The sequence below is a fragment of the Chlorogloeopsis fritschii PCC 6912 genome (genome assembly GCF_000317285.1).
In the GTDB taxonomy this organism is placed as follows: domain Bacteria; phylum Cyanobacteriota; class Cyanobacteriia; order Cyanobacteriales; family Nostocaceae; genus Chlorogloeopsis; species Chlorogloeopsis fritschii.
In genome coordinates, this window is record NZ_AJLN01000100.1 from 1 (window position 1) to 57,671 (window position 57,671).

At 40.0% G+C, this 57,671-nt stretch carries 49 protein-coding genes and 6 pseudogenes (1 of these 55 running past the window's edge); 36 read left to right on the forward strand and 19 right to left on the reverse strand.

The window, feature by feature from the left end; genetic code table 11:
* Positions 1–300: 300 nt before the first annotated feature.
* Positions 301–924 (forward strand): annotated as a pseudogene (locus tag UYC_RS35635) (DUF2887 domain-containing protein); the annotation flags it as partial.
* 48 nt (positions 925–972) lie between these two features.
* Here UYC_RS35635 and UYC_RS0119330 read toward each other — a convergent pair.
* Positions 973–1,524: an ABC transporter substrate-binding protein gene (locus tag UYC_RS0119330; protein WP_321164269.1), complete on the reverse strand. Its 552-nt coding sequence runs from the start codon at positions 1,522–1,524 to the stop codon at positions 973–975.
* Positions 1,525–1,683: 159 nt separating this feature from the next.
* Between UYC_RS0119330 and UYC_RS0119340 the strand changes: the two genes are divergently transcribed.
* The 5 genes from UYC_RS0119340 (at position 1,684) to UYC_RS0119360 (ending at position 7,934) form a co-directional block, all read left to right on the forward strand.
* Positions 1,684–2,703 carry a helix-turn-helix transcriptional regulator gene (locus UYC_RS0119340; protein ID WP_016875667.1) on the forward strand — a complete coding sequence of 340 codons (1,020 nt, stop codon included), beginning with the start codon at positions 1,684–1,686 and terminating at the stop codon, positions 2,701–2,703.
* Positions 2,704–2,923: 220 nt separating this feature from the next.
* Complete coding sequence (locus tag UYC_RS0119345; RefSeq protein WP_016875666.1) at positions 2,924–5,482, forward strand: TonB-dependent receptor; 2,559 nt, start codon at positions 2,924–2,926, stop codon at positions 5,480–5,482.
* Positions 5,483–5,707: 225 nt separating this feature from the next.
* Positions 5,708–6,685 (forward strand): iron-siderophore ABC transporter substrate-binding protein, encoded by a 978-nt coding sequence (locus tag UYC_RS0119350; protein WP_016875665.1) that lies wholly within the window; start codon positions 5,708–5,710, stop codon positions 6,683–6,685.
* Positions 6,663–6,902: a hypothetical protein gene (locus UYC_RS0119355; RefSeq protein WP_016875664.1), complete on the forward strand. Its 240-nt coding sequence runs from the start codon at positions 6,663–6,665 to the stop codon at positions 6,900–6,902. The genes UYC_RS0119350 and UYC_RS0119355 overlap by 23 nt, the downstream gene beginning before the upstream one ends.
* Positions 6,903–6,959: 57 nt before the next feature.
* Entirely contained in the window at positions 6,960–7,934 is a 975-nt protein-coding gene (locus UYC_RS0119360) for an iron-siderophore ABC transporter substrate-binding protein (protein ID WP_016875663.1), read from the forward strand.
* Between the two features lie 15 nt (positions 7,935–7,949).
* Here the strand turns inward: UYC_RS0119360 and UYC_RS0119365 are convergent, their stop codons facing one another.
* Positions 7,950–9,779, reverse strand: coding sequence for an ABC transporter ATP-binding protein (locus UYC_RS0119365; RefSeq protein WP_016875662.1), 1,830 nt, complete (start codon positions 9,777–9,779; stop codon positions 7,950–7,952).
* Between the two features lie 28 nt (positions 9,780–9,807).
* A complete protein-coding gene (locus UYC_RS0119370) occupies positions 9,808–11,568 on the reverse strand; it encodes an ABC transporter ATP-binding protein (RefSeq protein WP_016875661.1) in 1,761 nt (586 codons plus the stop codon).
* A gap of 266 nt (positions 11,569–11,834) precedes the next feature.
* On the opposite strand from UYC_RS0119370, the gene UYC_RS0119375 reads away from it, so the two are divergent.
* The 5 genes from UYC_RS0119375 to UYC_RS0119395 all read left to right on the forward strand — a co-directional run bounded on the left by UYC_RS0119375 (position 11,835) and on the right by UYC_RS0119395 (position 18,490).
* Positions 11,835–12,878 (forward strand): helix-turn-helix transcriptional regulator, encoded by a 1,044-nt coding sequence (locus tag UYC_RS0119375; protein ID WP_016875660.1) that lies wholly within the window; start codon positions 11,835–11,837, stop codon positions 12,876–12,878.
* A 360-nt stretch (positions 12,879–13,238) separates the two neighbouring features.
* Positions 13,239–15,803, forward strand: coding sequence for a TonB-dependent siderophore receptor (locus tag UYC_RS0119380; protein WP_016875659.1), 2,565 nt, complete (start codon positions 13,239–13,241; stop codon positions 15,801–15,803).
* 32 nt (positions 15,804–15,835) lie between these two features.
* A complete protein-coding gene (locus tag UYC_RS0119385) occupies positions 15,836–16,822 on the forward strand; it encodes an ABC transporter substrate-binding protein (RefSeq protein ID WP_016875658.1) in 987 nt (328 codons plus the stop codon).
* A 187-nt stretch (positions 16,823–17,009) separates the two neighbouring features.
* On the forward strand, positions 17,010–18,017 hold the full coding sequence (locus UYC_RS0119390; protein ID WP_016875657.1) for an iron-siderophore ABC transporter substrate-binding protein: 1,008 nt from the start codon (positions 17,010–17,012) through the stop codon (positions 18,015–18,017).
* Between the two features lie 77 nt (positions 18,018–18,094).
* Complete coding sequence (locus UYC_RS0119395; protein WP_016875656.1) at positions 18,095–18,490, forward strand: DUF1636 domain-containing protein; 396 nt, start codon at positions 18,095–18,097, stop codon at positions 18,488–18,490.
* Positions 18,491–18,690: 200 nt separating this feature from the next.
* Here UYC_RS0119395 and UYC_RS39960 read toward each other — a convergent pair whose 3' ends face one another.
* From UYC_RS39960 to UYC_RS36680, 4 genes and pseudogenes are all read right to left on the reverse strand, one after another.
* Entirely contained in the window at positions 18,691–18,816 is a 126-nt protein-coding gene (locus tag UYC_RS39960) for a hypothetical protein (RefSeq protein ID WP_268744001.1), read from the reverse strand.
* A gap of 246 nt (positions 18,817–19,062) precedes the next feature.
* Complete coding sequence (locus UYC_RS0119400) at positions 19,063–20,073, reverse strand: endonuclease/exonuclease/phosphatase family protein (RefSeq protein WP_235082975.1); 1,011 nt, start codon at positions 20,071–20,073, stop codon at positions 19,063–19,065.
* A gap of 225 nt (positions 20,074–20,298) precedes the next feature.
* Positions 20,299–20,424: a hypothetical protein gene (locus tag UYC_RS39965; RefSeq protein ID WP_268744000.1), complete on the reverse strand. Its 126-nt coding sequence runs from the start codon at positions 20,422–20,424 to the stop codon at positions 20,299–20,301.
* A gap of 76 nt (positions 20,425–20,500) precedes the next feature.
* A pseudogene (locus tag UYC_RS36680) lies at positions 20,501–21,637 on the reverse strand (RNA-guided endonuclease InsQ/TnpB family protein).
* Between the two features lie 213 nt (positions 21,638–21,850).
* Here UYC_RS36680 and psb34 point away from each other — a divergent pair.
* Complete coding sequence (psb34, locus tag UYC_RS0119420; protein WP_016875653.1) at positions 21,851–22,030, forward strand: photosystem II assembly protein Psb34; 180 nt, start codon at positions 21,851–21,853, stop codon at positions 22,028–22,030.
* Between the two features lie 150 nt (positions 22,031–22,180).
* On the opposite strand, the gene UYC_RS0119425 is transcribed toward psb34, so the two are convergent.
* Entirely contained in the window at positions 22,181–25,186 is a 3,006-nt protein-coding gene (locus UYC_RS0119425; RefSeq protein WP_016875652.1) for a zinc-dependent metalloprotease, read from the reverse strand.
* Between the two features lie 519 nt (positions 25,187–25,705).
* On the opposite strand from UYC_RS0119425, the pseudogene UYC_RS0119435 reads away from it, so the two are divergent.
* A pseudogene (locus UYC_RS0119435) lies at positions 25,706–27,346 on the forward strand (pentapeptide repeat-containing protein).
* 21 nt (positions 27,347–27,367) lie between these two features.
* On the opposite strand, the gene UYC_RS0119440 reads toward UYC_RS0119435, so the two are convergent.
* From UYC_RS0119440 to UYC_RS0119460, 4 genes are all read right to left on the reverse strand, one after another.
* Positions 27,368–28,036, reverse strand: coding sequence for a Uma2 family endonuclease (locus UYC_RS0119440; RefSeq protein WP_016875649.1), 669 nt, complete (start codon positions 28,034–28,036; stop codon positions 27,368–27,370).
* Between the two features lie 701 nt (positions 28,037–28,737).
* Positions 28,738–29,151: an HNH endonuclease gene (locus tag UYC_RS0119450; protein ID WP_016875647.1), complete on the reverse strand. Its 414-nt coding sequence runs from the start codon at positions 29,149–29,151 to the stop codon at positions 28,738–28,740.
* Entirely contained in the window at positions 29,152–29,361 is a 210-nt protein-coding gene (locus tag UYC_RS0119455) for a hypothetical protein (protein WP_016875646.1), read from the reverse strand.
* Between the two features lie 146 nt (positions 29,362–29,507).
* Positions 29,508–30,182, reverse strand: coding sequence for a hypothetical protein (locus UYC_RS0119460; RefSeq protein WP_016875645.1), 675 nt, complete (start codon positions 30,180–30,182; stop codon positions 29,508–29,510).
* A 226-nt stretch (positions 30,183–30,408) separates the two neighbouring features.
* On the opposite strand from UYC_RS0119460, the gene UYC_RS0119470 reads away from it, so the two are divergent.
* A complete protein-coding gene (locus UYC_RS0119470) occupies positions 30,409–31,239 on the forward strand; it encodes a CARDB domain-containing protein (protein ID WP_016875643.1) in 831 nt (276 codons plus the stop codon).
* A gap of 58 nt (positions 31,240–31,297) precedes the next feature.
* On the opposite strand, the gene UYC_RS0119475 is transcribed toward UYC_RS0119470, so the two are convergent.
* Positions 31,298–31,738, reverse strand: a complete 441-nt coding sequence (locus tag UYC_RS0119475) for a hypothetical protein (protein WP_016875642.1) — start codon at positions 31,736–31,738, stop codon at positions 31,298–31,300.
* Positions 31,739–31,783: 45 nt separating this feature from the next.
* On the opposite strand from UYC_RS0119475, the gene UYC_RS0119480 reads away from it, so the two are divergent.
* A complete protein-coding gene (locus UYC_RS0119480) occupies positions 31,784–32,524 on the forward strand; it encodes a DUF4336 domain-containing protein (RefSeq protein ID WP_016875641.1) in 741 nt (246 codons plus the stop codon).
* Positions 32,525–32,527: 3 nt separating this feature from the next.
* Here the strand turns inward: UYC_RS0119480 and UYC_RS0119485 are convergent, their stop codons facing one another.
* Positions 32,528–34,123 (reverse strand): nickel-dependent hydrogenase large subunit, encoded by a 1,596-nt coding sequence (locus tag UYC_RS0119485; protein WP_016875640.1) that lies wholly within the window; start codon positions 34,121–34,123, stop codon positions 32,528–32,530.
* Positions 34,124–34,179: 56 nt separating this feature from the next.
* Positions 34,180–35,142, reverse strand: a complete 963-nt coding sequence (locus UYC_RS0119490; RefSeq protein WP_016875639.1) for a hydrogenase small subunit — start codon at positions 35,140–35,142, stop codon at positions 34,180–34,182.
* Between the two features lie 784 nt (positions 35,143–35,926).
* Between UYC_RS0119490 and UYC_RS0119495 the strand changes: the two genes are divergently transcribed.
* From UYC_RS0119495 to hypB, 12 genes and pseudogenes are all read left to right on the forward strand, one after another.
* A complete protein-coding gene (locus UYC_RS0119495; RefSeq protein WP_016875638.1) occupies positions 35,927–36,889 on the forward strand; it encodes a hypothetical protein in 963 nt (320 codons plus the stop codon).
* A gap of 44 nt (positions 36,890–36,933) precedes the next feature.
* Entirely contained in the window at positions 36,934–37,173 is a 240-nt protein-coding gene (locus UYC_RS0119500) for an asr0689 family protein (RefSeq protein WP_016875637.1), read from the forward strand.
* 8 nt (positions 37,174–37,181) lie between these two features.
* Positions 37,182–37,406 (forward strand): hypothetical protein, encoded by a 225-nt coding sequence (locus UYC_RS39535; RefSeq protein WP_016875636.1) that lies wholly within the window; start codon positions 37,182–37,184, stop codon positions 37,404–37,406.
* A gap of 172 nt (positions 37,407–37,578) precedes the next feature.
* A complete protein-coding gene (locus UYC_RS0119510) occupies positions 37,579–38,055 on the forward strand; it encodes a NifU family protein (protein WP_016875635.1) in 477 nt (158 codons plus the stop codon).
* Positions 38,056–38,083: 28 nt separating this feature from the next.
* On the forward strand, positions 38,084–39,292 hold the full coding sequence (locus UYC_RS0119515; RefSeq protein WP_016875634.1) for an NHL repeat-containing protein: 1,209 nt from the start codon (positions 38,084–38,086) through the stop codon (positions 39,290–39,292).
* Between the two features lie 138 nt (positions 39,293–39,430).
* The gene (gene hypF / locus UYC_RS0119520) at positions 39,431–41,782 is read left to right on the forward strand and encodes a carbamoyltransferase HypF (protein WP_016875633.1); all 2,352 of its coding nucleotides are present in this window, start codon (positions 39,431–39,433) and stop codon (positions 41,780–41,782) included.
* Positions 41,783–41,941: 159 nt separating this feature from the next.
* The gene (locus UYC_RS0119525; protein WP_016875632.1) at positions 41,942–42,196 is read left to right on the forward strand and encodes a HypC/HybG/HupF family hydrogenase formation chaperone; all 255 of its coding nucleotides are present in this window, start codon (positions 41,942–41,944) and stop codon (positions 42,194–42,196) included.
* Between the two features lie 124 nt (positions 42,197–42,320).
* On the forward strand, positions 42,321–43,466 hold the full coding sequence (hypD, locus tag UYC_RS0119530) for a hydrogenase formation protein HypD (protein WP_016875631.1): 1,146 nt from the start codon (positions 42,321–42,323) through the stop codon (positions 43,464–43,466).
* 210 nt (positions 43,467–43,676) lie between these two features.
* A pseudogene (locus UYC_RS40200) lies at positions 43,677–43,892 on the forward strand (tautomerase family protein).
* A 22-nt stretch (positions 43,893–43,914) separates the two neighbouring features.
* Complete coding sequence (hypE, locus tag UYC_RS0119540) at positions 43,915–45,018, forward strand: hydrogenase expression/formation protein HypE (RefSeq protein ID WP_016875629.1); 1,104 nt, start codon at positions 43,915–43,917, stop codon at positions 45,016–45,018.
* Positions 45,019–45,122: 104 nt separating this feature from the next.
* Entirely contained in the window at positions 45,123–45,464 is a 342-nt protein-coding gene (gene hypA / locus UYC_RS0119545) for a hydrogenase maturation nickel metallochaperone HypA (RefSeq protein WP_016875628.1), read from the forward strand.
* Positions 45,455–46,330: a hydrogenase nickel incorporation protein HypB gene (gene hypB / locus UYC_RS0119550; RefSeq protein WP_016875627.1), complete on the forward strand. Its 876-nt coding sequence runs from the start codon at positions 45,455–45,457 to the stop codon at positions 46,328–46,330. Before hypA ends, hypB begins: the two co-directional genes overlap by 10 nt.
* 70 nt (positions 46,331–46,400) lie before the next feature.
* Here the strand turns inward: hypB and UYC_RS40520 are convergent.
* A pseudogene (locus UYC_RS40520) lies at positions 46,401–46,508 on the reverse strand (DUF3368 domain-containing protein); the annotation flags it as partial.
* A gap of 201 nt (positions 46,509–46,709) precedes the next feature.
* Here UYC_RS40520 and UYC_RS39545 point away from each other — a divergent pair.
* The 5 genes and pseudogenes from UYC_RS39545 (at position 46,710) to UYC_RS39000 (ending at position 49,086) form a co-directional block, all read left to right on the forward strand.
* A pseudogene (locus UYC_RS39545) lies at positions 46,710–46,988 on the forward strand (BrnT family toxin).
* Positions 46,969–47,211, forward strand: coding sequence for a hypothetical protein (locus tag UYC_RS0119560; RefSeq protein ID WP_016875625.1), 243 nt, complete (start codon positions 46,969–46,971; stop codon positions 47,209–47,211). Before UYC_RS39545 ends, UYC_RS0119560 begins: the two are co-directional and overlap by 20 nt.
* 164 nt (positions 47,212–47,375) lie before the next feature.
* On the forward strand, positions 47,376–48,134 hold the full coding sequence (locus UYC_RS0119565) for an SDR family oxidoreductase (RefSeq protein WP_016875624.1): 759 nt from the start codon (positions 47,376–47,378) through the stop codon (positions 48,132–48,134).
* Positions 48,135–48,275: 141 nt separating this feature from the next.
* Positions 48,276–48,890 (forward strand): class I SAM-dependent methyltransferase, encoded by a 615-nt coding sequence (locus tag UYC_RS0119570; RefSeq protein ID WP_016875623.1) that lies wholly within the window; start codon positions 48,276–48,278, stop codon positions 48,888–48,890.
* Between the two features lie 31 nt (positions 48,891–48,921).
* Positions 48,922–49,086 (forward strand): hypothetical protein, encoded by a 165-nt coding sequence (locus UYC_RS39000; RefSeq protein ID WP_016875622.1) that lies wholly within the window; start codon positions 48,922–48,924, stop codon positions 49,084–49,086.
* 133 nt (positions 49,087–49,219) lie between these two features.
* Here UYC_RS39000 and UYC_RS0119580 read toward each other — a convergent pair whose 3' ends face one another.
* Positions 49,220–50,011: an ABC transporter ATP-binding protein gene (locus UYC_RS0119580; RefSeq protein WP_016875621.1), complete on the reverse strand. Its 792-nt coding sequence runs from the start codon at positions 50,009–50,011 to the stop codon at positions 49,220–49,222.
* Between the two features lie 225 nt (positions 50,012–50,236).
* Positions 50,237–51,184: a branched-chain amino acid ABC transporter permease gene (locus UYC_RS0119585; protein WP_016875620.1), complete on the reverse strand. Its 948-nt coding sequence runs from the start codon at positions 51,182–51,184 to the stop codon at positions 50,237–50,239.
* A 634-nt stretch (positions 51,185–51,818) separates the two neighbouring features.
* Here UYC_RS0119585 and UYC_RS0119590 point away from each other — a divergent pair.
* The 4 genes from UYC_RS0119590 to UYC_RS0119605 all read left to right on the forward strand — a co-directional run bounded on the left by UYC_RS0119590 (position 51,819) and on the right by UYC_RS0119605 (position 57,125).
* Positions 51,819–52,367 (forward strand): pentapeptide repeat-containing protein, encoded by a 549-nt coding sequence (locus UYC_RS0119590; protein WP_016875619.1) that lies wholly within the window; start codon positions 51,819–51,821, stop codon positions 52,365–52,367.
* A gap of 269 nt (positions 52,368–52,636) precedes the next feature.
* Positions 52,637–53,773 carry a D-alanine--D-alanine ligase family protein gene (locus UYC_RS0119595; protein WP_016875618.1) on the forward strand — a complete coding sequence of 379 codons (1,137 nt, stop codon included), beginning with the start codon at positions 52,637–52,639 and terminating at the stop codon, positions 53,771–53,773.
* A 179-nt stretch (positions 53,774–53,952) separates the two neighbouring features.
* Positions 53,953–54,594, forward strand: coding sequence for a hypothetical protein (locus UYC_RS0119600; protein WP_016875617.1), 642 nt, complete (start codon positions 53,953–53,955; stop codon positions 54,592–54,594).
* A gap of 1,208 nt (positions 54,595–55,802) precedes the next feature.
* Positions 55,803–57,125, forward strand: a complete 1,323-nt coding sequence (locus tag UYC_RS0119605; RefSeq protein WP_016875616.1) for a PAS domain-containing sensor histidine kinase — start codon at positions 55,803–55,805, stop codon at positions 57,123–57,125.
* Between the two features lie 11 nt (positions 57,126–57,136).
* Here UYC_RS0119605 and UYC_RS0119610 read toward each other — a convergent pair whose 3' ends face one another.
* Positions 57,137–57,671, reverse strand: the 3' portion of a protein-coding gene (locus UYC_RS0119610) for a CheR family methyltransferase (protein WP_016875615.1). It continues 1,331 nt past the right edge of the window; 535 of the gene's 1,866 nt are visible here — the last part of the coding sequence; the start codon falls outside the window, past its right edge; the stop codon is at positions 57,137–57,139.

The window sequence follows — 57,671 nt, forward strand, 5'->3', positions numbered from 1 at the left end:
TGGTATAACCTCAAGATTATTAAACAAGCAAAACCATACGTGTGGATACTGCGGTCACAAATTGACCTCAGAAGAAAAAGTGCATCTACATCATTTTGACAGCAATCATTTTAACTGGAAGGACTCGAACCTAACAGTGGTACACGAAAGTTGTCATGATTACATCCACATGAAGCAAAAGGGGAAGGGACTACGTTAGAACTTTAACCCTAAGAATATCGGAAGCTGGATGCTCGGAAACGGGCACGTCCAGATTTAAAAGAGAGGGGCGAGAGGTAATACTCTCCCTCGACTCTACCTGAACAGCTTTATGAAAGGGTATTTGCTGAATCTCTACTCTACTTTTATCGTAATCGTTCTAGATATAGCGATTGGCAAGCAGTAATAATTTACCCTTCACGCAGTATAGAACAAAGGGATATTAATCCCCATCGCTCATTACTGAACGGCGGACAAGTACATCGAGTATTCTTGGATGAATTAGGGAATATTCGCTCCTTACCTTTATGGGTAGCACTAATGGTGCTAACGACGGTGGCAGAAGAACAAGCACCAGCAGAAGCTAGGTATTTATTAACCAGAACTCACCAAGAAGTCTCATCAGAGGCGAGTCACGCCATAATAGAGATGATTACGACAATTATGGTATACAAGTTTGAACAATTGAGCAGAAAGGAGGTTGAGTCAATGCTAGGAATCACGCTCAAGGAAACGAGAGTTTACCGAGAAATCAAGGAAGAAGGACGTGAAGAAGCAACTGTTAATCTTGTGATTCGACAGTTAACTAAGCGATTCGGAGAACTTTCTGAGGAAATGCGCTCCTCAATTTCTAGTTTACCTTTGCCTGTGCTAGAAGATTTGAGTGAAGCACTGTTAGATTTTACCAGTTTGGCTGATTTGCAGGCTTGGATGGCAGCAAGATAAATGAAATTAGGGCGAGTCGCAAGCGCAAGCCTGGAAAAAGGCGTGACTTTAAGGTGCATTAACTAAGTACTTAAACAAATCATCAATAATTGCATTGATTGCCAAGATATCCATACTATACCAGTGTCCGGCATCTACAAAATAGACCTGATTTTGTTGAACTGCCTTAAGCTGTCGCCATAAAGGCCTTTGCTGTAGTTCTTCTAAAATTTCACGATCGCGTCTATTTCCATGAACTAAAAAGAAGAGAACATTACCATCAATATTAGCTAATCGTTCTTCAGAAATATTGTTTATATAATAAAAGTTTCCCCTTTGTGCTAATGGGCGTTGAAATCCAATATCGTTTAAAACCATGCCAACAGGATGTTTTTCTCCATAGGCCCAAATTCCATATGCTGAAGATATAGTAGCAACTGACACTAAAAGTTGATGGCGGCGATCGCCTAAAGCTTGTTTGAGATTTTCAATGCGTAGTTCATATTCGTCCATAAAGCGATCAGCTTCTTTTGTTTTGTCAAGTGCGATCGCTTGCTCATTTCCACATTCCCCGTATACGCCTGGCTTATAGAAAATATTCTCAATCAGGCTGGATAACAGAGTCTATGGAACTAAGATTCTTCCGTAATTTGCAAGCACAGCCACTAATGAAATAAATTCTTTATTGCAAATATTCCCGTGATTGCTGTAAATTAGACTATAGCGGTTTTCATAGTTAATAATAACTTGCAATTTGCTGTCTAAAATTGCTGTCAAAATATGACAAACATCCTCACAGAAGAACAAATCGATGAAATTGAACAGGAAACCTTAGAAAATTTAGAGGTCTCATATCATACTAAAGGCTTTGACAAGATTGAAAAATTACGTAATAGCTTACATGACACTTATTATCAAGTAGTTGAGCTTCGTCCAGGATTAAGTCTAGAAATTATCGATGATAATTATTACAAACAAGTAAGTTATACAGTAGACCACTATAATTTTTATGCACTAACAGCCAAATTTTATCTAGCAGGTAATCATAGAGTAATTTGTCCTGGTCTTAAAAGAGACAAAGAAAATTACCGAGAAACAGTAGGGAATAACTACTTATTTTATTTACCAGATATTGAAGAGATTGAGCAATATTTTGCAGGCGATCGCATCTATTTAATTAGGATTGTTTTAAACATAGACTTTCTCAGATCCTTCATTAATGGATTAGAGTATTTACCAAAACAATTGCAGCCTTTGTTGGAGAGTGACTCTCCACCCCTTTTTCATCGTCCTGTGGGCAAAATTACACTGGCAATGCAGACAGCTTTACAGCAAATTGTCAATGTACCTTATCAAGGAATGATACAAAGAATGTATCTCGAAGGCAAGGTACTAGAATTACTAGCTTTGCAGTTTGCCCAATTGTTAGAGGCTGAAGGAGATAAACAACCCTTGATTAATCTCAAAGCAGGTGATATTGAAAAAATTTATCAAGTTAAGGATATTTTAACCAAAAACTACGATCATCCACCTTCATTAATTGACTTAGCGAAAAAAGTTGGCATCAATGACAACAAACTAAAGTACGGTTTTCGTGAAGTGTTTGGCACTACAGTATTTGGATATTTGCGTGATTATCGTTTGGAAATAGCGCGGAAGTTGCTACAGGAACAAAAGCAGAACGTGAGAACTGTAGTGAATCTCATTGGTTATGCAAATCAAAGTCACTTTGCAGCCGCATTTAAGCGTAAATTTGGTATTACTCCCCAAGATTGTCGGTTAGGAAGAAAAGTTGTGTAACTGCGTTAGATAATTGCGGAGTTAGCCTAGCAGGTTTTTGCTTGTTAGCTATTTGCTGCTTACTTGCAGGTTTACCTCAGAACTTAACAAAAGTCTCCCGCTATGGTTAAAAACTCTCCGTCTACTATATAGATTTATCCTTCGTAAATTACGTAAACTCATTCACAGATATTTGCAAATTATTCGCAATATTTCTGTTTGCATTTGTGGAGTGAGGGGTATGGAGTCTCGGCAATCAAAAGAATTTATTTCAGTAGGGATTTTGTTGGCATTCATGTCATTTCTTGTACAACCAGCTGTTGCAAAAACTGAGTTGCGTAATTCCACTAGTCAGCCACAGTTGCTGGTGCAACAAAAAGATGTATCAGTTGTCAAGGTTACAGGTGTTAAAGTCAATTCCACAGATAAGGGTATCGAAGTCATCTTAGAAAGTACCCAAACGGAAGCACTTAAACCCGTGATTAAAAGCGAAGAAAATAACTATATTGCAGATATACCCAATGCAGTGCTAGCACTGCCCGAAGGTAAAGAATTTAGCGTTGCTAATCCCATGCCAGGGATTGTGTCTGTGAGTGTTATTCAAGCTGATGCTAATACTGTACGGGTAACAGTGACAGGTGAGGTGGGTTTACCAACAGCAGAGTTATTTGATAGTGATGAAGGTTTGGTTTTTGAACTTGCACCTGTTGCTGAAGCAACACAGCCACCGCAGCAATCAGAACAGCCGACGAGTGAAACACAGCCAGAGCAACCAACGGCGGAAAGTGATGAACCGATTGAATTGGTTGTGACAGGTGAACAAGACAGCTATCTAGTACCTACAGCCAGCACCGCAACTAAAACAGATACTCTCCTGCGTGATATACCCCAAGCAATTCAGGTGATTCCTCAACAAGTACTGCAAGATCAACAAGTGAGGCGCTTGAATGAAGCTTTACGAAATGCCCCAAGTGTTATATCCGATAACTCGGAACGTTCTGCTTTTGAAGGATTTACCATTCGTGGTTTTAGTAACCGTAATATCATTCGCAATGGTCTGAGAGACGATACTAACATCACAAGTAATGTTATTACTGATAATATTGAACAGATAGAGGTTTTGCGGGGGCCTGCTTCGGTTCTGTTTGGGCAAGGTGGAACCGGAGGTACAATTAATATCGTCACGAAACAACCTCAAAGTATTCCTTTTTATTCAATTGAGGGAACAATCGGTAGTTTTGACACCTATGGTGGTTCTATAGATTTTACAGGCCCGTTAAATGATGACAGAACTTTACTGTATCGCTTGAACGCATCTATATTCAGGACAGACACATTTGTTGATTTTTTTGACACAGAGCGTTACTTTATTGCTCCCAGCTTAACTTGGCTGATGGGTAAAAACACGCAATTAACTTTAGAAGCTGAGTATTCAGAGCAACGGCAACCAAATGACCGGGGTTTACCTGCTGTTGGTACAGTCTTACCCAACCCCAATGGTAAAATACCAATCAATCGTTTTATTGGTGAGCCTTTCTCTGAAATTGACAAAAATAATCGCCGTCCTTTGCGAATTGGCTATAATTTTGAACATCGTTTTAATGAAAACTGGCAGTTACGTAATGCCTTTAATTTTTCATACCTGAGTGTAGAACAAAATTCTTTGTTTCCATCAGCACTTTTAGAAGATAATCGCACGCTAGAACGGGGTTTAGTTATTTCTAAATTTGCACAACAAGCTTACAATTTAGATACAAATGTTGTGGGTAATTTCAAAACAGGTAGTGTTGACCACAAACTGTTATTTGGTATTGACCTGTCGAGAGATGTTTCTTATAACGAAGGCAGAGTCTTTTTTCGAGAACTTGACCCCATAGATATTTTTAATCCCGTTTATCGACGTGATAGTGCTGGTGCAGACCTTGAAGAAATTCCTAATGAACCTACAATATCTGAAGGTTTAGGAATTTATTTACAAGACCAAATTGCCTTATTCGACAATCTGAAATTGGTTCTAGGTGGGAGATTTGATATTGTTACCCAAACACTAGAAAATGCTCAAGGTGAATCTATTTCTTTTCAACAGGATGAAGCATTTAGTCCTCGTATTGGTATTGTCTATCAACCAACTCAAGCAGTTTCTCTCTACGCTAACTATAGCCGTTCTTTTCAACAGGTTACAGGAACAAGTTTAGACAGAAGACTTTTTGAACCAGAACGAGGAACTCAATATGAAGTTGGCATGAAAGTAGATTGGACAAAAAATCTTGCTTCAACTCTAGCTTTATATCAAATTACACGCTCTAATGTTCTCACATCTGACCCTAGAGATCCTAATTTTTCCATCCAGACAGGAGAACAAAGAAGTAGAGGAATTGAGTTAGATATAACAGGTGAAATTGCTCCGGGATGGAAAATAATTGGTGGCTATGCCTACACCGATGCAAGAGTGACTAAGGACAATGATATTCCAGAAGGAAATCGGATCAATAATGTGCCAGAACACGCTTTTAGCTTGTGGAGTACCTACGAAATCCAAACAGGAAATCTACAAGGATTAGGATTTGGTTTAGGGCTTTTTTATGTAGGAGAAAGAGAAGGAGATTTAGACAATAGCTTTAGTTTACCAAGTTATTTACGTACTGATGCAGCCTTGTTTTACCGCAGAAATAACTTTCGAGCAGCTCTGAATGTGCAAAACTTGTTTGACAATGAGTATTTTGAAGCAGGTGAAAGCGATCTGCGTGTTTTTCCCGGCGCACCGCGTACTGTAAGATTTACATTGGGTTGGCAATTTTAATTGCAGATGTAAATAGCAATTTTTGTAGGTGGGCACTGCTTAACTTTTCTCAAGCGCTTATTTTATGTTATGGACAGTGCCCACTTTACGGTTACATACAAAGTCCAAATTAGAACTTATACATAGCCCTGGAATTGCGCTAGGGCAGTTTCATCTCCAAAGTTATTACTAAAGTACACAATGATAAGGAAATGCTGGTATAAACACACCAAATTATTCTTAATCGTGACCTTAACTGTAATCTTTCTCAAGGGTTGCTATAGCTTTTCCGAGCAAAAAGTATATTCACCAACAGCAAAGCTAATAACATCCGAATGTCGAATTATTAAGCATGAATTAGGAGAAAGCTGTATTCCTCTTCATCCTCAACGGATCGTAGTGACGGGTCAAGATATTTTAGAAGTAGTAGTGGCTTTGGGTTTAAAACCAGTAGGAACAGTTCGGGCAAATATTGTGGGTAGCAAAGCGCGTGTATTAGCCGGAAAAGTTGATGACATAACTTATCTAGGAAGGGAAAGCCAACCAAATATCGAAAAAATGGTGCAACTGCATCCAGATTTAATTTTAGGATTTGGAATTGAACCACAAAACTATAATTTATTTTCTCAAATCGCTCCTACAGTTTCCATTGAGTTTGGTCAACATAATATTTGGAAATATTATTTGCGACGCATTGCTGAAATACTAGATAAAAGTGAAGAAGCTGAAAAATTACTTGCTCATTATCAACAAAGAGTGCAACAGATACAAATGGCTATGGGTAAAAGATTGAGTCAGCTAGATATTTCTGTAACTCGGTTTTATGCAGGACATAGTTTTACTCAATTTCAAACCCAGCTATCATTTTCTGGAAGTGTTTTAGAAGATTTAAAGCTTTCAATACCAGCCACACAACTTCAGGTTAGCCAAGGTAAAAGTTCAGATCATACCTATATACAAGTTAGTCTAGAACGCCTAGACTTGCTGGATGGAGATATTTTATTTGTAGCACTAGACCCAGGTGCGGAACGGAATTTCAGCAAATATAAAAATAGTTCTTTATGGCAAACCCTACACGCAGTTAAAAATGAACGAGTTTATCTTGTTGATTCCGGTTACTGGATTTTTGGCAATATTCTCTCAGCTAATGCGATTTTAGATGACCTTTTTAAAGTTATTCATGATGAAATAAATACTAAAAATGTCACAACAACTAAATTGTAGACGGAAAAGCAAAGGTGCTTTATTGGGAATGAGTGGTGCAGGCTTAAGTAAAATTGCTTGTGGTTTGGGTAGAACACCTTGGATTTGGATTCCAGCTCAATTTTGCTCGTCTTTCACTTTCTCTTTAAATAGCTGTTCGGATACTGCTATTTGGTTAGCTAAAGTACAACCAAATATGCAAGGAAGAGTTTTTGCTGCGCGATCGCTAATTGTGTAGCTAGTTACTGCGGTAGGCTATTTGATAGCGTGCTTTGCCATCTGGGAGTATTCTTGAATGAAAAAATCTTATTTTTATTCTTTAGTATTTATTTTAACAGTTATTACAGTTTTGATTTTTACTGCTTGTGATAAATATGTTACAAAAAATTTAATCCAGCCAAAGTTATCAAATTTAGAGTGTCGATTAATTAAGCATGAATTAGGAGAAACTTGTGTTCCGCTCAACCCAAAGCGTATTATCGTTACAGACCAAGTATCATTAGAAGCTTTGTTGGCATTAGGAGTGAAACCAATAGGTGTACCAGATACTGCTTTTGTTGCTAGTAAAGCGAGTTTTCTTCAAAGCAAGATGGCAGATATAGTTTATATAGGTAAAGAGCATCAGTTTAATTTAGAAACTATCTTAAAATTACAGCCTGATTTAATTGTGAGCTTATATGGTATTAATCCAGAAAGCTATAAATTATTTTCGCAAATTGCTCCTACAGTAAAATTGAAATATATCCATAATCAATGGAAAGAATCTTTGTTGCTGATTGCCGAAGTAGTAAACAAAAGTGATGAAGCAAAGGAATTATTAGCTAAATATCAACAACGCCTAGAAAAATTACGTACTACTTTGGGTGATAAAATTAAGAAAATAGAAGTTTCTGTTAGCCGTTTTCATGCTCAAGTTCAACTTCCGGAGTTCCGTTCTCAATATTCATTTCCTGGTAGCATTCTTACAGAAATAGGAATGAATATGCCAGTTAATCAACGTCGGTTAATTAATACTCCTGATGATACTTTGGTAATACTCAGCTTAGAACGCGTAGACTTACTCGATGCTGATGTTTTGTTTGTGGCAGTAGATCCTGGAGCGAAAGAGTTATTTCAAAAATATCAAAATAGTCAGATTTGGCAAACTCTCGATGTAGTGCAAAATCAACGAGTTTATAGTGTTGATACTAGTTATTGGATTTTTGGAAATATTTTATCAGCAAATGCTATTCTAGATGACTTATCTAAATACTTGGTAGGAAGCTCATAAAAATTTTTAATCTTGTCAAAAAATCCAATCAGCTTGCTGATCTCCTAAAATCTCATCAAAATTCCCCTGCGCTACAACTCTACCAGCTTTCATGACAATAATTTGGTCAGCACGACGTAAAACAGAACGCCGATGCGACACTACAAGACAAGTTGGTGTCCAATTATTTTGTTCCTGTTCATGTCTATTAGCAAATATTCGCGACCATAATGTTAACTCTGTTTCTACATCTAAGGCACTAGAAAGGTCATCAAATATAAGTAATTCAGGCTGACGTACAAACATTCGGGCTGCTGCTACTCGCTGTATTTGTCCACCAGAAAGTCGAACACCTTTTGCTCCAACCAAAGTTTCCAGTTGTTGATTCATAGTTACTAAATCTTGCTCAAACACAGCCATTTTTAAAGCAGTTTCGATTTCAAAATCAGTCTTTGATAAACCTAGCAAAATATTTTCTCGCAAGGAGTAACTAAAAAGTTGGGGAATTTGAGGAGTATAAGCACTACAAGGTGGAACAAAAAAATTGGCAGGATCTGCAATAATGTTTCCATTCCAGTAAATTTCCCCGCTTTGTTTAGGTAATAATCCTAATAACACCCGTAGCAATGTCGTTTTGCCAGAACCAATCCTACCAGTAATCACAGTTAAACTACCGCGCTGGATTTCAAAGCTGATATCTGTAATTCCTTGAGTAGTATTTGGATAGTAATAAGTTAAATTAGATATTTTTAATATTTGTAGGCGATCGCTCTCATTTTCCAAAGGTTGTTCTAATTGGGGTAGAGCTTTTTTAGTTTTGCCTAAATCTTGAATATAAAGGTGATTCGGAGCTACTAAAGTATCGGCTGATGCACCAGAAATTAAAGCCGCCATCCGTTCAAAGGAGACTTCTGTTTGCTTATAAAAAGCTATAAATCTGCCTAAAGAATTAAAAAAACCAGTTACAAACGAGAGGTTATAGACAAACAAAGCAAAGTCACCAACTGTTAGCTTACTAGCACCGCTTTGCATCAAAAAAGAAGTCATTAGCAAAATTAAACCTGTTCCCAAATTCACCATATTTTGAAATAGTGAATTGAGAATGGCATTTAAGAGGCTGTCTTTCACCATCATCTGACGACGCTTCTCGTTTAGATTGCGAAAATACTCCAGCACATCTTGTTCTGCACCAGCAACTTTAATTGCTTGCACCGAGCCAAATATTTCTCCTAAAATACCTGTCACTTTCTCAGTGGCTTGACGGCTAGCTATGCGATAGCGTTTGATGCGAGTTTCGGTTTGTTGGATAATTATTACCATCCCTACCAAAGGAAGGAAAACGAACAGTGTCATTTGCACATTGACACTTAATAAAATTACTAAAGAAATAACAGCAAATATTCCTTCTCCAAGAATTTCTGATACCCATGCTACATTATCTTCTATTTGCTCGGCATCATCACGAAAATAGCTAATTACTTCACCCGGTGATACAGTTTTGTTAGTTTCACCCTTAGCAATCATCGGTTGAGCATGAGGATTATTTAAAAGGCGTTCTAATAAGTTGCGTCTTACCAACGATCTCATCGTGAAACGGTGCTGAGTTTTGGTAATTCGCCCAGCAAAGATAACTGCAATATGTCCTAAATTGAGAGCTAGTAAAAAAGCAATGAATATCCAAGGTGATAAACCAAATTGAGCTTCGCCTGTGAGACTGTTAAAAAATTCCCGGATAATTAACCCAGGTAGGGCAGGTAAGCCCATAATCAAAATCCAAAAGCAAGTGTCAATCAAGTAAAGTTTTGGTTTATAGCAAATTAATTGCCATAATAATTTCCAACCTTGTAGCTTTTTTGTGGCTGACATCATAACTAATTCGTAATTTAAAATAGTACTAAATTAATAAATCACTTAAACCAGCCTGTAATAATTGGGCAAACCGCGAGTGAGAATTTTTGATTAATTCTTCCCGTTGTCCGTATTCACTGACTCTACCGTTTTCTAAAATCAAGATTTGATTCGCTCTTTTTACTGTTGCCAAGCGATGGGCAATAATGACGCCAGTACGCCCTATCAATAACTTGTCTATAGCTTTTTCAATCAGTTTTTCTGTAATTGGATCGAGGCGGGAGGATGCTTCATCTAGAATCACTAAACCAGGATTTTTGAGAAATACGCGGGTAAAAGCTAGTAACTGCGCCTGCCCAGCCGATAAGCCACTACTATCCGATCCCAAATTTGTGTCTAAACCGTTGGGTAATGAATGCAACCATTCTGACAATCCCAACATTTCTAGTGTTTCATAGATGCGATCGTCGCTGATATTTTGATTGAAAAAGGTGAGATTGTTACGAACTGTAGTTTGAAAAAGTTGTACATCTTGAGTTACTAATCCTACAAGTCTTGGTAAATCTGTCAACGGAGTTTGGTTTATAGGTACACCTCCCAAACGAATTGAGCCTGATTGTGAGTCGTATAATCTCAGTAATAATCGTGCCAAAGTTGTCTTACCGCTGCCAGTACGCCCCAATAATCCCAATACTTGATTTGGAGGTAAATAGAAGGAGATATCTTGCAATATCAAATCCCCATTCCCCTGTGCCTGCTCATCATAGCTAAAGGATACATTCTCAAAACTTATAGAAAGCGCACCATCAGGAATTGATTTATCCCCACCTACACTCAATTGAGATTGAATTTGTAATAACTCTGTGATGCGGTAAATACTAGCATCTGCTTGCTGGAGATCTTCAAACTGGTTGCGAATTTGTTCTATAGGTTCGCTCAAAAGAGTTGTGTAGTAGTACAAAAGATATACCGTGCCAATGGTAATAGCTTGTTGACTCCATAAGTAAGCACCCACTGTTAAAGCAATGATGCTACCAAGAGTAAAGACACCGTTGGTTGTACCCCAGAGAATTGTATCGGCAAACCGTGCTTTATGAAAGATAGGTAACCAGCGTCGCAAAATTTTGTAGAAGCGATGCATGACATAATTTTTAGCTCCATTGGCTCGGATGTCTTCCATTCCAGTTAGCTGCTCGCCCACGAAGCCGAAAAACTCTGCACTCACTTGGCGATAGCTTCCCCAGTGGGGAACGGCAATACCACGCAACCGAATCAGAGTAAATAAGGCGATCGCAGCAAAAAATAAAATAGCCAAACCCGCTCGCCAATCTTCGTAGAAGAGAACCAAAATCACACCCAACATCATGAGCAAATTACCCAAGATATGAACGGTGAATTTAGAGAAAAACTCAGACAAATTCTGAACATCACCGTCTATGCGTTCAACCAATTCGCCGGGTGTGCGGCATTTGTGAAAAGATAAATCTAGCCTTAAGCAATGCTCTACTAAGTCTGCACGCAAAGCATTAGTAGCTGTCCAAGCAACGTTTTCGCCGTAAAATGTTGCAGTAATTGAGATAACTTGCGTGATTAAAGCTATACCAATAAACAGCAAGGCTGCTAAGAATAATTTTTGACTAGAGCCACCAGCAACAGCCGTATCGATGAAGTAACGCAGAATTTGGGGGTTGAGGATTTGTAAACCAATGCTGATGAGGAGGGCGATCGCAAACTTGACAACCCTTGCCTTTTGTGGCTTTAGATACTCTACGAGTAAGTTCCAGTATTGCTGTAGTCCAATTTTCATAAAACCTTAGCTATCAGCAAGAATTTTCTTGATGCGGTGAAAGAATTCACAGTAATTGAGAAATTAATGCAAAAAAATTGTATGCTTAATAACAAATTAACAGTATAAAAATAGTTTATTCTCATCATGCTAGTGCTAATGACTGTCAATAAACTGTTACTTGCTGCATTTAATTACAAGTACAACTCAAACTGACTTTGGATTGATAATTCACAAGAACACATTGCTAATAATTAGCAACAAATCAAAACTTATTGCTATTCAGTATGACAATCACAATTTCACAACAAGCTTTTTGGGATTTATTTGTAGAGATACCAGAAACGGAAACAAAGGGCGATGGGCTAAACCCCACCGTAGATGAACGTTGGAATATGTTTGACACCATTTGTCATTTCCCGAAAGAATTAGGTCAAGGATTTTCTGGTGGAATAGAACTACGGGATGGTTTATATTTAGAAATTTCCGAATATCAACTGTATGACGATCTGATTGTAAAACTCCCCGAACGACAACATCCTTTAGAATACAGCTTTTATGTAACAGGATATCACCAAGATAACCATTTTTATATCAGTAACGGACAAAACAGTTTGTGGGGTAGCGGTTTAGCACCAAAAGAGAGATTTCAATCATTTAAATCAGAAAAAATAATTGATATTAATGTTCACATCGAACCAGAGTTATTTCGCTTTTTTATGGGTAAAGAAAAAAAGCAGCTTCCGCAAGAATTAACTCACCTCGTCAGAAAACCTCATCAAGAATATTATTCTCGTTCCGGCACTACAACTCCAGCAATGCAAGTAGCATTACAGCAAATTTTAAATTGTCCCTACCAGGGAATGATGAAACGGATGTACCTAGAAAGTAAAGTTTTGGAACTAATGGTATTGCTAATTGAAGAAGATGTGTCCGCACGTCATGGCAAAAATGATACTTTTTCATTAAAGCCTGATGATGTAGAACGCATTCACTATGCCAAAGAAATTTTACTACGTAATTTAGATAATCCTCCTTCTTTAATGGAATTATCCAGACAAGTCGGCTTGAATGACTGTACCCTCAAAAGAGGCTTTCGTTTAGTGTTTGGTACAACAGTGTTTGGCTATTTACATCATCATAGATTAGAACAGGCGCGAAAATTATTAGCCACAGGAGAAACAAGTATTTCTCAAGTAGCCCGTAGCGTTGGTTTTGCTAGTCGTAGCTACTTTGCCACCGCTTTTAGAAAAAAATTTGGCATCAATCCCAAAGAATTCTTAATAGCTAATTCACGGTCATGTATGGAACTTCATGAATTGATAGGGTAAGAACAAGAGAAAATAATGTTTGATTTTTAATATCAAAATTTTATATAGAAATTTAAGTATGTCAAAGCAATCATAACCTGATTTAACAACTTAAAAATTTAAAAATTCCGTCTAGCATTCAAAAAATTCCGTCTAGCGTTCAAAGCATTCACCCACGCCCAAGAGCTTTCCTGTAAGCTTCTTGATAGTAATTACTATTTGCAAAAGCAATAACCTGGAGGCAAAGCCTCGAAACCCTCGTTACCAGGTTGAACCTGGTAACGAGAACTAGAAGGGACTGGTGATTGGGGATTATCTCCTTGTCTCCGTGTCCCTGTGTCTCCGTGTCCTCTTTTCTCTTCTTGTGTGGTGAGTAGAGTGATGTCAAATCAGTTACAAAAACTAGCTTGGACGATCGGTTTGGCTTTGGTGTTGGTTAACCCATCTGTATTGGCTGAAAATAACCAAAAACCAATGTCTAAAATTTCTCAATTGAGTGATATAGAAAAACCTGCGACTAGTATTCAGCAGTGGCTTGCTCAGTCTCTTGTTCAGGTAATAGGTGTGAAGTTACAAGCAACAGACAAAGGGATAGAGGTAATTTTAGAAACCAATCAATCAGATCAACTGCAACTCACAAATAAAAGTGAGGGGAATAGCTATATTGTTGAAATTCCTAATGCTCAATTACGTCTACCTAGTGGTAATACATTCCGTCAAGAAAAACCAATTGCAGGAATCACTGAAGTTACAGTTACCAACTTAGATGCAAACACGATTCGCCTGATGGTAACTGGTGAAACTGATGCACCACAAGTTGAATTATTTGATGATGATGAAGGTTTGATTTTTGGGGTGATACCTGCCGTGTCTACTGCGGAAACACCACAGACACAGCCAACACCACAGCAACCAGAACAACCATCAGCACAAAATGAAGAACCAATAGAATTGGTGGTTACAGGTGAACAAGATGGATACCGTGTAGAAGAAGCATCAACTGCAACCAGAACTGATACACCTATCCGTGATATACCCCAGTCTATTCAGGTAATACCCCGCGAAGTTCTAAAAGATCAAGGAACAATCCGCGTTAGGGATGCACTGCAAAATGTGAGTGGTTCTACAAATGCTGGTTATTACCAAGGTTTTAGCGAATATCTTTCTTTACGTGGTTTCAATGCAAATTTATTTCGGGATGGAATTCGTTCCTACCAGGATTTCGGTGGCTTAATTGAAACAGCTGATATTGAACGTATAGAAGTTCTTAAAGGCCCAGCATCAGTCTTATTTGGAGATGCACCTCCAGGTGGTTTGGTTAACTTAGTTACTAAACAACCTCTAACTCAACCATTTTATTCTTTTGAGGGAACTGTTGGCAGTTTTAGCACTTATCGAGGTGCAATTGATTTATCGGGGCCGTTAAATGATAGTAGAAGTATACTTTCTCGTTTCAATGCTTTTTATGAAAATGCTGGAAGTTTTCGTGATTTTGTAAATTCAGAGCGTGTATTTCTTGCTCCTAAATTCAAGTTTGCGCTTGGTGCTAACACAAATTTAACTATAGATGGTTCCTGGCTCCAGGAAACACGAACAGCAGATGATGGAACTGTGGCAATAGGTAATCGTCCAGCAGATTTACCACGGGAACGTTTTTTAGGTGAACCGTTCCAGGATGTGGAAATAAATGTCACTAATTTTAGTTATTTATTTGACCATAAGTTTAATGACCAATGGTCAATTAGAAATGCTTTTCGTGCTCAGTTCGTAAATTTAGAACGCTACTATCCTCTACGAGATTCTCTCGATGAAGAAACAGGTGAATTAAGTAGATTGAAATATTTTTCCCAGCGTCGAGATAATGCTTATTCAGTTCAAACAGATGTGCTAGGAAAATTTTCGACAGGTTCAATTAAACATCAATTATTGTTGGGATTTGACTATACTAAAAACACCGAGGATGGAACTTTTGGAGACTTTGAACCTTACCCATCTATTAATATATTTAACCCAGTTTATACTCGTTTAAGGTATCCGAAGCGAGAAATATTAAATTTCTTCCGTGATGATACTCTCGATAAATATGGATTTTATTTTCAAGACCAAATCGAAATCATTCCCCAACTCAAATTACTCGCAGGAGGACGATTCGATATTTTTGAGCAAAATCGCAGTACACGTAATTTAGGTGAAGAAAAGGAAGAATTTTTCCAATCTGATAGTAAATTTAGTCCACGTTTGGGAATAGTTTATCAACCATCTCAAAATATCTCTCTTTACGCATCTTATGCAACCTCTTTTGAACCTAGTTTTGGTGCAAGTCGCAATGGCAATGATGAACCTTTTAAACCGGAAACAGGCAGACAATTTGAGATAGGTGTAAAAGCTGATATTACCCGCAATTTGAGTGCGACTTTAGCATTGTATGACCTCCGCAAGCAAAATGTTACTGTTGATGACCCCAATTCAGCCGATCCCAACGATCAAATTCAAACTGGGGAACAGACAAGCAGAGGAATTGAATTTGACATTGCTGGGGAAATTATCCCTGGTTGGAAAGTGATAGCGTCTTATGCTTACATTGATGCGTTTATTAGCAAAGATACCACTGATTTAGAAGGCCGCCGTCGAGAAAATATCCCAGAACACTCAGCAAGTTTATGGACAACCTATGAAATTCAACAAGGAAGTCTGCAAGGATTGGGATTTGGATTAGGATTATTTTTTGTTGGCGATCGCTTCGGGGATTTAGATAACAGTTATGTTTTACCAAGCTATGTCCGCACAGATGCGTCGGTATTTTACAGGCGTGATAACTGGAGAGCCGCTTTAAATATTCGCAACTTGTTTGACAAAACCTATTTTATTGGTTCTGAGGGTACTCGTTTAGGTGTCTACTACGGCGAACCTTTAACATTGATTGGTTCGTTTGCAATTGAATTTTGACGAAAATCAGGTGTGGGGTATGAGATTCCATCATGAATGACAGCCATATCAAAATAACCCTCAAATTATTTTTGCTAGGGATTGTTACTATTGTCTTGCTTTTAGCTTGTCATAGTAATATTTCGCAAAAAGCAATTCAAGGTAACCACACCTTACCCATATCTCCTCTCCCGGTAGCCACAAAAGTAGTTAAACACGCTTTTGGGGAAACAATAATTCCCGTCAAGCCACAGCGAATTATTGTATTAAATGATATTGCCCTTTTAGACCCGGTATTATCTTTGGGTGTCAAACCCATTGGCACAGTAACTTATTTTCCAGAGTATGACTTTTTATTTCGTGGTGTGACTAATGATGAGGCGGCAGGCATTGAGTTTGTTGGCGTGGGAAATCAGCCTAACTTGGAAAAGGTTCTTTTGCTCAAACCCGATTTAATTTTGATGCGTGAATATCAAAAGAGCGTCTATAAAGAATTATCTGCGATCGCACCTACAGTAGTTGTAGACTTGCCGGGTTTGAATTACTCTTTTAAAGAAAATCTCCGCTTTATTGCTAAAGTACTAGGGAAGTCTGAAAAAGCAGAACAAGTCATCGATCAATACAACGCACGAGTTAAAAAGTTACAAAATTTCATGGGTGAGCGTCTAAAAGAGATAGAAGTATCAGTAATTAATCTTTTTGAGAAAAGTCTGATTGCTACATATTCAGATAATGAAACTTATAATCAAGTTTTCCAAGATATTGGCATCAGACTTATACCTATATTGGCAAACCAAAAAGAAGAGACTTTAGTATCGAGTATTGAGGTATTAAATAAGTACGATGCTGATATTTTGTTCGTCATGAATGATACTCAAGAATTGACACAAGCTTTTTTTAAAAATCCTCTTTTAACTACACTCAAAGCTGCTAAAAACAATCGAGTGTATGAAGTCCAAGTAAATAGATGGTGGACATTCGGATTTTTAGGAGTGAATAAGCTACTTGATGATTTGTTTAAATATCTAGTTCAGCCATAGTCTTCGTGAAAATTAACCACCCAGAATCCGGTTAAAGGCAAAATATACGCCTATCCGAAATATGATTCCTGATAGGAAGTTCTAAGGGTAAGAAGTTAAGTCTCTACTACGGCAAACCTTTAACGTTGATTGGTTCGTTTGCGATTGAATTTTGACGAAAATAGGGTGTGGAGTATAAGATTCCATCATGAATGACAGTTATATCAAAATAAAAAGCTTTACTCGCTTATTACAATTCCAAATTGTAATATTTTGTACTCTACTGCTGGCTGTAGCTTGTCATCATGGTGGTTCTATACCTGCTAATTATCAAAGTACAAACCCAGCTTGTCGTCAGTTTGAACACGCTGCGGGAATCACCTGCATTCCGGAAAAGTTTGAGCGACTTGTAACTCTCGATGACGCTTCGTTTGAAAATGCGATCGCATTAGGTATTAAACCTGTTGGTAGCATTTTCTTCGATTTCTCTTTTTATTTACAAGATAAGTTGATCGGAGTGAAAAACATTGGTAAGAATGGTGAACCTAATTTAGAAAATATTCTCGCGCTTAAACCAGACTTAATTTTGGGTTCAGACTATCAGCGATATATTTATAATCTATCTTCAAAAATTGCCCCCACAATTTTATTTAACTTTGAACATAGTGGTAAATGGAAAGAGGTGTTTACCAATATGAGTGTGGTATTAGATAAGGAAGAAACTGGTCAAAAAGTCATGGAAAATTATTACCGTCGCCTCAAAGAATTTAAGCAAAAAATGGGTGATAATTTATCAAAAATAAAAGTTTCTGTAGTGCGAGTGTACCCAAATACTATCAATCTTTATCTACGTGATTCATTTTGCGGAACCGTGTTACAAGATGCTGGATTATCTCGTCCAAACTCACAAAATTTCAGTGCATCAGAGGGAGAGAAGTTATTTGGTAATTCGATTCAAATGTCTATCGGTAATGAATTAATAGAAAAAGCAGACGGTGATGTTATATTTATCTGGACGGCTGAAAATAGTACCCAAGGAAACCAAACAGCAAAAAATAAATTAGAGCAACTCAAATCCAATCCATTGTGGCAAAATTTAAAAGCTGTGCAAAAAAATAAAGTTTATTTAGTTCCAGACTACTGGATTGGAAGCGGTATTTTAGCTGCAAACGCGATTATTGATGATTTATTTAAGTACCTCATAAATTCACCATAAAATTACTCTAAAATAGTTAGTTTGATATAAAATTATTACTAAAATTTTGTTTAGATACTTTTTATAAATCCCTGACTATGACACTTCATACTTTATTTGTTTGTAAATCGTGCAGTGCTATTCTCGATCACGAAGAAGCAGACGATCGCGCTGAAGGAAATCAACTATTCCTCAAACTGCTGGAAGCTCAAAAAAATAATCCTATTTACGGCACTCTCAATATTGAATCTGTGGGATGCCTGTGGACTTGCGTTGAGAAACGCTCTTGTGTTGTTACCTTTGTTTGTCCACAAAAATATACATACCATTTTGTCGATCTAACAGAAGATAGTACAACTGAGTTGTTGCAATTCAGCCAGCTTTATCAAGAAAGTCAAGACGGATATGTTTTACCCCCCAAGCTACCTGGAACACTGCGATCGCATCTGCTAGCACGCATCCCTCCTACACCTGAAGCGATCGCCAAGACTTAAGGCAAGATTTGGTGCAATAAAAAACCCCAGCCGATTAGCTGAGGCGAGAGGAGAAGTACGAATGACAATTGTAAATATCGATACAGACGTCCAAAAGTTTTAGATGACGCCCAAATCTATGTAAATTTCAATTTATATAGGGTAGTTATTTGATTTTTTTAATTTGTGTAAATTAATATAACAATAAATATTACAAATAGTCAATAGTGGTTGACACTAAAATACTCATAGACTAAAGATAATGCCGAATTAGCAACAACAGAGTCAAGCGATCGCCTGATTGGATGTTGTACATTGGGTGTTGTACAGTGATTCAGATCTTGCATCTGAGTTCTTGTCCGCCAAGAAATAAATTTCAAAGGCTTAAAGCTAAATTCTACTAAAGTAGACTGGGTAAAGTTTTCAGTCAGTTTTAACTGACAGTAGCTATCAGCCTAGAACTTCAGTTCTAGGCGTTTTAGGGGCGAGGCGCAAGATGTGAAGTGAGGTATCCACCGATCGCGATCGCGTACAAGCTTAGTGTTTCTAGTTAGAACTTGGATGACAAATTGGGGCTGTTGTTGCCATCATCACTAATTGGTAGTGGAAGTGATGTTTGCATTCGGACGTAATACCAAGTCGTTAATCAGCGGTGCATGATCGGAATTATGATTAGCTCCCACGTGAATTTTAACGACACCGAAATGCTGATTAATCAGACAGTGATCGATGGGGATATTGATCGAGGGAAGAATCCACGAGGGTAAATTTGCATAGGTTGTTGGTCGTGGCCATGTGGGTAATATACCAAAACCCAAGCGAGTGTTATGCAACTTTGTTTCGCCAATCAAACGTCGGTAGTAGGGCGACCAGGGTGTTAAGTTAAAATCTCCTACTAGAATCAATGGTTGATCGACTCCTTGAATATAATCACTCAATGCTGCTAATTGACTATTACGACCATGAAAATTCCTCCGTGTTAGAGGTACTAGAGGATGAATTCCAATAAACTTAATCAGTTGTCTATTAACTTCTAAAGTCGCGATCAGACTATGATTTCCTTTGCCATTAAAATTATCTCCCCTGGCATCTTTAATAGGTAAGCGACTGAGAATCGCAAGACCGCCACCAGGACTTCTAAAAGAATAGGGTAAAATGTCTTGTAACCCCGTTTTTAAATTTTCAACTGCGGTGCGATTAACTTCAATAAATAAAGCGACATCAGGTTGGCGATCGCGAACACTATTAATAATGTCATTATAACGAGTGTTTTGAATATGAATATTGAAAGATAAAATCCGAATCTGGTTGTTTGTATTACTAGCTGCCTGTTGCCAATGAGGTAAATACCAAGGAATCACCTCAATTGAATTTAATCCAACTAATAATAAGGCAGTGAGAACTAAGATTTTACTTTTGAGATAGCGTTTGCTCCAAAGAATAATAAAAGTAATACTGAGTATTAACGATAAAATCAAATACTGAACTCGGAAATGAGTTATCAATTCTAGCGGCCAAAACCAAGCAAAATAGCTACTTAAGGATAGTAATCCTAAAACCAATAATATAGAGGTTGCTAAAATTAAAATTATTCTTAGAAGCATGGGTTGCATCAATTTTGAATGTTGAAGCTACTGAGAGAGATTTTATACTTATTGATTAATCTTAGAACTCAGTTCACATCAAACAGCCAGTCTGGGATTTTCATACAACATCGTGTATTATAATAAGTAATACATATCCAATATAAAAATCCTCATGGGGGTGACTGCAAATTCTCCATTATATCCACAACATCTATAAATACTAATAGCAGTAAGGTAAAATACCTAATCACCAGCGCACTGCCCTACATCAACGGCATCAAACACTTGGGGAACCTTGTAGGTTCTATTACTGACAGAATGACAAAGATAAGCGAAAGCGTGAATTTTGATGCTTTGTATCCAGGTCATCCAATTAACATTATTCCACCACTGTTTCTTGACACTCCCCCTACTTCGCTTCGCGGTCATTAGGGGGATTCTTGGTTCATCCAGCCGACTTATTTACACTTGTTTCCAAGTCTAAACAGAGGTCGTTCTGTCCCCAAGCTTGAGTTCCTGTATGCCCTACAGTACTTAATCCTTTAGCCAAAATATTTAGTGCAGCGTTCTCGTCCCGACATAACTCAGCACCACAAATACATTTATGAGTGCGAGTTGACAGAGTTTTCTTAACTTGCCTGCTACAAGATGAGCAGTTAATACTTGTATATTGTGGAGCTACAGCAACAGTTACTTTGCCATAGATATTTCCAAAATATTCAAGCCAACATCGAAACTGATACCAAGCTGCGTCACTAATACTTTTGGCTAATTTATGATTTTTAACCATGTTTCTCACTTGCAAGTCTTCATAGGCAATCAAGTCTGCCGACTGAATAACGCACCTTGCTAACTTCACAGCAAAGTCTTTACGCTGCCTACTGACTTTCAAGTGAATTCTCGCTAATTTATCCTTAGCTTTTTTGTAGTTGTTAGACTGCGGTTGACCCTTACGGAACTTTTTCGATACTCGTTTTTGTAGTCTTTTTAATGCTTTTTCTGACTTCCTTAAAAAACGAGGATTATCTACTTTATTTCCATCTGAATCAGTATAAAAGTGGGTCAACCCAATATCTCAACCTACTGCTTTTTTACTCGGTTCTACTTCAATCTTTCTATCAACTGCAATGCAGAATTGAGCATAATATCCATCTGCGCGTTTAACTAAACGAACACGCTTAATATCCTTGATTTGATAGAAATGCAAGTCATAGGTTCCAACTAGCTTTAGTTTTCCAATTTCAAAACCATCTGTCAGAGTCAAGTATTTCCTATCCTCTGATAATTTCCACCCTGTTGTTTTGTATTCAACAGAGTGTCCACGCTTCTTGAACTTTGGAAAACCTTTTTTACCCGAAATCTTACGAGTGCAGTTATCGTAGAACCGAGCAATTGCTGACCATGCTCTATCTGCTGATGCTTGTCTTGCCATTGAGTTAAGCTTATTTGCCCACTCAAAATTTTTAGCAAGTACTTTGCAGTATGAGCTTAAGTCATATTTTCCAATTTTCTTATTATCCATCCAGTGTCGAATACAAGAATTGCGGATAAACAGAGCAGTTCTGATTGCTTCATTAATCAGACTATATTGCTGCGGTTTACCTGCTAATTTTAACTAGTATACTAACATAGACAATAATTAAGTTACGCTACAACGAAGTTGTATTAAAAGAATTTGAATTATTGTTCAGTTTTTCTAATAGTAGATAGAACTAACTTATATCTAAAAAATATTGTGATTCCCACAGATTATTATTATATTAATTTGCGTAACAGCTAACAGAGAAACGCAACTATGTACACCTTAGACAAGGAACAACTTGTTAAAAATAACGCAACCGAGCCTAAGATTTCCTATGCTGAGTGTCCTTCCCCGGAGCAACAAATTTGGTATGCATTGCAAGGGGCAGTAGGGATTGTGCTGTTCACTCTGTTAGCTTTAACTACATCTTTTGTTATTTGGTGTAAGTTTTGATTGAAGGATTGGGGATCAGGATTCAGTTACCAGTTATCAGTTATCAGTTATCAGTTAACACCAATACACCTGATAACTGTAGCCTGCGGCAAGCCGCTGCGCGTCTACACTGTTCACTGTTCACTGATTAAGTCCCTAATCCCTCAGAGACTAATTTGCTTGCAAGGGCGCATCCAAAACTTTCTTGATGCGATCGCGTGTTTCGAGTATGTGCGCTTTGGTATATTCGTCGTCAGAGTTCACGTTTGCCAGTTTTTCATCTAGTTGGCGAATTTTATACCAAGCTAGCGTGCGAGCATCTTCTGGAACGTGTTTTTTCCGCAACACCATACTAGTTAACATATCCAGATATTGCCGCTGTAAGCCACGACGCAAGCTAGAAATCTTGATATTCTTGTCTTTGGATTTTATTACTTCCGTCCAAATACCTTCTTGTAAAGTATCAAATAATTCAGGTAGTGACAAAGCTTTTCCTGTTTCAGTCTTAAGTTCGATATCCTTGAGGCGGGAGAGGCGATCGCCAGAGAGCAAATCCGATAAAACGATACTCTGCACAAATAATACTAAATCGTGAATCGGGTAATCTAAACGACCAATGCGAGGACTGCTACCCCAATGCCGCCAGCGTGAAGGTGCTAATTTATTCAATAAATCTGGTGAAAAATTAAAGGCGTCTTCAGCAAAAACATACTTTTGCAGCATTGCTAGCGCCTGCCGTTGTTTGTCTGCTGGCACGGGTTGAAACGGTAATTGTCCTTGGTTGTTGCCAGCATGAACTCGGAAGAAAGACTGTCCGCCAATATATTTTGTGGCGTAGTAGATGTTTTGGAAGTAATTACCGAGGACAGTACCAAACCGCTCTCTGACATCACTATAACTTTCTCCTTCAACCGGAAAGCGTTTGTCCAAACGTCCCCACATTACCCGTGCATTATCCAATTGCCACTGCGAGTAAACAAGGACATTAGCGCTATTATCCCAAGCATCGGCAGTGGGATCTAGATCGTACACATCCTCATCGGTGGCATAACTATACTCAGGTTTGTAAGATTGCTGGGCGATTTTATCTAAAAATGGTTTTTCAGCGTTTGTAGTTGCTGCCGGGATTGGTGTATATCCGTACTCAATTGCCCAGCGATCGTAAGGCCCTACCATATTAGGAAAATAATCTCCCTGGTTGCTGCCTTGGGGGGCGATATTCGGTGGAATATAGTCCATTACAGATGAAACCAGACCTTTTTGGCGGGTAATTTCTGGATTGTTCAATTCCTCTGGTGATAAGAAGGTGCTACCACGGAAATTGTGCCGCAATCCCAACGTATGTCCAACTTCGTGGGCGATGATCAAGCGTAAATATTGATGAATATATTGTTTCATCTGCTCGTTAGTAACAGGTTTGTCTGACAACAGTGACATTGCCACAGAACCATAGGCAAATTGGTTAGCAGCTTCCATGCCATAACAAAGGTCATACTCCCCTGCTAGTCGAGATAATCGTTTTGTGATTTTCTGTTGCAGTTCCTGCTTTTGGGTAGAAATTTCGTCGCTTTTTGCTTCTAAACCATTGGCGCAAAGCAGGCGATTTTGCATTAACGCTGTTAAAGAAGTTCGATTTTTGAATTGATTGGGTTGGATGATTTGGCGATACTCACTCTTGAGGGCGCGGATAAAACTGGCATCTACTAAAATGGTGGCGTTTAAAATTTCTCCTGTTAACGGATTGACACGAGATGGCCCCATGGCAAAATATCCATCTACCGTGTTAATCCAGCGAATAGTGTTGTAACGAATATCCGCAGAATCCCATTTGGCGTCATTCGGCATTTGCTGTACTTGAATTGCATCCTTAAATCCCGCTTTTTCAAAGGCTGCATTCCACATTAAAACGCCTTCTTTTATCGTATCGCGGTACTCTAGGGGAACGGCGTTATCAATCCAAAAGACGATTGGTTTTTTGGGTGGAGAAATATCAGCCTTGGGATCTTGTTTTTCTAGATGCCAGCGATTGATGTAGCGGACAAAAGGTTCTTTGCGCTCCTCGTCGGATAAGTCTTGATAGGCAGTAATGAAATAGCCAATGCGATCGTCTGCCAAGCGAGCTCGGTAATTGTTGTCTGGTAGTTGAGACAAACTATAGTGAACGCGCAAGGTAAAGCCACGACTATCAGCTAGGGCTGTAAATTCCGGCTTTTCGTCTTTACCACCGCCAGAGTAATTGAAAACTGATTCTACTTCAATATTTTGTGGAAATGCTTTAGCATTACCAAAATAGGAGTTGTCTGCACTGCCTGAGAGTCCCAAACTAGCGGACAATCCTGCTAGATCTGTAAGTAGCAGTTCACTTAAATCGATGAGAATAGATTTGCGCTGTGGATGAATGCTTTTAATCTCAATACTGTACAGGACTGAGTCACTAAATGACCGGGCTAGCGATCGCGCTTGGGGATCTCCTTCATGAGTACGAAAATTGACATTACGAACAATAAAGTTCAACTTGTTGTTTACCTGTTGGAAGTAAAACAAAAAATCTTGCAAAGGCATTCCGCTATAGATCCCAGCTTCACCAATACCTGATTCAAGTGTCGCCGTAGCAAGATAATTTTTATTCAGTTGCTCTTGTTTAATCTCTAAATAAATCTTATTCTTTTCCTTATTTCGGTATAGGGTAAATAATCCTTCTATTTTTTGAGTATCTTTTACGACTTCACTAAATGCTTCTAAATCGTCCTTTTTGGTCGGTTTGGAACTAGAATTGGGTTTTTCTGGTTTATCTTTTACTGGCTGATCGGGATTTTTCTCGACTAGCAAAAAGGGTTGTTGCCCAGCTTGTTTAGTATCTTTACCCACCCAAATGAAAGGTTTTTGCTGTAATTTTTGGTTGCGATCGAGAGCCCACACTTTTGATCTCGCCCACTGAGGAAGTGATTTGGAAGACACACTTTCAGAAGACGCGGACAATCTCTCAACAATATTTCCCGTGTCACCACCTCCCCGCGTCCCCTTGTCCCCCTGTCTCCTTGTCCCCTTGTCCTCTTTCCTAGCTTCCATAGAAACGCTGTTTGACACTAGTTCAGTGGCAAGTAATTTGGTGTTAACAGTTAATATTCCTAGCAATAAACCATGTAAAGCGATTACATAAAAAGTTAATTTGTTCATCGAACTGCCCTTGACTCGTTTCCTATATAAAATTTCTGTTATCTTCAAATCTCTATATAAAGACTGATTACCAATTTCCTCACTCTACTGCTGGCAGATAACAGCACTATAAAGCTGTCTAAATATAGACAGTAGGTTTTTTATATCTGTTATCACTAACGTTCTTTAGCTTTATTACATTTTTTTTCAGCTTTGTTGCACTTCTTTACTCTAGTACTTTTGCCAATAATTGCGTCTGTAGCAAACAGTACGTATTATTTGTACATCTAACTAGAAAAATTGCTGGCAAAATAGTATAACAATTTAACCAGAATGATTGAGGTTACCAAACTACAAAAAACTTTTCCAGCAGATATTTTTAGTGTAAACAGAAGAACTCAAGTCGAGCAAGATTTTAATTATAAAAATGTAACTCAAAATACGAATTTTTTTTATGAATGAAAATCGTTTTAGCTAATGAAAACTTCTTAAGTTAACTCTCGGTTATTAAAATCATTGATTGTATTAATGGATACAAGTATGGCACGGTTATCTCAAGTATGGAAGCGTTTGATAACTTATGTCAAGGGATCGCATATACAAGCTGATCGGACTCAAAATAATAGCAGAGAATTACCATGTCCGGAAAAGTTGCAACAAAGCTTAGAAGAGTGGGCAAAACTTGATAGTGAGTCGATTTTTAGAATAGGCGATCGCCAATTGCACGAGCAGATATATGATTTGATGGGCAATTGTGCGCTCAAGCCATATATTGTAGAAGCAGTAATGCAGAAGCTAATTGCTCGCGAACAATTTTGTCCGGTGCTGTTATTCCAGCGCTTAGAAAATTTTTATCGCCGCTGGTGTCAAGGGGAATTTATCGATGCTGCGCCTACAGATAACTTGCCGCAGCAAAAGATGTTACAGTTACAAGCACAAAATATTGCGATCGGGCTGCGCCAAGTAGATATTAATACAGGATTAAATGTATTAATTTTGCTGTTAGAGTTACACCGCTATGGGCAACAGCAAGATCACCTGAAAGAAAAAATAATTTTTTATCCCTCTGGACAACGACATACAGACAACTTTTTTACATCGCAATTACTTAGGGTAATCAACTACAGCGATGCCATTGAAATTGGCAATTTTAGTAATGTTGTTGGCGAATTTCTCAAAGGAGGTAACTTTAGCGGTGCTTACCTTGGTGATGCTGACCTAACAGGTGTCAATTTCAGTGGTGCCAACCTCAATGGTGCTTACCTTGGTGATGCTAACCTGACTGGTGCTAATTTTAGTGGTGCCAACCTCAATGATGCCAACCTTGGTGATGCTAACCTCAGCAGTGTGAATCTCAGCGGTGCTAGCCTCAGAAGTATTGACCTTAGTAGTGCTAACCTCAGTGGAGCCAACTTCAGTGGTGCTGACCTTTGTCGTGCCGATCTCAACAGCGCCGATCTCAACAGTGCCAACTTTAGTGGTGCCGATCTTAGTCACGCCAATCTGACTGGTGCCAACCTCAGGGATGCCAAACTCAGTAGCAGCTATCTCAGCCATGCTATCCTTTTCAGTGCTAATCTCAGCGATGCGAATCTTAACGGCGCTAATCTTAACTATGCCGATCTGTGCCGTGCCGATCTCAGCGGTGCTAACCTCAATCATGCCACCCTCAAAGGCGCAAACCTAAGCGACACTATCCTTTTTGGCACCAACCTTAAAAGCGCTATTCTCATCGCTGCTGACCTAAGTTATGCCAAACTCAATGGTGCAAAACTCCACGGTGCTAACCTGCAAAGCGCAATTCTCTTAGGCGCAGATCTCAGCGGCGTAGAGCTCGGTGGCGTCATTCTCAATGAAGCCGATCTCAGCGGTGTCATTCTCAATGAAGCCGATTTAAGTGGTGCTGACATCAGCGATGCCATTCTCTTTGGTACCGATCTCAGTTACGCCAACCTCAGTAGTGCCAACCTCAGTGGTAGTAACCTCAGCGGTGCAATCCTCTATGGCGCAGATCTCAGCCACACCAACCTTAGCCAAACAATTCTCGGTGGTGCTGACCTTAGCAACGCTAACCTGGAGAAAATGACTTGGAGTAATTACCTTGAGTAGAAGGGTGTGCGTGGTTTGGATAAAGCCGTGAACGTACCAGAAGGGTTAAAACAGCAACTGGGGTTGAGGTAAAACTAGAGGGAAAATGATACTTTATAAAGCATTGGGATTTTCTCCCAACTCCCTTAACCTAGCAGCTAAACGTTCGGCTCTTTGGTGTTCGGCTTCTTCTGGTAAAAGAACTAAATTGCCAGCTTGATCGTAAAAACGCAACCACAATGCCGTCTCCCGTTCTATTGTTCCCTCCCAAGTTCCCAACCAAAAGCCCAAGGTCTGACACCAAAGCCATCCCCGTTCATTTGGCACTATAGACTGATAACGAAGGTTAGCATCTAACCGCCATCCTTGCAGAGAATTGGGTTCAAAGGGGTCAAATACAAAGTAATCCCTTGTCCTAAAGACGCGCTCGTAAATATCTTTTTTTGTCCCCGTATCAGCTTCAGCAGTCGAAGGTGACATCAGCTCCACAATTACATCCGGGTAACGACCGCCTTCTTCCCAAACCACCCAGCCTTGCCTAGATTTAGAACCATCAACATCCAGCACCACAAAAAAATCTGGCCCTCGAAAATCGCGGTTACGAACTTGGGCACTGCTGTAATAAACAAACATATTGCCCCCCGCAAAGAAATCATTGCGATCAACCCAAGCTTGCTGCAATGACCGAATCAGGATACTCATGCCAATGCGGTGGCGATTTGTTTCCAAAGGTTCTCCATCATCAAAAATTAAATTTTGTGGCGGCGTAGGAGGCTGAGACATCGCAACAGCCGTTATCTGAGATATGTTTTCAAAATTCCTCTCACTTGCCATCACGCCAACCCCGAACAGTTGATTTATTGAATAATGTAGCTTTTATGCTCATTTAAAGTCTATTCAAAACTTTAGTTGAAAGTTGTTGTAGTGATTAGCTACTATAACTCTATTATGCTGAATTATCCAACTATAATCCCTAATACAATTACCCAGGAATTAAAGCGCTATTCACGCCGACATAGTGCTTTTTGCATTGGTTTATATAGTTATATTTGGGTGGGTGCAATGGAGTTTTGGGCTGATTTAGCCTTTGAACTCACGCGGTTGAAGCTTCATAAACTCCCCTACCCTATTTTCAGAAAGATTTACATGCTATGACTTTTATCCAGTCTAATTTTTAGCCGCTTTGTCACCCCGTCAGTTGCTGGCCTTATTTTGCCGATGATGTTTGTCTGCCGTTTCCTTTTCCGTTTGCAACTTTAATCAAAGAGTATGCGGTTAATGCCAAGGATATAGTGGAACCAAAGGATTTGGAAGAATCAGAAGATTTAGAGGAATAAAGCAACTAGTGTAAATGCGATCGCTTTTATGCAGGCAAATATATTGATAAAAGCTTCTGTTAAGTCATGTACCGCAATACTTGTGTTGCTTGGACATAGTAGTTAGCCCAAGAGATTATTTAGTTTGGCGATCGCGCTAAACAGACTTTAGGGTGGTGGGTGGCGACTAAGAAGTTCTTCTTCTGCCCGAATTGCCAGCATAATGGCACGGTTCATGTTAAGGGCATTAATGGTTGCTCGTCCTGTAGCTGTTAATCCAACAACTCGCACATCATCCCAACCAAAGTGTTCTTTCCATACCTGTTGACGTGGGTTAAATATTGGTACAATTTCGCCCGTCTCTGGATCTTCAACTGTTTGTCGAGCAGCTTTACGTAGCGAACACGATACGCAGGCAAGTGCTAAATTTTCTGCTGTTGTTGCACCACCTGCTACTACAGGAGTGATGTGATCTATGTGAAACGTAGCAGCCTGCCCTGCTTGGGACAAACCACAATACTCACAGTGATCGCCCGCTCTTTGAATAACTAATTGACGCAAGGCAGCGGGAATTTTTGACATTTATCCCTGCTTCATCACACGTTGCGACCTTAAGCTAAGTAGAGATAAAAATTCTGCCAACTCAACAAGTCCTTCTGCTTCTCGCCGTTCTGTTTGATTTAACTCTTCGCCTGCATCCTGACGATCCAGCAGAAATTGAAGGCGCTCTTGAACAGCTTGAGGAAGCTGAAATTGAGCCAGTTCAATAGGTATCTCAATTATCTCAGGCATATAGGGAGAAATTTTAACTACTTGTAGAGCCAGTGTAAACCAAAGTTAGTCGAGACGGTCTAATGCTGTTTACTCACCTGTTGTAAATGCGATCGCTTTGAGTGGGAATGGTAGTAATAGTACTTTTTGAATTGAATTGGCGTTGCCTATCCACGCAAGAATGTAAACGAATTCACCACTTGATCAAATGCTTTTTGGTAGATAGCGTCATTATTTCCGTAGCCAGTCTTCCCAAATGTAATAACGATAATGTTAGAACCATTGGGACTTTTGAAGACAACGTGCTCATTCTCGTATAAGCCACTGGATTGGAAGGCGATCGCTTTTTGTCCGGCAATTTTTGTATCTTTGAATGCACGAGTTACGCCAAACTGATTACTTTGTTGTACCCATTTCTGCAATGGCAACTTTTGAGGGTTATTCGCTACTGTGACGCTGACATTTGCCGGATACTCTGTTCCCCCTTCATATGCTCCCGAACGAATTTTCTTGGCGTGTTCTTGAGTCCAGATCTGAATTGCAGCTAACGGAGCATTATTACTAGAGGGTATTTTTGTTTTATCATCCACCACAAAAATATTAGGAGGATAACTAAACTGAAACCCAAAGCGATCGCTTTTGTAGATGGCTTTGTCTTGGGGAACGGGTTTTGGAGTAGATGGTTTGGATGGAGAAACCTCTCGATTGGAAGCGGGACTTGCTGGCGAGGAACTAACTATTGGAGATTCAGGCTGGCAGGCGATCGCACCTGCTACTACCAAGCCTAACGCAACTGAATGCAAAACCAATTTTTTCAGTTGCCTGTAGTTAACTACCATCATTTACTCCTCTCCAATATGTGATTCTGTAGCTTCTATAGATTCAACGTTTACAAGAGCGATTCCATAGTTTTTTGACTTTTCCGCAAAAGATTCAATATAAATGCCATAATTAAGCCAATTCAAGACGTAATGAACCTTTTCTTGGCTACACTTGAGCATTTAGCTTCGTTTTCGCAGGAAACAATGGCACTTCCAATATGTTGTAACGATACGGAGTGTGTCCAATATGAAAAAAATTCTGTTTTTGCTTCTGCTTAGTGTCGTGTTGATACGTCCGGCAAAGGCTCAGGATACGGGTATTGGAGTGGGACTGAGCTTTGATGTCGAATACATCATGCCTCAACGGTACAGAGATCCTGGTGGTAGAACACGGGCATTGTTTCCAGTCAAATATGTCTGCGGCGAAACACAACCCACCGACAGGCTAGTACCAGGTACTTATAGGACTGTGATCAACGTGCTTAACCTGAGTACGTTTGCTACTGAAGTTGGTTGGAGGTTTTCCTCAGGATTTGGCAGACCTGGAATCGTGGGTGCTAGGGCGAGAATTGAGAGATTCGGCTCTTTCTTCATGGACTGCCCGTTTATCATTCGTAATCTCCAGAGGGCGGGCGTGGAAGTCGGTTCGTTCATCGAGGGATTCGTCACGATCGAGGATCTGAACGATGCCAGGACAGAACGCACACCCACGAGAGTTGCAGCGACATACTCGGTGTTGCACAAACAGGTACACAACTTGCCTGACTTACTGCCAATTCAAAGAGAACGGACATGGTGTCGGCTCGATAACCAAGGACGCCTAATTGTAACGATTAGGAATCAGGGAGAGGCTTCTGCGCCTTTATCGATTACAAGGGTTGCAATTGATGCAGGTGCGTCTTTTAGTAGAATCACGCCTACGCTTGCGCCTGGTTCACAAGCTGACCTCGCACCGATTCCTCTACCGAGTGGTGAAGACACGGTTGTATTCACCATTACTGCGGATGCCCCTGCTGCCATCCGCGAAATGAATGAAACTAATAATAGTGCGATCGGGGTATGTGTGTTGGTGGAATAGACATCTCCAAAAAACTCCCAAAGCCAGTCTGAGCATTTGGAGACTAAGGGATAAATCTTCAAATTTCTACGTTATATTTTTTAGCAATCTCACGTAGTTTATCTAACTGGTCTTGTGATGCTTGAGCTAATTTCTCGTCTACGGGTAATGTATTATTCTTGCCTTTTGGAGCTAAATACTTGACGTAAAGAGAAATAAAATCAACTACGATAGGTATGCCTTTGAGAGCATTTTTATCAGCTTGCGTTCCTGCTAATAAAGCTGCTAAACCACCTTCAATTGTATTTCTTGTCGCTTTGACGAACTGATCGACAAGTTCTTCAATGTAGTAGGCTCCTTCCAGATCCTCTAGCTTTTTCCGATCTGGAGTGAATTCGTATCCAGCTGCGATCGCCTGCTCAAAAATACACCAGTCTGTAAATTCTTTCAGTGCTTCTTCTGGAAGACGAGAAAAATAGTTGTGCAATTCCAAATCAGACATTAGATTATCTTGTGACATTCTTTCACCTGAAGATGTAGAGATTTTTGGAAGAGTGATGTAACTATGAAGGATGCAAAACTTTACGAACCAATTAACACTCTTAAGTACGTTGATGAAAATATCTGGATTGTTGATGGGCCGATTATCCAGATGCAAGCCTACGGTACTAATATACCTTTTCCCACACGCATGACTGTTATCCGTTTAACTAACGGTGATTTGTTTATCCATTCGCCAACACACTTAACTAATGAACTGAAAGCAGAAATTGATGCGTTGGGAAGAGTTTGGCACCTGGTTTCACCGAATAAAATTCATTATGCTTACATTGGACAATGGGGTGAAGTTTATCCTGATGCGATCAAATGGGCATCGCCAAGAGTGCGAGAGCGAGCCAAGAATATAGTTTTTGATCGGGATTTGAGTGAGGAACCAGATTCTGCTTGGGCAGAGGAAATCGATCAGGTAATTGTTCACGGTAGCCGCTTTATGGATGAGGTTGTTTTTCTGCATAAGCCGTCTCACACCTTGATTCTTGCCGACCTCATCGAAAATTTTGAAGCTGACAAGATTGGTAAAAAATACGAATTATTGGCGAGATTAGGTGGCTGTCTAGATCCTGATGGAAAAACTCCCTTTGATTTGCGACTCACTTTCTGGGGACGCAAAGCCCAGACGCGAGAGGCTATCCGCCAGATAATTACATGGGAACCAAACAGAGTTATCCTTGCCCACGGTCGTTGGTATCCTGAAAATGGCACAGAGGAACTTAAGCGTGCTTTTCGCTGGCTGGGTAAGTTCTAGAAATTACGCTGTCCGGAAACGTGCGAGTTCTTCACCCGTCTTGGCATCGTGGGCGTGAACGGTACACACCAAACAGGAATCAAATGACCTTGCCACATGACCAACTTCTATTGGATCGGTTGGATCGGCAATGGGTATGCCAATCAAAGCTTCTTCGATCGGGCCGCGCTTTTGTTCGGCATCACGAGGCCCCACATTCCAGGTTGTAGGGGCAATGACTTGATAGTTCTTAATCTTGCCATCTTCTAGTTCTACCCAGTGACACAGAGAACCTCGCGCTGCTTCTGTTGCACCCCAACCACGTCCATCTTTTTCTTTGGGTTTGATATACCAGGGATCGTTTAATTTGAACTCACGCAAACAGCGTTCGGCTTGGCGATACAATTTCACAATTTCGTGAACTCGTGCCAATTGACGCACATGAACGCTGGGGCCACCCATGCGCTTGAAGACATCTAAGATAAATCCGTCGTAGTGCTGCCAAGATTCGCCATGCCTACCACCCGCTACCAACTGCCGCGCTAAGGGGCCTGCTTCCAAACGTCCGTAGTCTATATGACGTACTGCTGTTGACCAAGAATATGAGTTATTGAAGTCTTTGTCATTCTTTTGGATCGGGTTAGTAGTGCGATCGAAGGGGTGAATGTCTTCTGTGCCTTCGTCATACCAAGAGTGAGTGGTATTCTCGCGGGCAAAGGTATGATCCATCAAGGTATGAGTGTCGCTGATACTGTCATACACTCCACTCTTCATAATCATGGCGGCATTTCGCCCTTCTATCGTTGGCTTTTGGTATCTATCTTCATGAGGTAAATATCCCCAAGTCACATATTTACCTACACCGCCACCAAATTTATCTAGACCAATATCTAAACCCATGCGCCAATAAAAACCCAAGTCAGACTGGCGATGATTGCGGTTTTCATGCAGCCACGCCATAAAGTCATCATAGGTTTGGATTTGTTCGTAACGTTCCAATGAACAACCCAACCATATTGGTTCTAACCAATTGGTACGGAAATATTCCAGGATTGACCAAGCACGGGTGATGTCTGTGAGGGTGGGGGCGCACATGACGCCACCGGGAACCATGTAACTAGAATGAGGCCATTGACCGCCTAAAAGAGCATAAATTTCGACTGGTTTGGCAGAAATTGTGACACCGATTTCATAATGCTTACCAGTGAAGGCTGCAAAGCGACGGACAGCTTCGCTATAGTAGCGGCTATGCTGGTATTTTTGATGAGTCAAATCAATCGCAAATAGCCCGTAGAAATAGCGGGGTATGCTTTGAATTGTTTCAACAAGTTGACCGAGATTTCTTGCCAAAATCGCATTGCGCGGAACTTCTGTTTCCCATGCCGTATCTAGTGCCCATGACGCACAAGTCAGATGAGAGCCTCCACAAATACCGCAGATACGAGGTGTGACAATTAATCCGGCTTGGGGATCTTTGCCGCGCAGGATAACTTCAAATCCTCGAAAGAGTTCGGCATGAGTCCAAGCGTTGACTACCTGCCCATCTTCAATTTCAACTCGCACATCTAAATCGCCCTCAACTCTACCAACGGGCGAGATGTCTAATGTTTGGGTTCCCATTCTCCTCTCCTTTTGGTGATTGGTTTGTAGTAAGCACAAAGAGTGCTTACTACGAACTACACTGTAAAAATATCTTCATCTGCCCAATCTGGTGCTGCATCTTTGGCGACTACTGTGAGTAAAGCATATTCTTTTTTCTTCATGCCTGGCGGTATTTCTTTAGGAACCCCCATTACTGTTTGTGTTTTAAATACTGTTCCCGGTTTGAGATCGTAGAAGGGAAATTCTGGTTCGGTGCAACCTAAACAAGGCATTCCAGCGCGGGTTTTAGAAGAAACGCGATTCCACAAAATCCGGTTGCAGGAAGAATGAGTCATAGGGCCACGACAACCCAAGTCATAGAACAGACAACCTTTACGCTGACCGAATTCGGCGGTTGTGGCTTTGTAGGCAAAGTGAATGTTGCGGGTACAACCTGTTTGGGTAAAGGTTTTAAAGAAGGTTTGGGGACGATTGAGTTCGTCAAGGGTGATATCATCTAAACGACCTGTGGCGATCGCAACTAATATCTGCGTTATCCAATCGGGATGGGCAGGGCATCCGGGAATATTAATCACGGGTAGTCCAGCTTTGGATTTGTAATCTGCCCCTAAGAAGCCACCCTTTTGACGTTTGAGAAATTGCAATCCTTGGGATTCACTAGGGTTGGGTGCCATTGCGGGAATTCCACCCCAAGTAGCGCAGTCACCCACAGCTACCACAAACTTAGCTACTTTTGCTAAGTCGTTCACCCAATTTTTCATCGGACGGTGGGCAAAGCGGTTCCATTCTCCCGTACCGTTGGGAGCATTAACTACTGTACCTTCAAATACCAAAATATCTAGGGGAATTTTGCCGAGAACACAATCCCACAGCATTGCTTGCAAACTGTCCCCTAGCTCCAGTCCCAAGGAAGGATGCCACAGTACCTTAATACCGAAATCGGCAATTAAATCGCAAACAGTTGGTTCTTCAGCATTTAAAAATGACATGGTGTTGCCTGAACAAGCACCACCTTGTAGCCAGATTACGTTAGTCATTGGCTGCGCATTTGTGTTGTTTAAAATACAAAACTTAGGAAGTTTAACAGTGTAGTGGGTACTGGGTGTCAGTTATCAGTTAACAGTTATCAGTTAACAGTTAACTGATTGATTCCCCGATCCCCAATCCCCTTTACTATCAATGGCTTTTCGTTTCTATTGTAGACATTTAAATAAAAATTAACGTATTTATGAAAACTAAAACAACATAATATTCTAGTTTAAATGTTATAGTAAATACATTATATAAAGTACAAATAACTGTTTTATAATTACGTATTTGTTAGCTCTGCAAAAGCTAAAAGTCTTTTTTTAAAGTCAGTGCAAATATATATCCAAGTTAGATTACCTAAAATCAAATATGAAAAAGATACTCTCACAAGTCAAGGCTTTTTTAAATTTTAAATATGATGAGTATTGAATCAAGCAGTAATTATTACTTAATACTTAGGTGTAAACTAAAAACACAGATCCCCGACTTCTTTGAGAAGTCGGGGATCTTACGATATTATTTAAAAATGTAAGTCTAGTAACTAGATTTTTAGTTGCATTTTATTTTATATTAAAAGTAGAAAAGCTAAGGTGAATTCAAGAAAATTGACGAAAAGTTTTAGTAACAATTTAGAGATTTACTGAGAGCCTATCTGACAGATGAGCGGCTAAAAAAGCCACAATTTGTATAAGTTTAAACATTATTTGTAGGTAATCTGGCTAAAGATTTTGGTTGATTACTAGTTAGCATAAAGTTAAAAGCTGCCTTCCTACTTGCGACTCCACATCTGACATGATACCAACTATTACTGATGCCGCAGTGAAAGCAGCGATCGCTGCTATTGCCTCTGAATCAGCATCAACAAAAGACAAAATTGAGATGTTGATTGAGATGGCACATGGTTTTGTGAAAAAGCCGAAAACAGCTCAAGATTTGTGGAATGCGATCGCGCTATACGAACAGGCAGAAGAATTATCTGGTGAAGATTACCCACTTTTGAAGGTGCGGGCGAAAGTGGGGATAGGAGGGGCGCTGCGGGCAATCCCAGATGGTACAGAAGAATTGCTGCTGCAAGCGAAAGCGACTTACACAGAAGCTTTGCCGATATTGCAAAAGTTGGCATCTCCGGAAGAAGTTGCCGAAGCCCAGATGAACTACGGCTTGATATTGCAATCTTTAGTGCCGTTAAATTTGGCAAAGGTAGTAGACAGCATTCAGGCGTATCAAGAAGCCTTGCGGGTATTTACTTGGGATACATATCCACAGGAATATGCAATCTTACACAACAATATAGCGATCGCTTACCTTTCCATGTCTAGTGGTTCGCAGCAGCAATATTTGTTTGAAGGCTTGGCTGTACAGTCTTTTGAGGTGGCGCTCAAGCGAATAAACCTGATCGAACACCCTAGAGAATATGCAATGTTGCAGAACAATTTAGGCAACGCATTGCAATACTTACCATCTGCCCATCCTGTAGATAATTTAGTGCGGGCGATCGCAGCTTACAACGAAGCATTAAAAGTACGCAACTCCAGAGACACACCTTTAGAATACGCCAACACCATTTCTAACAAAGCCAACGCCTTATTCAATTTACCCGATGATTTGGAGAAGCCAGAAATCGGCAATCCTAAAAATCTCTTACAAGCGCGTGGATATTTTCAAGAAGCCTGGGAAATTTTTACACAGTACGGACAAATAGAGCAAGCCGAAGTTGTAGCCCAAACATTGCAAGAGTTAAAGGTTAATGGCTAATAGAATATTGTAATTATCAATGAAAAATATGAGGAGAATAAACAATGACTGAGGTATTTACAAGTTTAGCAGGTAATGACATTAATTTAGTTACAGTTTTGATTTACTTAGTAATAGCAACTGTATTATCTCTAGTAGGTGGTGCGATTGGTGGCATTTTATTAGCGGGTGAAGAATTAGGTAATCAGTTTGCTGCGATGATAGGTGGATTATTTGCCCCTGCTGGTGTGATTCCAGCGATAGTATTAGGATTAATTTTACTAAATTTTTGTCCTAAATTTTAGGAGGTTTCATGTTAGAAATAGGCTGGTTTTCTGCCAAATTATTTCTTAAAGGCAAACTAATACGTGAGCCACAATATTTTTGGCGGCAAGTTGGAATTGGTACTAGTATAAGTTCACTACTACTATTTTTACTTTTACTCTTGAAATTTCCGCTTTGGCTAACAGTGGCGGCATCTAGCTTAACAACGGGTACTATTATGCCGTTTCTACTCAAAGATTTCAAAATGAAGTAATTTATTAATTACTAATTGTCATAGGGATTAGAAACATACGGCTAATAAAATTCGCAGCTACACAAACCAAGTTCGCCGATGTGGATTGATGTTGAGCCTGCGGAGGCAGGATTTATTTTTATAGCCCCAGACTTCCAGTCTGAGGGCAATTATAAACAATAACAAAAATATAATGGCTACTCTTGAGGAATTGGTACAAGAAATTAGTCGATTTGAGGCAATTATATCTGAGTGGGATGAAAGCAAAAGAGGCGTAGCTATAGGGTTGAAAAGGGCAATAGAAGAATTGCATAAAGAAGTTTTAACCCGCTTAATCAAGAGTATAAAACAAGAATCAATGCCAGCACTGCGTAATGCCGTTAAGGATGAGGTAGTCTACGGTGTATTGCTTTATCATGAATTAGTAAAACCACCAAAACCACCTTTAACAAAACGTATTCAACAAGCCTTAGATGAAGTGCGCCCAAGTTTGAAAAGTCATAATGGTGATGTGGAATTAGTAACTATTAAAGAACCAGATACAGTAGAAGTTAAGCTAATTGGTGCTTGTGGTAATTGCCCTGCTTCAACATTAACTTTATCTCAAGGAATTGAACAGACGATTAAAATGTATTGTCCAGAAATTACTAATGTAGTTGCCGTTAAATAAAGGCTAAAAGGTTAACTTCTCTTAAATAATGAATAGCCGCATCCAAATTACTTCCAAATCGAATTTCCAAACTCAAGCAACAGACATTCCTCAAAATTTTCCTCTTTCATCAGAAGGTGCAGAGATAATTTTAGGAAGGATGATAGCACCAGGAGAATTGGCAACTCCTCTTGCACCTAGTAGTATTGAAATGTTCGGCCCACGTGCAGCTTGTTTAAAATCAGAAAAAGGGCTTTTGTGGGTGTCGGATACGGGACATCATCGCTTATTAGGATGGCGGAATATACCTACTCAAGATAGCCAACCTGCTGATTGGGTAATTGGGCAACCAGATTTTCATAGTGAGGGACAAAATGCTAAAGGTACACCAGGAAATAATACTTTTAGTGTGCCGACTGGCATTTGTTATTGTGGAGAAGGAATGGCAGTAGCAGATGCATGGAATCACCGCGTTTTAATTTGGAAAAAAGTACCAGAAGACAGCAATGTTCCAGCAGATTTAGTATTAGGACAAGCTAATTTTAGTGAGAATGAACCAAATCGGGGTAAGCAAAAAGCAGAAGCAAATACTCTGAACTGGTGTTATGGAGTTTTCTATCACAATGGGCGGTTATTTGTAGCTGATACAGGTAATCGGCGCGTGTTAGTTTGGCATCAATTACCAGAAGAAAATAGTCAACCGGCAGATTTAGTTTTGGGGCAGCCAGATATGACATCACGCAATGAAAATGGCGGCGGTACTCCTTCCGCATCGAGTATGCGCTGGTGTCACGATATTACCTTTTGGGTAGACAATCTGGTTGTGACTGATGCGGGAAATAATCGTGTGATGATTTGGGATGGAATGCCCACAGAAAACAATACACCTTGTACTGTAGTATTAGGACAAAAAAGTTTTGATGTTGTTGAAATTAATCAAGGAGTTTATTTCCCAAGTTCTAGCAGTTTGAGTATGCCTTATGGTGTGGATGCTGCTGGCGATAGGTTGTTGGTAGCAGATACTGCTAATTCTCGAATATTAGGTTGGAAAAAGCCTGAGTCTATTTTATCTTTACAAGAAACTGCTGCGGATGCGATCGCCGGACAAAATAATTTTCTAAGTAAGAGTGAAAATCGTGATTTTGGGCAACCGAAGCGAGATAGTCTAAGTTGGTGTTATGGAATCAAGATTTGTGGTAAGACGGCGGTAATTGCTGATTCGGGAAATAATCGAGTTTTACTTTGGCAATTAAGATAAATATTTATTTTCTTAAATAAGAAAGTTTTCATGAAACAAACCACAAAGTACACGAAGTACACAAAGAAAGAACGCATATAAGAAATTAGTAATTTTTAATCAAGATATTTAAATGTTTTGGGGGTGAGATTCTGCAAAATGACTGTTGAAGAAATTCGAGTGCGAGGTACTGTTCAAGGTGTAGGATTTCGCCCTACTGTTTATCGTCTGGCAAAAGCCTGCGGTTTGCATGGCGATGTTTGTAATGACGGTGAAGGCGTCGTAATTCGTGTATCTGGAACTGATGCATCTATAGAAGAATTTATTCGCAAATTGCAGCAAGAATGCCCACCTTTAGCAAGAATTAATGAAATTAAGCGCAAGCGTTATGAAGGGGAAATTTCCTTCGATGATTTTGTGATTTCTCACAGCGTTAGTAGTGTGGTAAAAACAGAAATTAGTCCCGATGCTGCCACTTGCGTGCAATGTAAAGAAGAAATTTTTGATCCTTACAGTCGCTTCTATCGCTATCCCTTTACCAATTGTACGCATTGCGGCCCCCGTTTGAGTATTATTCGTGCCATTCCTTACGATCGCTGCAATACGAGCATGGCTAGTTTCAACCTGTGTGCGGAATGTACTAGAGAATATGATGATGTGGAAAATCGCCGCTTTCATGCTCAACCTGTAGCTTGCCACGTCTGCGGCCCCAAAGCAACTTTAGAACGTAGCGATCGCAAACCAATTACAGCTTCGATGTTTTCTATGCTGGATGATGTCGATGCTGTCTGTACGTTGTTACAAAGAGGCGAAATAGTTGCCATTAAAGGTATCGGTGGAATTCATCTTGCTTGTGATGCCACAAATGAAACTGCTGTGCAAAAACTCCGCCAGCGCAAGCAACGATATCATAAACCCTTTGCTTTAATGGCGCGGGATATTGAGATAATTGAAAAATACTGCACTATTAGCGATAAAGAAAGAGAATTATTAGAAAGTTCTGCCGCGCCGATTGTATTACTGAAACAAAAGGCTTTATCTTCCCCTCTTCCTATCGCCCCATCTGTAGCACCAGGGCAAAATACTCTGGGCTTCATGCTACCTTATACACCTTTGCACCACTTAATCCTGAAGCGGATGAATCGCCCGATTGTCTTAACAAGTGGCAATCTTTCTGATGAACCGCAATGTATAAATAACGAAGAAGTACGAGAAAAATTAGGCAAAATTGCAGATTATTTGCTCCTACATAATCGGGAGATTGTTAATCGAGTAGATGACTCAGTGATACGGATAGTTGGCGAGCAAGTACAAATGATTCGCCGTGCTAGAGGATACGCACCAGCACCGATTAATTTACCACCTGGATTTAATAATTTTCCGCATATTTTAGCAATGGGTGGTGAGTTAAAAAATACCTTTTGCTTGTTACGAAATGGACAAGCAATTCTATCGCAACATTTAGGAGATTTAGAAAATGCTGCTGCTTTTGCTGCCTATCAGGATACCTTGAACTTGTATTTAAATTTATTCGAGCATAAACCAGAAGCGATCGCCATCGACAAACATCCCGAATATTTGTCATCAAAACTTGGCAAAGAACTAGCAGCTGCAAATCAAATTCAGCTTTATTCCATCCAACACCATCATGCCCATATTGCCGCTTGCATGGCAGAAAATGGTATTCCTCTAGATTCACCACCCGTATTAGGTATTGCTTTAGATGGCTTGGGTTATGGCGAAGATAATACACTCTGGGGCGGAGAATTTTTATTAGCAGATTATCGTCATTTTCAAAGATTGGCAAAATTTAAGCCAGTGCCAATGATTGGCGGAGAAAAAGCCATCAAACAGCCTTGGCGTAACACTTGTGCTCAATTAATGTCAGCTTTCAATTGGGAAGATATCAAAAATCAATATGGAGAACTAGAAATCATCAAATTTCTTGAAAATAAACCGCTCAATATTCTCAACCAGGTTGTATCAAAAAGTATTAATTCTCCCTTAACTTCCTCAGTAGGGCGACTATTTGATGCTGTCGCTGCTGCTATCGGAATTTGCCGAGAAGAGTGTAGCTATGAAGGGCAAGCAGCAATTGAAATGGAAGCTTTAGTCGATGCCAACTTCTTAAATAATCATGAAGAAACACTAAATTATTCTTTTAATATCGGCATTTTAGATAATATTTACTGTATAGACTCGCATCCTATGTGGCAAACCTTACTAAATGACTTACAGCAGCAAATCTCGCCATCAGTTATAGCTGCTAAATTTCATAAAGGTTTAGCTCAAACAATTGTAGAAATGGTTAACATTATCTGCAAACAGAATGTAATCAAAAATGTAATTTTAACAGGAGGAGTTTATCAAAATAGTATTTTGTTAGAGCAAGTTAGAAAGCGCTTACAAAAATTGGATTTGAACGTATTAACACATAGTATCATTCCCTGCAATGACGGAGGATTAGCACTTGGGCAAGCAGTAATTGCAGCTGCACAATATTATCTTTGAAAAACTCTGCGTTCCTCCGCGTTTTCTTAGCGTTCCTCTGCGTTTAAAACACTATATTTTAAGCTTTACTCAGTTTTCTTATTTTATCTCTGATTTAAAAATCTTTCTCAGTGCTCTCTGTGCCTCTGTGGTTAATTTTACTTATAAAGGAAATCAATAATGTGTTTAGGTATCCCTGGTCAAATTATAGAAATAACCGACGCAAATAACAAATTAGCTATTGTTGATATCGGCGGTGTAAAACGTCAAGTTAATATTACTTGTATCATTGATGAACAACACCCTCCAGAAAAATGTGTTGGAGATTGGGTACTAGTTCATGTCGGATTTGCCATGAACCGTATTAACGAAAAAGAAGCAGCAGAAACATTAAACTTACTACAAGAAATTGCAGAAGTTATGTCTACTGGTTAGTGGATACTACTACCTACTAACTACTGTACGGGCGGGTTTAGAAAATAAATTGTCGGTTGTAACCGAAAGATAATCAACAAAACCCGCCCCTACTATCTACTAACTACTAACTACTAACATTTATATGAAATACGTTGATGAATTTCGCGATCCTTATAAAGCAGAGGCATTACTCTGGCAAATAGAAAAACTCTGCCACATACTAGAAAAACCGATCAAAATTATGGAAGTATGTGGCGGTCATACCCATTCTATTTTTAAATATGGCATTGAAGAAGTTTTACCCAAAGCAATTGAATTAATTCACGGGCCTGGTTGTCCAGTGTGCGTCATGCCAAAAGGTAGACTAGATGATGCGATCGCTATCTCTCAAAATCCCAACGTCATCTTTGCCACCTTTGGCGATGCAATGCGAGTGCCGGGTTCCAAAACAAGCCTGCTACAAGCAAAAGCCCAAGGTGCAGATATCCGCATGGTTTATTCTCCCTTAGATAGTTTGAAAATTGCCAAGCATAACCCTGATAAAGAAGTTGTATTTTTTGCCTTAGGCTTTGAAACCACAGCCCCCAGCACCGCTTTCACCATCTTGCAAGCAGCCGCAGAAAATATCAATAACTTTAGTATGTTTTGCAATCACGTCCTTGTGATTCCCGCTTTGCAAGCACTACTAGATAATCCTGACTTGCAACTAGATGGATTTATCGGCCCCGGTCATGTCAGTATGGTAATTGGCACCGATCCATATCAATTTATCTCCCGACAGTATCACAAACCGATTGTAATTTCAGGCTTTGAACCTTTAGACATTCTCCAATCAGTTTGGATGTTGTTGCAGCAACTAGTAGATCATCGCTGTGAAGTTGAAAATCAATACAATCGACTAGTAGAGAAAGCAGGGAATCAAGTAGCGATCGCTGCCATGAATAAAGTTTTTGAAGTGCGAGAAACATTTGATTGGCGCGGCTTGGGTGACATACCTGATTCAGGATTCAAAATTCGTTCTGAATATGCTCAGTTTGATGCCGAACATAAATTTACTATTCCCAATATCAAAGTTGCCGATCATAAAGCTTGTCAGTGTGGAGAGATTCTCAAAGGCGTATTGAAGCCTTGGCAATGCAAAGTTTTTGGTACAGCTTGCACCCCAGAAACCCCAATAGGAACTTGTATGGTTTCCTCAGAGGGTGCTTGTGCAGCTTACTACAAATATGGGCGCTTTTCTCAGGTAGTGAAGAATGAAGAGGTTGAGAAAGAAAAAGTAAAGGTATAGTGAACCTTAAATTGTAGCGTGCGTTAAAGCAGCGCGTAACGCACATCAAATCCGGTGCGTTAGGCTAATTTTAACTCTCTTAAACTCTCAAATCTTTACATAGCCGTAACACACCCTACTATTGAATATATATAAACGTAGACGCGTAGCGGCTTCCCGTAGGGTACCACAAAGTACACAAAGTACGCAAAGAAAGAAAGAAAAGTAATTATGCCATTTATCACTGTTCAAATTGCCAAAGGGCACTCAATTGAAAAGAAGCGGCAGCTAGTACAAGCAATCACTGATGCTCTAATTTCTACTATGGGTACTAAGCCTGAGTGAGTGACAGTACATATTGACGAATTTGAACGGGAAAATTGGGCAGTAGGAGGTATTTTACATATTGATAAACATACTGGGAGGCACGTTGAAAAAGGTGTATAAAGTTGATGATAATTAATTAAATATGAATATTTTCTCTGCTAATTCCTCAGCAAATTCACTCTTTCAAAAAATTGAACAAGTTCGCCGTCGCCGCAGCAAAGTACACGATACAAATATTACTCTCGCGCATGGTAGTGGTGGCAAAGCGATGCGCGATTTAATCGATGATATTTTTGTCAGTAATTTTGATAATCCAATTCTCTCACAATTAGAAGACCAAGCAACTTTCAATTTAGCGAGTCTCATGCAACAAGGCGATCGCCTTGCTTTTACTACTGATTCCTATGTCGTCGATCCGTTGTTTTTTCCTGGTGGTGATATAGGAGAATTAGCAGTAAATGGCACTATTAATGATTTAGCGGTGAGTGGTGCCAAACCTTTATATCTCACCTGTAGCGTTATTTTAGAAGAAGGATTACCAATAGAAACTTTGCGGCGCGTTGCTACTAGTATGCAAGCTGCCGCTAAAAAAGCTGGCATCCAAATTGTCACTGGCGACACCAAAGTAGTACATCGCGGTGCAGCCGATAAATTATTTATTAATACAACAGGTATTGGCGTAATTCGTCCAGGTATTGCTATTTCTGCCCATAATATTCAACCAACAGATGTAGTAATTATTAATGGTGAATTAGGCAATCATGGCACAGCAATTTTAATTGCCCGTGGAGAATTAGCATTAGAAACAGATATCGAAAGTGACTGTCAGCCACTACATGATTTGGTAGAAACAATTCTCGATATTTGTCCAGAAATTCATGCCATGCGCGATGCTACACGTGGCGGATTAGCTACCGTTTTAAATGAATTTGCTCTCAGTTCTAATGTAGCAATTCGCATCAACGAACAATCTATACCAATTCGAGAAGAAGTCAAAGGCGTCTGCGAAATATTAGGTTTAGATCCTTTATATCTAGCCAACGAAGGTAAATTAGTAGTCGTAGTAGGGCGCGAAAACGCTGATAAAGTTCTATCAGCCATGCAATCTCATCCAGCCGGGAAAAATTCTTGCATTATTGGCGAAGTTATTTCCTCGCCCCCAGGTATTGTTTTGTTAAAAACTATTTTTGGTGCAGAACGTATCGTTGATATGCTTGTCGGCGATCAACTACCAAGAATTTGTTAATGAAGGCAGAAGGTAATAATTTCCTCATACAATCAAGAACTCAAAAAACTTTATTCTCTCTGCGCCTCTGCGCCTCTGCGTGAGCAAATTATCTCTTCTTCATTATGCACGAACTAGGAATCACCCAAAATATCATCGCAATTGTAGCCGAACACGCCCAAGGTTCAAAAGTGCAACGAGTATTATTAGAAATAGGCAAACTATCAGCCATCATGCCCGATGCCATACGATTTTGTTTTGATATCTGTTCTCAGGGTACAGTTTTAGAAGGAGCAAAATTAGAAATCTTAGAAACTCCAGGCTTAGGAAAATGTCGCGAATGCGGTGCAACAATTCCCCTCGAACAGCCCTTTGGTAAGTGCCAGTGTGGCAGTACACAAATAGATTTAATAGCTGGTGAAGAACTGAAAATTAAAGAAATAGAAATAGAGGAAATATGTGTGTAACCTGCGGTTGTTCTGATGATAGTAACGCTAAAATCGCCAATTTGGAAACAGGTGAATCAGTAACAATTCATGCCAACGGTAACAGTCACCACTCTCACACCCACACTTTACCAGATGGTACTGTTATCACCCATTCCCACAGTCATGAAGACAACCACGAAACCTCACAAGTTCATGCCAAAATACATGGTACAACTCTCTCTTTAGAACAAGATATCTTAGCAAAAAATAACTTAATTGCAGCCCAAAATCGGGGATGGTTTAAAGGTAGAAATATTCTCGCGCTCAATCTCATGAGTTCTCCAGGTGCCGGAAAAACCACCCTCTTAACTCGCACGATTAATGATTTAAAAAATAATTTAACAATCAGCGTCATTGAAGGCGATCAAGAAACAATTCATGATGCTAAAAAAATTCAAGAAACAGGCTGTAAGGTAGTCCAAATTAACACAGGCACAGGCTGTCATCTTGATGCTGCAATGATAGACAGGGGATTACAACAACTGAATCCGCCCTTAAATTCAGTAGTGATGATTGAGAATGTTGGCAATCTTGTTTGTCCAGCTTTATTTGATTTAGGAGAAAATTTAAAAGTAGTAATTCTCTCTGTGACAGAAGGAGAAGATAAGCCGATAAAATATCCTCATATGTTCCGCGCTAGTGAGGTAATGATTCTCACCAAAATTGATTTGTTACCTTATGTGCAGTTTGACGTACAAAAATGTATAGAGTATGCCCAGCAAGTTAATCCTCACATTCAAATTTTTCAAGTTTCTGCATTGACTGGAATCGGGCTAGAAAATTGGTATGAATACATAACACAAAAGATAGGAAATTGGTCAGTAAGATGCGATCGCGAATGTTAGTGCTGTACTTGAGCCAAACTATTCCCTAAGTATGTCAAAATTATTACCGCAGTTCCCAGCAGGTGATGAGCTAAGTTAGCCCAAACCTGTTGTATCCCAAAGATTTAGCAACTTTTCTGCCCTCGTGTTCATCCAGAAGTGTCCAATCTGCCTTAAGTTCTATGGCGAGGGCGATCGCTTCAGATTCTCCTTAGCCTCTTTACCCAACATTTTAGGCTTGCCGCGCTAGTAGGTTGGGTTGAGGAACGTAGATGCGCTCTGCGCGGCTTCGGTGCAGGGTAACCCAACGCTAAAAACCTCGATTATGTTGGGTTTCACTTTGTACCTCTACGGGGAAGCAAGCTACTACACTCCTTGAACAATCAGGTATGATCTAAGCATGGAGTTTGAGTGGGATCAGTCAAAAGCCGCTGCTAATTTGAAGAAACACGGTGTCAGCTTTGAAGAGGCCAAAACCGTATTCGATAATCCTCTGGCAGTCATCTTTGATGATCAGGCTCATTCCGTAGATTAACAGAGAGAAATCATCATTGGTCACTCTCGGCAAAATCGGTTGCTGTTAATTGCTTTTACTGAGCGATATGGTAACGTCCGTATCATTAGTGCCCGTCTAGCTACTCGCAAAGAGCGTGAGGATTATGAGCAAAACGCCCTCTGATCACACACAAAATTCTGAAGACGAGCTTTTACCTGAGTATCGGTTTGATTACGAGAAGGCGAAACCCAATCGATTTGCTGTTGGTCATAAGACGCAAAAGTTAATGGTTGTAGTTTTAGATGAGGATGTGGCTCAAGTTTTTAGAACGCCCGAATCAGTCAACAAAGTGCTAAGAGCATTGATCGAATCGATGCCACAATCAGCAGACGGCGAGACAGCCTAACACTGCTTTGGTGCGGATGGTACAGAGCTTGTCTGTGGGCTTTTGAGGTTATCTGCCGCCGCACAACTTCCACCGTTAGCCTGCTTATCTTGTTAGATGCGGGCAGTGTATCCAAGTGTCTGTTATCAGTCAAACAATGTATTTTGGGTGAAGGTAGTTTGTAGATGCTTGCAGATATGGAAAAGATCGCGATCGTTACAGGCGCTAGTCGTGGCATTGGTGCGGCTACTGCCTATCTTGCTGCTGAACAAGGTTATGCTATTTGTGTCAATTATCTTTGCAACCAGGAGGCTGCACACAGCATTGTCAGTTCTATTACACAGATTGGAGGTAGAGCGATCGCGGTTGCTGCTGATGTTGCCGTCGAAAATGATGTGGTTCGGCTCTTTGAAACAGTGGATGAACGATTAGGAAAGGTAACTGCCCTTGTCAATAATGCTGGAATTCTAGAACAGCAGATGCGAGTAGAAAACATTGATGCGGCTCGGTTGAACCGAGTCTTTGCAACAAACATTACTGGCAGTTTTCTGTGTGCACGAGAAGCGGTTAAACGAATGTCTACTAGACACGGTGGAGCAGGAGGAGCGATCGTAAATGTTTCATCAGTTGCTTCTCGTTTAGGTTCCCCTGGTGAATACATAGACTATGCGGCTTCTAAAGGAGCGATTGATACAATGACGATTGGGTTGGCAAAGGAAGTCGCCGACGAAGGTATTCGCGTGAATGCGGTACGTCCAGGTTTTATTTACACTGACATTCACGCCAGCGGTGGTGAACCGAATCGGGTTGAGCGAGTCAAAGAGCTTGTCCCTATGAAGCGAGGTGGGCAAGCAATTGAAGTTGCAAAAGCAGTTTTGTGGTTATTGTCAGCTGAGGCTTCGTATACAACAGGTTCATTTATCGATGTTGCAGGAGGTAAGTAGCCGCCGCCTAACTAATACGTGCACCGGATTGACGAACATCCCTTGTGCTTAGTTCAACGTCATCTGCAATCGGTGACGCTAGCCGTTAACTCGCCTTGTATGTCCGTGTTCTGCCGACAAGACGCTCAGGGAGGATCTTTTATGAGCCTTGTAGAGAAAGTTGTAGCACAATTCGCCCATCCCACAGGATTTTGGGGGAATATCACTGGCTTCATCATGGCACATAGGCCATCAAATCTTGAACGCAATGAGTGGGCAATTTCCCTGCTTAACCTGCAACCCGCCGATCGCATCTTGGAAATTGGTTTTGGGCCTGGAGTAGCAATCCAAAAAATGAGTGAAATTGTCACTGACGGTGTTATTTGGGGTATCGATCATTCTGAAGTGATGTTCAGGCAAGCCTCGAAAAGAAATCAACGCGCCATTGCGGCTGGAAGAGTGCGATTGGTTCTTACTTCGGTATCGCAATTGCCCTCCTTCGACAGCCCATTTGACAAGATTCTGGCTGTTAATTGCTTTCAGTTCTGGGATCACAAGACTGACGTGCTGAGACGGCTAAGAGAGCAGTTGCGCACGGGAGGAATCATAGCCCTCGTTCATCAGCCCAGACTCCCTGGCGCTACAGAAGATGATACGACTAAAGCAGGAGAAAGCTTCGCACGCTATCTGGAAATGGCTGGATTTAGCGACATCAAAGTGGAACGGAAGAGGATGAAGCCTGTTTCGACGGTGTACGTGCAAGGAAGCAATCTTTAATCTCTGCGAGTCTGATTCCCAGCAGCTTGCTGTGTTTGGAGCATATAGCATCCGATTCGAGATTGGTGGTGGGGCGCTCGTAGCAAAAATCGGGATTGTAAAAACTGCTAATATTTCAACCATTAACAAAGCCGACGATCGCCTACAACCCAACTTAAGCGATCGCAAAACTAGTAGATTATACAAGTCTGCGTAAACTAAGTGCGATCGCGCTTACAGCAGATATTCTTACAGAAAGCGATCACAAAATTGCAGCAACTTTCAGTTTGGGGATAGCAATCGCTATCGGAAGGTGTGTTGTTGCAAAGCACTGTGTTCTGTGTTCTTCTTCAATCGTTTCCTAAATACGCCTCGATGACAGCTGGATTATTTCTGACTACCGTCGGTTCACCCAAAGCAATTAATTGTCCAAAATCTAAAACAGCAATGCGATCGCACAATCCCATCACTAAGGGAACGTGATGCTCAATCAGAATAATCGTTAAGTTGAAGCGATCGCGCAGGCTACGAATAAATTCACTGAGTAGTTGTTTCTCGCTGGGATTCATTCCTGCTGCGGGTTCATCAAGGAGTAAGATTTGCGGTTCTAAGGCTAAAGCGCGAGCAATTTCTAAGCGACGCTGATCGCCGTAAGCAAAGTTTTTGGCTTTTTCTTCTGCACGTTTGTCCAGTCCAACTAATTCTAATAACTCTAGAGCCTTCTGTTTACTTTTACTTTCCTCTTGAGGCGCTGGTGGTACTCCTAAAACACCCGTGAGCATATTACTATGAGTATGCAAATGCCGGGCAATAATTACATTTTCCAGCGCTGAAAGTTCACCAAAAAGCCGAATATTCTGAAACGTTCGAGCAATCCCTAAACCAGCAATTTGATGGGGACGAAGTTGGGAAATTTCTTTATCTTTATATCTTAATTGCCCACTTGAAGGTGGAATTAAGCCTGTAATTAAATTAAACAGCGTTGTCTTACCTGCACCATTCGGGCCAATCAGTCCAAAAATTTCATGTTTATTGACTGTAAAAGATACATTGTTTACTGCTACTAGTCCCCCAAATCTACGAGTGAGAGAATTTGCATCTAAGATAATACTATTATTAGATTCTAAAATTTCGTATGTCATTGCTTATGGCATGATTAATTCACAAGTTTTAAATATACAGCAGAAGTCAGAAGTCAGAAGCCAGAAGTACCCTCGTTACCAGGTTTTAAATATATTATTCCTTAGTAGGGTGTGTTACGGCTATCTAAAAACTTACCCTCGTTACCAGGTTCAACCTGGTAACGAGAACTAGAGCCTCTGGCTCTTTTATAAATACTCTCTCATTTATAACTAATAAAAATTCATTCAACTTGATACTTTACTGCTATGCCTATCTTTAGGCTTGCGTTTTTTAAATATATCTGGAGTGACAAGTCCTTGTGGAAAAAAGATTGTTCCTAAAACTATTAATAAGCCAAAAATAATTAATCTACCATCTCGTAAAAATTGTGCGAACCAGTCGGGTAAACCACCTGTATCAGCTATACTTCTTAAAATTTCTGGCAGGGCTGTAAATAGCATTCCTCCTAACACCGCTCCCAAAAAAGTTCTGGAACCACCGATTAAGACAAAAGTTAAGTAAATAATACTAGCATCAAATGTACCTTGACGGGCATTCCATGTATTCAAAAAATGAGCGCTAAGTGCACCAACTACTCCAGCTAAAATAGCTCCTAATGTGAAAGCTAAAACTTTGTAGTAAGTTGAGTTAATTCCCATTGCACTTGCTGCTAACTCATCCTCACGAATGGCTGTGAATGCTCTACCTACACGGATGCGTTCCAGACGATACATTAACACCATACTAATTATTAGTAACGGTAGGGCAATCCACAAATACTCGATTGGGGTTTGGAAAGGTTGAGGAATGGCAAAAATTCCCACCGCTCCGCCTGTAATCTCTAAATTTAGAGAAATTACACGCAATACTTCTACAAAAGCAATGGTGGCGATCGCTAAATAAATTCCCCGTAACCGTAATGCCGGAACTCCTACCGCAACTCCCAATAAACCGGAAACTACACCAGCAATTAACATTTCCAATAATAATAGTGGGATTGGGAACAAATTGCTCGTCGATGTAAAAACTTTTGTAGATAAAATTGCCGCTATGTATCCACCTAAAGCATAAAATCCAGGACTAGCTAAGGATAACTGTCCAGCCATCAACGGTAAATACAGCGACAGTCCTAACAGTGCCCCTAATACCATAGAGACAATTAAAGAACCGTAAGTAGCAAAAAATTCAGCCATTTTCGATGGTCGTCATTTGTCATTGATCATTTGTTAGCAATTTTTGTAGGGTGGGCACTACCTAAATTTGCTCAAACCTTTATTCTACCTTTTCGATAGTGCCCACCTTACTTGTTAGCAATTTTTGTAGGGTAGGCACTACCTAAATTTGCTCAAACCCTTATTCTACCTTTTCGATAGTGCCCACCTTACGGTGATTAGTAGTTAAAACCCGCTCGTACTCATCTTACATTCCTTAATACACTTTGCTTTTATTCTTGCCTACCTAATTATTATGGTGCTTCATATTACTGGGTAAATACTCTAAACTTCCCATTCAGATTTGCTTTTGTCACCAATTGTAAAAAGTTTCATTAGTTTATAAATTATGAACAATAGATAAGTTAAAATAATAATACTTTAAATAAATATAGCTTTCTAATTAATTTACAGGGAACTTGTCAAGACTTCTCTAAATTATGCATATTTCCATTAAGTAAGCATTCCAGAATTCCAAAATCCTAGCAAAATAATATTACAAAGTTTTGGCGCAAAATACCAATTACTGACAAATCAATAAATATTGGTGTGGCTTGAGTAGAGTGAAACTCATCACTAAACTTGCTGATTTGTAACAATTGCGAGGGAGATAATTATGGACGTTAATATACTCCTAAATCGATACGCAGCAGGAGAAAGAGATTTTAACGGTGCAAACCTGCATAAAGCAAACCTTGGTGAAGCTGATTTAAGTGGCGCAAATTTCTGTGGAGCCGACTTGAGTGGCGCTGATTTGAGTCGAGCCGATTTGAGCAGATGCAACTTTAGTCGAGCAAATCTGACGGATGCAGATTTAACGGGAGCAAATCTCAACGGTGCAAACTTAAGCGAGACTAACTTCATTGGAGCAGACTTAATTAATGTCAACCTAGAGGACACAAATTTAAGTCGTGCAGATTTGCGGGGTGCAAATCTAATTAGAGCAAATTTAGTTAGGGCAAATCTGAGTGAAGCAGAATTGAGTGGTGCCGATCTATCTGGAGCAAATCTCAGTCAGACAAATTTGATTGAAACGCACTTAGCTGAAGCTGAACTTAACGGTGCAGATTTAACGGGCGCAATTGTCACCGACAAAGAGATGAGCGGAACAATATTACATACCGGCTTATCTCACAAATGGGTAACTTGGGCTGGTGGTAGCTGAGGATCGGGGATTGGGGATCGGGCAAAGAGGACAAGGGGACACCCAGAAGGAGTGAGGGTATGAAAGAGGGAAGGTACGAGGGTATTTACTCTTATTCTCTCGCTCCCACGCTCCCTCGCTCCCTCACTCTCCCCCTCCTCTTCAAGCGTCCCTAGCACCTAGTCCCTAGCCCCTAACCCCTAGCCCCTAATCCCTAGTCCCTATTCCCTATTCCCTCTCTTAATTGTGATAGGCTATCTGCAATTGCGGAGTGATATAAGGTATTTCAAATGACTAAGCTGCGGGTAGGGTTGCTGTTTGGCGGTTGTTCGGGAGAACATGAGGTATCAATTAATTCAGCAAGAGCGATCGCCAAAGCTTTGAGTGCAGAGCAAAATGCTAGTAAATACGAAATTCTGCCTTTCTATATTCAAAAAGATGGACGTTGGTTAGCAGGCAATGTATCGCAACAAGTCCTAGAATCAGGACAACCATTACAATTGCCTCGCTCAAATCCTGAGCCTCAGGAAAATCAATTAGGAAGCGATAGTTCACAATTATCAACCGCCGATCGCCTATCTTTCAGTCGCTGGCAATCTCCTTCTCAAGTGGCGGAAGTAGATGTTTGGTTTCCAATTCTACATGGGCCGAATGGTGAAGATGGCACAGTTCAAGGTTTACTCACGTTGATGCAAGTGCCTTTTGTTGGCTCTGGAGTACTGGGATCGGCGATGGGAATGGATAAAATAGCCATGAAAATGGCCTTTGCCCAAGCTGGACTACCGCAAGTAAAATATATGGCGGTTAATCGCTCGCAAATTTGGTCAAATCCTTGTGTTTTCCCCAAATTGTGCGATCAAATCGAATTGAATTTGGGTTATCCCTGCTTTATCAAGCCTGCAAATCTGGGTTCATCGGTGGGAATTGCCAAAGCGCGATCGCGTCAAGAATTAGAGACAGCATTAGATAACGCTGCGAGTTATGATCGCCGGATTATTGTTGAAGCAGGAGTTATAGCAAGAGAATTAGAATGTGCCGTCTTAGGAAACGATCAACCTCAAGCTTCTGTTGTCGGTGAAATTACTTATAGTAGTGATTTCTATGATTATGAAACTAAATATACACAAGGTAAAGCAGATTTGGTAATACCCGCAACAGTATCAGATGCAGTCACCCGTCAAATTCAGGAAATGGCTTTGCAAGCCTTTGCAGCCATTGATGCTGGTGGGCTAGCAAGAGTAGACTTTTTCTACGTGGAAGCTACAGGTGAAGTTTTAATTAATGAAATAAATACCTTACCAGGTTTTACAGCAACAAGTATGTATCCCTTACTGTGGGCACATAGTGGTGTCTCCTTTCCAGAATTAGTGGATCGATTGATTCAACTAGCTTTGGAAAGACGCTCTACCCCAGAAACGAAAGAATAGGGAGACTGAATTTTGACATCAAAAAAAAAGTAGCAAAAAATACTTTTTTTCTAAAAACTTTCAAATTGAGTAGCCAGATCCTTACAAAAAGGCTACTTCAATTTGAAATTCCACTACGGATACGTGATGGCTTGCCCTCCGGTACAATCAGAAACAAGAGGGGAGTCTGTGAAGTAGTCATGAAAAATACTCAGATTGTACAGAAGTCACCGACAGTACAAACACCTGCACCCGAAACAATAGAAAACACAAAGCGGATTTCTGCGATTAATCTACTTACGCAATATCCTTGGCTATTGTTAGGTGGAGTTTTAGTGGTTTTTTTGTCTAGTGCTGCTGTCGCTCTGTACAGTCTTGGTTATGTGGGGCGTGTAGAAACAGCATCAGAAGACACAACCGCGGTGCAAGAATTTGAGCTAGAATCGGCAGCTACTGCATATGCTCAAACAGCCAGCGCATCCAGTAATCCTCTACCTTTATGGATGATAGCTGCGATCGCCCTCAGTTGTGCAAGTGGATGCTTAGTAATTTTTCGCTGGCTAAATCATCCCATCAAAAAGCCAAAAATCCAGAGAAATATTAGGCGCTATCAGTCACGTTCAACTCCGCGCCCCTTCCCGAAACTAGAACCGCCTCCCACCAAAAACTTACCCGTATATGTACCGCGATCGGCACGTAAAACCTTTACAATGCCGGATGAAAAAAAACCAGTGGTAACAGTTCTACCACCAGAAGAAAATTTGAACCAGGATGAAGAATCTCTAGCCAAAACCCTGGATCTTCGCAAACAGACTTCTTTATCTACTCTTTTACGTAAGTAATATTTTGATATTCTCTTGAATAAACACAGATCCCCGACTTCTTACCAGAAGTCGGGGATCTTACTGCGTGCTTTTATGTTTAGATTGGTTGTTCTACTCACCATTTTTTATATTAATACCTTGCATTAGAATTGCTTATTTTAATACCTAAGTAAAATGCTTATACTCTTTCACAAAAAATCTGATACAAATACAGCCGTGCCGAGACGCGATATATCGCGTCTCGGCAAAATTCATGTGTATCGCAATTAACGTGAAATGGTATTACGCGCTATAGTTTTCTCATGTCAAAATTTGAGAATTCAAGAGAGCGAAGATTAGTCTACCAAAATTTAAGGTTTTCTTTATAAACTTTCAAGTCGCGATCGCACTTCATTAAGTTATATCTATATCTCTAGACAAATAAGCAGATTCAGCCTATTGGCTTTGTTTAGATAGCTGTGTAGGTGCAACAGCGGTGAGCCAGCGCGCCCTTGCGGAGTTAGCGTGTAGTAGCGACTGCCGTGCATTCTTCTAGAGTTTTGGAATATTGATGTTGTTTACTATCACATTTTTAAAGCCTTGTAAGTACTATTCAAGATATAGTCCAACTCATACTTTAGAAGTTGGTTTTTCTCACTCTTGAGGGGATACAACAGATAAAGATATTTGTCACTGTAAAATTAAAAGGCTTGTTCATTTCTACGAAGTACTAAATTCTTTGGTAGTAAAGGTGGTTCAAATTTATGTCTTTAGGGGGTTGCCGCAATCAAAATCAGAAAACTTTTAAAATTGTGTACTTTCAAAAAAAATTCGCAATTTTAAGTACAGTTTTTGTTTTAATTTGCCAAAGATACCTTAACTAATTGTGTTAGCAGGATGTATTCAAATGTTGAATTCTAATGTGAGCTTGAGAGTAGGTTAAATTTATCAAACCAAAGAAGCCTTTTCAATTTTAATTCTTTCAAATAATAAACATAAAGCAAATATTTATGAGAATTTTGAGGAAATTCTGTTTATTATCTTCGTTTTTAAGTAATTGAGTTCAAGAGCTAGATTTTTCAAAGATTACTTTGAGTTTACTCGTTTCAGCCTTATGAAGCTAGACTATTTTTCTTCTGGCAGTTGAAGGAATAGAAAACTCTTTTTACCCTTGTGCTGATGTCTATTGATATCAAATTTAATAAAAATTACTTAAAAACTATTTATATTCAAAAGGAGGTTACAGCGTGAATGCTTACAAGTTTGCCCAACAAGTAGACATTGTCCATCAACGGGCTAGTGAACTAAATACCCAAGCGCACTCTTCGTCTTTGCCGCCGTCACCACTGCTACAAGAGTCACTAGAAGAACTGAACACAGCATTAGAAGAGCTTCATGTAGCTGAAGAGGAGCTATGTCAGCAGAATGAAGAATTACTGGCTACTCGTCAGGCTTTGGAATTAGAGCGCAAGCGTTACCAAGAATTGTTTGATTTTGCGCCAGATGCCTATTTAGTAACTGATATTGAAGGAAAAATCCTAGAAGCTAACCGTACTGCTGCGAATTTATTCAAAATATCACCAAAATTCCTTAAAGGTAAACTGCTCGTTAACTTTATCCCTGAAAATCAGCGTCGAGCTTTTCGTTGCCTGTTATCTCAACTACGCAATTTGGAACAAATCCAAGATTGGGAAATCCATATGCAAACAAGAGAAAAGCTTGCTTTTGAAGCTGCAATCAGTATTGCTACAATCCGTGATGAGGAAGGCAACCCTAGAGGATGGCGCTGGCTAGTGCGCGACATTACTATTCGCAAACAAATAGAAGAACAACTTCGGGCGATGCATCTCCAGAATTTACAACTACAAGAAGCAACAAAGCTAAAATCCCATTTTTTGGCGATGATGTCTCACGAATTGCGCACCCCTATGAATGTGATATTGGGCTTTTCCCAACTGTTGTTACGTCCGCAATACAATCATTTCTCCCCTCAAGCGAGAAGTATGGTGGAACGCATTGTCAGTAGCGCCCGGCATCTACTAGCGCTAATCGAAGATATTCTTGACTTCTCCAAGCTGGAGGCAGGGCGGTTGGAGTTAAAGCTAGAAGAGTTTAACTTAGCAGAGCTAGTAACGACAGTAACAGAAGAACTGCATTGCTTGGCGGAACAGAAAAAATTAACCTTACACGTTCACGTACAATTGCAAAATCCGATAGTTGTTAACGACAGTAACCGTGTTCGGCAAATTTTGATTAACCTGCTTTCCAATGCCATTAAATTTACTGATATGGGCAGTGTTACCGTAGAAGCGCGAGAACTGACACAAGACAGAATAGCGCTAGTAGTTAAGGATACGGGGATTGGGATCGCTGAAGCTGATTTACAACAAATTTTCCAGGAATTTCGGCAAGTCGATCAGTTTCTCACACGTAAGCATAGTGGTACAGGTTTGGGACTATCTATAGTAGATAAGTTAGTGCGCTTGATGAACGGAGCGATCGCTGTTAACAGTAAATTGGGCGAAGGTTCAACCTTTAGTGTTCAATTACCTAGAACAGTAGCAGAGTAACCACCTTGTCTTCACTCCGTGCTGCCAACTGCCTCCATTAACAAGATCACCCCTTGAATTTCTCCTGTAGTCAAAGCACGCAGTGGGGTACAAGTGACTTTGCACAAAATTTTCTTACCACGACGATTTGTGGCTTCTAGGATCACTTCTGGGTGTGGCGACTCTCCTAGCAGACAATGACGAATTGGCTGTCTGAGTTGCTCGACTTGCAAACCAATATCCAGGTTGAGAAAGTGTCTGCCTTTAACTTCATCAGCACGTACACCCCAAAGATCTTCACAGCGATAGTTCCAAATTTGGATGTGTAAATCTTGGTTGAGAACCGCAACTCCACTCTGTAAACCAGCCAAAATAGATTCTAAAAAGGTATTGACTTGAACTAATTCATCACTGCGCTGACGCAGTTCGTCGTTAAGTGTATGCAGCTCTTCATTGGTAGACTGGAGTTCTTCATTCATTGTCTCCAACTCTTCGTTGGTAGACTGGAGTTCTTCGTTGGTAGTTTCTAGCTCTTCGACGGTAGACTGGAGTTCTTCGTTGGTGGTT

Bases quoted from the DNA above. Each gene is read 5' to 3' on its own strand.
- UYC_RS0119470 (WP_016875643.1), top strand. From the start codon at position 30,409: ATGAAAAAAATTCTGTTTTTGCTTCTGCTTAGTGTCGTGTTGATACGT.
- UYC_RS0119380 (WP_016875659.1), top strand. From the start codon at position 13,239: ATGTCAAATCAGTTACAAAAACTAGCTTGGACGATCGGTTTGGCTTTG.
- UYC_RS0119345 (WP_016875666.1), top strand. From the start codon at position 2,924: ATGGAGTCTCGGCAATCAAAAGAATTTATTTCAGTAGGGATTTTGTTG.
- UYC_RS0119360 (WP_016875663.1), top strand. From the start codon at position 6,960: ATGAAAAAATCTTATTTTTATTCTTTAGTATTTATTTTAACAGTTATT.
- UYC_RS39960 (WP_268744001.1), bottom strand. From the start codon at position 18,816: ATGCAAGATCTGAATCACTGTACAACACCCAATGTACAACATCCAATC.
- psb34 (WP_016875653.1), top strand. From the start codon at position 21,851: ATGTACACCTTAGACAAGGAACAACTTGTTAAAAATAACGCAACCGAG.
- UYC_RS0119500 (WP_016875637.1), top strand. From the start codon at position 36,934: ATGACTGAGGTATTTACAAGTTTAGCAGGTAATGACATTAATTTAGTT.
- UYC_RS0119365 (WP_016875662.1), bottom strand. From the start codon at position 9,779: ATGTCAGCCACAAAAAAGCTACAAGGTTGGAAATTATTATGGCAATTA.
- UYC_RS0119585 (WP_016875620.1), bottom strand. From the start codon at position 51,184: ATGGCTGAATTTTTTGCTACTTACGGTTCTTTAATTGTCTCTATGGTA.
- UYC_RS0119490 (WP_016875639.1), bottom strand. From the start codon at position 35,142: ATGACTAACGTAATCTGGCTACAAGGTGGTGCTTGTTCAGGCAACACC.
- UYC_RS0119370 (WP_016875661.1), bottom strand. From the start codon at position 11,568: ATGAAAATTGGACTACAGCAATACTGGAACTTACTCGTAGAGTATCTA.
- UYC_RS0119340 (WP_016875667.1), top strand. From the start codon at position 1,684: ATGACAAACATCCTCACAGAAGAACAAATCGATGAAATTGAACAGGAA.
- UYC_RS0119460 (WP_016875645.1), bottom strand. From the start codon at position 30,182: ATGATGGTAGTTAACTACAGGCAACTGAAAAAATTGGTTTTGCATTCA.
- UYC_RS0119475 (WP_016875642.1), bottom strand. From the start codon at position 31,738: ATGTCACAAGATAATCTAATGTCTGATTTGGAATTGCACAACTATTTT.
- UYC_RS0119525 (WP_016875632.1), top strand. From the start codon at position 41,942: ATGTGTTTAGGTATCCCTGGTCAAATTATAGAAATAACCGACGCAAAT.
- UYC_RS0119565 (WP_016875624.1), top strand. From the start codon at position 47,376: ATGCTTGCAGATATGGAAAAGATCGCGATCGTTACAGGCGCTAGTCGT.
- UYC_RS0119580 (WP_016875621.1), bottom strand. From the start codon at position 50,011: ATGACATACGAAATTTTAGAATCTAATAATAGTATTATCTTAGATGCA.
- hypF (WP_016875633.1), top strand. From the start codon at position 39,431: ATGACTGTTGAAGAAATTCGAGTGCGAGGTACTGTTCAAGGTGTAGGA.
- UYC_RS0119395 (WP_016875656.1), top strand. From the start codon at position 18,095: ATGACACTTCATACTTTATTTGTTTGTAAATCGTGCAGTGCTATTCTC.
- UYC_RS0119400 (WP_235082975.1), bottom strand. From the start codon at position 20,073: ATGCTTCTAAGAATAATTTTAATTTTAGCAACCTCTATATTATTGGTT.
- UYC_RS0119515 (WP_016875634.1), top strand. From the start codon at position 38,084: ATGAATAGCCGCATCCAAATTACTTCCAAATCGAATTTCCAAACTCAA.
- UYC_RS0119355 (WP_016875664.1), top strand. From the start codon at position 6,663: ATGTCACAACAACTAAATTGTAGACGGAAAAGCAAAGGTGCTTTATTG.
- UYC_RS0119595 (WP_016875618.1), top strand. From the start codon at position 52,637: ATGACTAAGCTGCGGGTAGGGTTGCTGTTTGGCGGTTGTTCGGGAGAA.
- UYC_RS0119560 (WP_016875625.1), top strand. From the start codon at position 46,969: ATGAGCAAAACGCCCTCTGATCACACACAAAATTCTGAAGACGAGCTT.
- UYC_RS0119590 (WP_016875619.1), top strand. From the start codon at position 51,819: ATGGACGTTAATATACTCCTAAATCGATACGCAGCAGGAGAAAGAGAT.
- UYC_RS0119485 (WP_016875640.1), bottom strand. From the start codon at position 34,123: ATGGGAACCCAAACATTAGACATCTCGCCCGTTGGTAGAGTTGAGGGC.
- UYC_RS0119455 (WP_016875646.1), bottom strand. From the start codon at position 29,361: ATGCCTGAGATAATTGAGATACCTATTGAACTGGCTCAATTTCAGCTT.
- UYC_RS39965 (WP_268744000.1), bottom strand. From the start codon at position 20,424: ATGACCTGGATACAAAGCATCAAAATTCACGCTTTCGCTTATCTTTGT.
- hypB (WP_016875627.1), top strand. From the start codon at position 45,455: ATGTGTGTAACCTGCGGTTGTTCTGATGATAGTAACGCTAAAATCGCC.
- hypA (WP_016875628.1), top strand. From the start codon at position 45,123: ATGCACGAACTAGGAATCACCCAAAATATCATCGCAATTGTAGCCGAA.
- hypD (WP_016875631.1), top strand. From the start codon at position 42,321: ATGAAATACGTTGATGAATTTCGCGATCCTTATAAAGCAGAGGCATTA.
- UYC_RS0119385 (WP_016875658.1), top strand. From the start codon at position 15,836: ATGAATGACAGCCATATCAAAATAACCCTCAAATTATTTTTGCTAGGG.
- hypE (WP_016875629.1), top strand. From the start codon at position 43,915: ATGAATATTTTCTCTGCTAATTCCTCAGCAAATTCACTCTTTCAAAAA.
- UYC_RS0119440 (WP_016875649.1), bottom strand. From the start codon at position 28,036: ATGTCTCAGCCTCCTACGCCGCCACAAAATTTAATTTTTGATGATGGA.
- UYC_RS39535 (WP_016875636.1), top strand. From the start codon at position 37,182: ATGTTAGAAATAGGCTGGTTTTCTGCCAAATTATTTCTTAAAGGCAAA.
- UYC_RS0119570 (WP_016875623.1), top strand. From the start codon at position 48,276: ATGAGCCTTGTAGAGAAAGTTGTAGCACAATTCGCCCATCCCACAGGA.
- UYC_RS0119390 (WP_016875657.1), top strand. From the start codon at position 17,010: ATGAATGACAGTTATATCAAAATAAAAAGCTTTACTCGCTTATTACAA.
- UYC_RS0119375 (WP_016875660.1), top strand. From the start codon at position 11,835: ATGACAATCACAATTTCACAACAAGCTTTTTGGGATTTATTTGTAGAG.
- UYC_RS0119425 (WP_016875652.1), bottom strand. From the start codon at position 25,186: ATGAACAAATTAACTTTTTATGTAATCGCTTTACATGGTTTATTGCTA.
- UYC_RS0119480 (WP_016875641.1), top strand. From the start codon at position 31,784: ATGAAGGATGCAAAACTTTACGAACCAATTAACACTCTTAAGTACGTT.
- UYC_RS0119600 (WP_016875617.1), top strand. From the start codon at position 53,953: ATGAAAAATACTCAGATTGTACAGAAGTCACCGACAGTACAAACACCT.
- UYC_RS0119450 (WP_016875647.1), bottom strand. From the start codon at position 29,151: ATGTCAAAAATTCCCGCTGCCTTGCGTCAATTAGTTATTCAAAGAGCG.
- UYC_RS0119510 (WP_016875635.1), top strand. From the start codon at position 37,579: ATGGCTACTCTTGAGGAATTGGTACAAGAAATTAGTCGATTTGAGGCA.
- UYC_RS0119495 (WP_016875638.1), top strand. From the start codon at position 35,927: ATGATACCAACTATTACTGATGCCGCAGTGAAAGCAGCGATCGCTGCT.